This is a genomic window from Arthrobacter pascens, assembly GCF_017052465.1.
GTDB lineage: Bacteria > Actinomycetota > Actinomycetes > Actinomycetales > Micrococcaceae > Arthrobacter > Arthrobacter pascens.
This window is the reverse complement of the sequence record NZ_JAFHKT010000128.1, coordinates 1-57,671: the sequence shown is the minus strand read 5'-3', so window position 1 is coordinate 57,671 and position 57,671 is coordinate 1. Positions and strand designations below refer to the sequence as shown.

Below are 57,671 nucleotides of genomic sequence, written 5' to 3'. Positions count from 1 at the left end.
AACAAGGAAAAGGACACTGTGTCTGCAGATCAGAAGGCGCCTGAAGCCGTAGCTGCTGAGGCCACTGAGACCACTGCCCCCGCAGCTGCCGACGACCGCCGTGGTGGCGCCCGTCGCGGCGAGCGTGGCGACCGTGGCCAGGGCCGCGGCGACCGTGGTGGCCGTGGCGGCCGCGACGGCGGCCGTGAAGCCGAGAAGAGCCAGTTCGTAGAGCGCGTTGTTACCATCAACCGCGTTTCCAAGGTCGTCAAGGGTGGTCGTCGCTTCAGCTTCACCGCACTCGTCGTCGTTGGTGACGGTAACGGCATGGTCGGCGTCGGCTACGGCAAGGCCAAGGAAGTTCCCGCTGCAATCGCGAAGGGCGTTGAAGAGGCCAAGAAGTCCTTCTTCCGCGTTCCCCGCGTTGGCAGCACCATCCCTCACCGCGTCCAGGGCGAAGCTGCCGCAGGCGTTGTAATGCTGCGTCCGGCTTCCGCCGGTACCGGTGTTATCGCCGGTGGCCCGGTCCGTGCAGTACTGGAGTGCGTGGGTATCCACGACATCCTCTCCAAGTCGCTCGGTTCCTCGAACGCCATCAACATCGTTCACGCGACTGTTGACGCCCTGAAGCGCCTCGAAGAGCCGGCAGCCGTGGCAGCACGCCGTGGCCTGCCGCTGGACGAGATCGCTCCGCCGGCACTGGTGCGCGCTCTGCTGAACCAGAAGGCGGGTGTCTAGCAATGGCTAAGAACCTGATTCCCTCCGACACCCAGTTGGAGATCACTCAGATCAAGTCCGCCATTGGCGGCAAGCAGAACCAGCGCGACACCCTGCGGTCCCTCGGCCTGAAGCGGATCGGACACACCGTTGTCCGCACCGCCGACGCCGTGACCGTTGGAATGCTCAACACGGTTCCGCACCTGGTAAAGGTAGAGGAGGCGAAGTAAATGGCAGAGAAGAACACTGCTGAGAAGGCACAGAGCGGCGCTGCTGAGAAGCAGAACGCGCTGAAGGTTCACCACCTGCGTCCCGCCCCGGGTGCCAAGACCGCCAAGACCCGCGTTGGTCGTGGTGAAGGTTCCAAGGGTAAGACCGCCGGTCGCGGTACCAAGGGTACGAAGGCCCGCTACCAGATCAAGGCTGGCTTTGCCGGCGGCCAGCTGCCGCTGCACATGCGCCTGCCGAAGCTGCGCGGCTTCAAGAACCCGTTCCGGGTTGAGTTCCAGGTTGTAAACCTGGACCGTCTCAACGAGCTCTTCCCGGAAGGTGGCACTGTCACCGTGGAGGACCTGGTTGCAAAGGGTGCCGTTCGCAAGAACCAGCCCGTGAAGGTGCTTGGCACCGGCGACATCACCGTCAAGGTTGACGTCACGGCCCACGCATTCTCGGCCAGCGCCACTGAAAAGATCGCTGCAGCAGGCGGAAGCACCACCGCTCTCTAGGAGATTCCTCCAGGGAACGGTGGGCTGATGCCCGTCGTTGAAACTCCCGGTACGCGGGGCCGAGGCCCCCGTGCCGGGAGTTTTTCGTAATCGCCGGCCCTTTCGGATTGTTCGCATCACGCAATCAACCGTTAGACTCGGTTGTTGGGTTTATTGACCCGCATCACAAGACTTAATAATTTCTGAGGAGGACGCTTGCTTAGCGCATTCGGCCGGGCTTTTCGAACGCCTGATCTGCGACGCAAGTTGTTGTTCACGCTGGGAATCATCACAATCTTCCGCTTGGGAGCCTTCATCCCCTCGCCTGGTGTGAACTACCAGAATGTCCAGCAATGCTTGTCGACCGGGCAGACCCAGGGCGGGATCTACCAGCTCGTCAATCTTTTCAGCGGCGGTGCATTGCTGCAGGTCTCCATCTTTGCTTTGGGAATCATGCCGTACATCACGGCAAGCATCATCGTGCAACTGCTCCGGGTGGTCATACCCCGGTTCCAGCAGCTGCACGAAGAAGGCGCCTCGGGGCAGTCGAAGCTGACGCAGTACACGCGTTACCTCACCATTGCCCTCGGCCTGCTGAACGCCACCACGCTGGTGTCCCTCGCGCGCTCCGGGCAGCTGCTGCCCGGCTGCAACCTGCCGATCATCCCGGACAACAGCGTCATCACCACGATCCTGATCATCATCACGCTGACGGCCGGCACAGGCCTCATCATGTGGATGGGCGAGCTCGTGACTGAAAAGGGCGTGGGCAACGGCATGTCGCTGCTGATCTTCACCGCCATCGCTGCAGGCTTCCCCACCTCCCTGGGCGCCATCTGGACGTCGCAGGGTCCGGGCACGTTCTTCCTCGTTCTCGCCATCGGCCTGCTGACGGTCGCCTTGGTGGTCTTCGTGGAGCAGTCACAGCGCCGCATCCCGGTGCAGTACGCCAAGCGGATGATCGGACGGCGGACGGTGGGCGGCACCAGCACCTACATCCCCATCAAGGTGAACATGGCCGGAGTCATCCCGGTCATCTTCGCGTCCTCCATGCTCTACCTGCCGGCGTTGATCTCGCAGTTCAACCAGCCGCAGCCGGGGCAGCCGGTCCAGCCGTGGGTTGAGTGGATCAACAACAACCTGACCCGCGGGGACCACCCCATCTACATGGCGCTTTACTTCGCCATGATCGTTTTCTTTACATACTTCTACGTCGCGATCACCTTCAACCCTGAAGAGGTCTCGGACAACATGAAGAAATACGGCGGCTTCATTCCGGGTATCCGTGCCGGCAAGCCGACCGCGGATTACCTGCAGTACGTCCTGTCGCGGATCACGCTTCCCGGGGCCATCTACCTTGGCTTCGTGGCGCTGATCCCGCTGGTGGCGCTCGTGCTGATCAACGCAAACCAGAACTTCCCGTTCGGTGGCACCTCGATCCTGATCATGGTGGGCGTTGGCCTGGAAACCGTCAAGCAAATTGACGCGCAGCTACAGCAGCGTCACTACGAAGGGCTATTGCGATGACCAGAATGTTGATTATCGGACCTCCGGGTTCCGGCAAGGGTACGCAGGCGGAACGCATCTCGGAGCGCCTCGGCGTCGTTGCGATCTCCACCGGCGACATCTTCCGGGCCAACGTCAGGGGCGAGACCCCGCTGGGCGTCGAGGCCAAGAAGTACATGGACGCCGGGGACTTTGTGCCGGACAGCGTGACCAACAAAATGGTCCGCGACCGCCTCAGCGAATCCGACGTCGAGGACGGGTTCCTGCTGGACGGCTACCCGCGCACCACGGCGCAGGTTGACTACCTCGACGAGATCCTGGCCAATGGTGACCAGAAGCTCGACGTCGTCCTCCAGCTGACCGCGGACGACGAGGAACTGGTCGCCCGGCTCCTGGGCCGTGCGAAGGAAACCGGACGCAGCGACGACAACGAGGCCGTCATCCGCCACCGGCTGGACCTGTACCACGAGCAGACCGAGGCCGTTGTGGCCAAGTATGCCGAGCGCGGCATCCTGACCCAGGTGGACGGCATCGGCGCCATCGACGAAGTCACTGACCGCGTCATGCAGGCCATCAAAGAGGCTCAGGCAGCCTGATTCAGTAACCACGCTACGAGGCTCCTCCCGGTTCATTGGGAGGGGCCTCCGGCTTTTAGCCACCACGGCACACCCCGCCGGCAGCTCCGCCGGCGGGGGCACCACCGAGAGGAAAACCGCAGATGGCATTCGGCCAGCCACGGATTGAGTACAAGACCAACGCCCAGATGCGCACCATGCACGAGGCGGGGGTGGTCCTGAGCCGCGCCCTGGACGCCGCGGTGGCCGCGGCGGCGCCCGGCGTCACCACGAAGCAGCTCGACGACGTGTTCGCCGGCGTGCTTCTGGAGGCAGGGGCAAAGTCGAACTTCCTGGGCTACCACGGGTTCCCCGCCAGCATCTGCACGTCCGTGAACGAGGAAGTGGTCCACGGGATCCCCGGACCCAGAGTGTTGCAGGACGGCGACATCATCTCGATCGACGGCGGCGCGATCGTGGACGGCTGGCACTCGGATTCCGCGCGAACGGTCATCGTGGGGACGGCCGACCCCGAGGACCAGCGCCTCTCGGACGTCACGCAGGCTGCCATGTGGCGGGGCATCGCCGCGCTGGCCACCGGCAAATTCGTGGGCGACATCGGCTGCGCCGTGGACGACTACGTCTCCGCCGTGCCGGGCAAGCCACTGGGAATCCTCGAGGACTACGTCGGCCACGGCATCGGCTCCGAGATGCACATGGCGCCGGACGTGCTGAACTACCGCACCAGCCACCGCGGTCCGAAGATCCGCCCGGGCCTGTGCCTCGCGATCGAGCCGATGCTGGTGCGCGGCAGCATCGAAACCGCTGTCCTGGACGATGACTGGACAGTGGTCACCACCGACGGCAAGCGGTCCTGCCAGTGGGAGCACTCCGTCGCCGTCCATGAGCAGGGCATCTGGGTGCTGTCAGCGCCCGACGGCGGTGCCGCCCAGCTTGCGCCGCTCGGCGTGGTTCCGGTTCCGATTCCCTGACGACGCACCTTTAGTCTGGGGACACGCAAAATCCCTGGCGACACCGGAATTCCGGTGTCGCCAGGGATTTTGCGCGTCACGGGGAATTATCTGCGTCAGCACGCCAGGTCCGGGGACTCGCCACGGTGCAGAATGGGAGCCATGGAAGCCACTGGGACAGGGCAAGCGACGGGATCCATTACTGATGTGCCGGGCCTGCGGGTCGGGCACCGGCAAAAGTCCGACGGCGGCTGGCTGAGCGGCGTGACGGTGGTCCTGCCGCCGCCGGGAACCGTGGGCTCGGTGGATGTCCGCGGGGGAGGCCCCGGCACGCACGAGACCGATGCGCTCGACCCCACGACGCTGGTCCCGACGGTGGACGCCGTGGTGCTCACCGGGGGAAGCGCCTACGGGCTTGCCACCGCGCACGGCGCCCAGCGCTGGTGCGAGGAGCAGGGACGGGGCTTCGAGGTCACCGGAGGGGTGGTCCCGATCGTCCCGGCCGCGGCCATCTTCGACCTCGGCCGCGGCGGCGACTTCTCCGCCCGCCCCGACGCCGCGATGGGCTACGCGGCGGCTGCTGCCGCGGGGGCCCAGAACGACGGGCACGACGTCGAACGCGGCAATGTGGGAGCCGGCACCGGAGCGGTCCTGGGACGGGGCCAGTTCAAAGGGGGAGTAGGTACCGCCTCCGTCACTCTGGACAACGGGGTGGTTGTTGGGGCCCTGGCAGTAGTGAACGCGCTGGGCCTGCCGTGGGGGCCGCTGGCTGAGCCTGCCGAAACTTCGGCCGCTGGGACGGAAGCCGGACCGCAGCTCAACACCACCCTGGTCGTTGTCGCCACCAATGCCGTCCTTGACTCGGCCGAGTGCAAGCGGACCGCATCGGCTGCGCACGCGGGACTCGCCAGGGCGCTGAACCCGAGCCACACGCTGGCCGACGGGGACACGGTCTTCTGCCTGGCGACGGGCGCCGTGAAGCTGGACCGGACCACGGAGACTGCCCGGCAGGTGAGTCTCATCACCCTGCAGAGTGCGGCAGCCGACGTCGTACGCTTGGCAATCCTGGACGGGATCCGCAGCGCGGAGGCCGTGACAACTGCGGCGGGCACCTTCGCGGCGTACAGATTTTGATGCGCGCGGCGGCATTGTGCGCTACCATGGCTGGATTTAACATTCCGGACCAAATGCCGTAGTGTTGCTTGTTGGTTGTCTGCCCTGCCACGCCCATTTGCGGCCGGCTGGCGACGATCAATCAAATCAAAAAAACGTCCGCAGTCATGCCCGGTGCAATCCGGTGGGCTGAGGCAAACAACAGTTAGCGGAGGATATGGCCAAGAAGGACGGGGTCATAGAGATCGAGGGCGTAGTGACTGAGGCGCTGCCCAACGCGATGTTTCGTGTTGAGCTCACCAACAAGCACGTCGTTCTGGCACACATCTCTGGAAAAATGCGTCAGCACTACATCAGGATTCTCCCTGAGGACCGGGTAGTGGTGGAGCTGAGCCCTTACGACCTGACACGTGGTCGTATCGTCTACCGCTACAAGTAAACGTTGGGCGGCCAGAGCAACTGCCGAAGGCCGGTCCATCGGACCAACTGCTATCACGCAAAGGAACGCCATGAAGGTCAAGCCGAGCGTCAAGCAGATCTGCGAAAAGTGCAAAGTGATCCGCCGTAATGGCCGGGTCATGGTGATCTGCGAGAACCCGCGCCACAAGCAGCGCCAGGGCTAATTCCCTTCCGGGAATCCCTGGGTTGCTAACCCACGCAAGTAAATAAAAGGCAGCACAAGCTGAACTGGAACATTGAGCTCTAAAGAGTCCGGACAGCTAACCCCCGGTCGGAGGCTGGGGCCGCACTGATCGTGCGGGTGTACTGCCTACGACCTCCGGTTTATTCAAGGAGTACTGCCACTATGGCTCGTCTCGCTGGCGTAGACATTCCCCGCGAAAAGCGGCTGGAAATTGCGCTTACTTACATCTACGGCGTGGGCAAGACCCGTGCACACGAAACCCTGGCTGCCACCGGCATCAGCGCTGACGTCCGCGTAAAGGACCTCAGCGACGCCGAACTGGTCCAGCTGCGTGACTACATTGAAGGCAACTACAAGGTTGAGGGTGACCTTCGCCGCGAAGTGGCCGCAGATATCCGCCGCAAGGTCGAAATCGGCAGCTACGAAGGCCTGCGTCACCGCAAGGGCCTGCCCGTACGCGGACAGCGTACGAAGACCAACGCCCGTACCCGCAAGGGCCCGAAGCGTACCGTCGCCGGCAAGAAGAAGGCCCGTTAATCCCTGAGGGATTAACTCGGTTTTCCCCCGATAACTTTCTGTAGGAGAAATAATGCCCCCGAAGACTCGTGGCGCGGTTCGCAAGCCGCGTAAGAAGGACAAGAAGAATATCGCGCTTGGCCAGGCGCACATCAAGAGCACCTTTAACAACACCATCGTGTCCATCACGGACCCGTCCGGTGCTGTCATCTCCTGGGCTTCCGCCGGTGAGGTTGGATTCAAGGGCTCACGCAAGTCCACCCCGTTCGCTGCACAGATGGCTGCCGAAGCTGCTGCCAAGCGTGCACAGGAGCACGGCCTGAAGAAGGTTGACGTGTTCGTCAAGGGACCGGGATCCGGACGCGAGACCGCCATCCGTTCGCTGCAGGCCGCTGGCCTCGAGGTCGGCTCCATCCAGGACGTCACCCCCGCCGCGCACAACGGCTGCCGTCCCCCGAAGCGCCGCCGCGTCTAAGCTTTTCCGCTGACCGGAGCTTGCCCGGACCCTTACCGGGTCCGGGCAAGCCCAGCGCGTTAAGACTTCAGACCGATTTTCCACCACCTGTGTTGCGTCATATAGCGGATGCTCGCCGAAAGGAAACCTAAGTGCTCATTGCACAGCGCCCCACCCTCTCCGAAGAGGTCGTCTCCGATAACCGCTCCCGTTTCATCATTGAACCGCTGGAGCCGGGCTTCGGATACACCCTCGGAAACTCCCTCCGCCGTACCCTGCTCTCCTCCATCCCCGGTGCCGCTGTAACCAGCATCCGGATCGATGGCGTGCTGCACGAGTTCACCACGGTTCCGGGTGTCAAGGAAGATGTCACCGAGATCATCCTCAACATCAAGAACCTGTCCGTGTCCTCCGAGCACGACGAGCCGGTTGTTGCTTACCTGCGCAAGCAGGGACCCGGAGTCGTCACCGCCGCGGACATCGCTCCGCCGGCCGGCGTCGAATTCCACAACCCGGATCTGCACATTGCCACGCTGAACTCGAAGGGCAAGTTCGAACTCGAACTGACCATCGAGCGCGGCCGCGGCTACGTTTCGGCAGCTCAGAACAAGTCCGGCGACGCAGAGATCGGCCGCATCCCGGTCGACTCCATCTACTCGCCGGTGCTGAAGGTTACTTTCCGCGTGGAAGCCACCCGTGTTGAGCAGCGCACCGACTTCGACAAGCTCATTGTTGACGTCGAGACCAAGCAGGCCATCGCCCCGCGCGATGCCGTTGCTTCCGCAGGTACCACCCTGGTGGAACTCTTCGGTCTGGCCCGCGAGCTGAACACCGCAGCTGAAGGTATCGAGATTGGCCCGTCGCCGACGGATGCTGCCTTGGCAGCAGACATGGCTCTGCCGATCGAGGATCTGGACCTCACCGTCCGTTCCTACAACTGCCTCAAGCGTGAGGGCATCCACACCGTGGGTGAACTCGTTGCCCGCTCCGAGGCTGACCTGATGGACATCCGTAACTTCGGTGCGAAGTCCATCGACGAGGTCAAGGCAAAGCTGGTTGAACTGGGACTGTCCCTCAAGGACTCGCCTCCCGGCTTCGACCTCGCCGCGCGCGCCGCAGCCATCGAAGAGGACGACGCCGCGTTCAGCGACGACGAGCTCTAACAAGCAGATCTTGGCTGGCGGGCTGGATGCACCATGTTGTGCGCAGCCCACCGGCTTCCATATGAGGAGAAACAATTATGCCTACCCCCACTAAGGGTCCGCGCCTCGGAGGCGGCCCGGCTCACGAGCGTCTTATGCTCGCGAACCTGGCAGCAGCACTGTTCGAGCACAAGCGGATCACCACCACGGTCACCAAAGCCAAGCGCCTGAAGCCGTACGCAGAGCGCCTGGTCACCTTCGCCAAGCGCGGCGACCTCGCTTCCCGCCGCCGCGTGCTCGGCCTGATCAGCAACAAGGGCATCGTCCACGAGCTGTTCACCGACATTGCACAGGCAGTGGAGAACCGCGACGGCGGCTACACCCGCATCACCAAGATCGGCAACCGCAAGGGCGACAACGCTCCCATGGCTGTCATCGAGCTGGTTCTCGAGCCGGTTTCCGCCAAGCAGGCTGTTGTAGCCGAGGCTACTGCTGCTGCCAAGCGCGATGCAGACAAGGCTGCTCCGGCTGCCGAGGAAGCTGAGGTCGCCGAGACCGAAGCCGCTCCGGAAGCTGAGGCTGAAGCTGCCGAGACCGAAGCTGCAACCGAAGAGGCTCCGGCCGCTGAGGAAGCTGCTGACGAGAAGGCTGCTGCTGACGAGAAGGACGCGAAGTAATTCGCTGATTTCTTCGCATAGACTTAAGTCTATGAACGACCAAAAACCCGCGGCCCCCGTAGTGGGGGGCGGCGGGTTTTTGCGTATCCGACTTGATTTGGCGTACGACGGCGGCCCCTTCAGCGGGTGGGCAGTGCAGCCCGGGCTGCGCACCGTCCAGGGAACCCTGGAGGAGGCGCTGGAGCTGCTGATCCGCCGGCCGGTCCGGGTGACCGTCGCGGGGCGGACAGACGCCGGCGTGCATGCCCGCGGCCAGGTGGTCCACCTCGACCTGACGGAAGCCGAGTGGCTGGGACTGAACCGCGGCGCGGAACTCGATCCCGCCGTCGCGCTTTTACGCCGGCTGAGGGGCGCACTGAGCCGGGGGCTCGGGGACCTGACCGGCGCCATTGTGGTGCACCAGGTGTCCATTGCGCCGGAGGGGTTCGACGCGCGTTTTTCCGCGTTGTGGCGCCGCTACAGCTACCGCATTGCGGACGGGCCGGCGCTCTGGGATCCGCTGGGCCGGTACGACACTCTCTGGCACAAGTCTCCGCTGGTTGTGGACCTCCTGAACGAAGGGGCGTCGAAGCTGCTGGGGCTGCAGAACTTCCTCTCCTACTGCAAGCCGCGGGAGGGCTCCACCACCATCCGCGAACTGCAGCGCTTCGAATTCACGCGCGGCGTGGACGGCGTTATCGTTGCCACCGTCCAGGCCGATGCGTTCTGCCACAATATGGTGCGTGCGCTGGTGGGCTCGGCGCTGTACGTGGGGGAGGGGCTCGAGCCGCCGGGATGGCTGCACGAACGCCTGCTGGCCAGGAAGCGGGATGCCCGCTCCGTGCTGGCGGCGCCCCATCCGCTGGTGCTGGAGGAAGTGGCCTACCCGTCGGACGACGAGTTGCTGGCACGCGCCGAACTGACGCGCGCCCTGCGGGAGTAAGTCCTTACATTAATCCCCGTTCTGAGGGCCCTGCCTCAGTTCCCGGCCGGATGCCAGTAGGCTGGGAGGCAGTGTTGAGACATGTAGTCCTTACAGGGGGTAAGGGATGAATGACCGCCGCGTTGTTGTGGTTATCGAGCAGGATCAGGAAGTCTGCGCCTTGCTGTGCGCGACTCTTGGTGAGGCCGGGTTCGAGGTGCATTGCTCCGACAACGGCGAGGCCGGGCTGGCGCTGGTCCGCGCCAAGCAGCCGGATACCGTCACGCTGAATGCCGTGCTGCCGGATGCGGACGGCCTTGAGGTGGCGCGGCGCATCCGCGAGTTCAGCCATGCGTACCTGCTGGTAGTCAGTGCCAGCAGTGATCTTGCGGCGACGGTGCAGGCCTTTGACGCCGGGGCGGACGACTATCTGGTCACGCCTCTCCGGCCCCGGGAACTCCGGGTGCGCGTTGACGGGATGCTGCGCCGGCCGCGGCAACTGCGGCCGGAACATCGTGAACTTTCTGAAACCGTTGCGGAAGCAGTGACACGGTGCCTGGAGCACAACGGCCTGGAGGTCGACGCCGTCGCCCGTTCTGTGCGACTGGCGGGCCGGACGCTGGAGCTTACCAAGACAGAGTTCGACCTGCTCCTGATTATTCTGGAGCAGGGGAAGCGCGTGGTGACGAAGGCAGAACTGGCCCGCCACCTGCAGCTTGAGGACCTGGGACCGGGACGCCCCCGGAAAGTCGACACGGACCGCGTCATAGAGGTCCATATCGGCAACCTGCGCCGAAAACTCGGGGACGACGCGCGGTCGCCGAAGTGGCTCAAGACGGTCCGCGGCCTGGGATACACCCTCACCTAGGGCGGGGGTGGATCGTCCCCCCTGCAAACGGGGGAGTGGCTGGGAAAACCCTAAGAAAATGCCAAGGGTGCAGGCGCACCGTTGAATCATGAAATCAGTATCAAGCGACGAGGTTGTTGCAGTCCGTGGCGTTCTTACCGATACGCATCCGGTCGATTTCTATGCGCTTGGCGTCGCGGGGGCGATTGACCGCTTGACCCTTCCGCTGCGCGAGCGCGGGACCGTGGTTCACCTGGAGGCTCCGCACCACGGGATGGAGGTGGACCGGAAGTGTGCCACCCTCCTGTACCGGGCGGCCCAGGAGCTCCTCAGCAACGTGTACAAATTCGCCAATGCCTCGGCGGTGACGATTCGGTTGGGCTGCCTCAGCCACCCCGCCCTCTGCCATGAGGTGCAGCTCAAAGTGACCGACGACGGCGCAGGGTTCGATGCCGAGGCAGCAACCCAGGGCAGGCATTCCGGGATGGGGCTGCGGCTCATGCGGCTCGCCGTGGAAACAGCCGGCGGCCACATGACGGTCGACTCGTCCGCGGCAGGAACGTGCGTGAACGTCACACTGCCGCTGGATTAGGTGCGCCTGGATTAGGTGCCCGGCCCACAGGTTCGGCCCAGTCTCCCTAGGAATGTTCCCGGGGCAGGGTCATGGTGAACGTGGTCCCCGCCCCGGGCTTGCTCACGCATGTGATGGCGCCGCCGTGCCGTTCCACAATGGTCTTCGTGATCGAGAGGCCCAAACCCACCCCGGGGATTGCCGCCTGCCGCGCAGCCTGGGTGCGGAAGAACCGAGTGAAGATCCGGGAGGTTTCCTCTTCGCTGATGCCCATTCCGGTGTCCTGGACCTGCAGCTGCACCCAGTCCTCACTGGTGCGGGCGCGGACCGTCACGGCACCGCCGTCTGGAGAGTATTTGATGGCATTGGATACCAGGTTGTCGAGGGCTTGGGAGATGCGGAGCGGATCGGCATGGGCCCAGAGGGGTGCGGGGGTGTCGATGCTGAGGGAGACATTGGATGCGTCGGCCTGTGCCTGCGCGGATCCGATGGTCGTGTCGATGAGGCTGGCCAGGTCTGTCCTCCGCGCGTGGACCGCCAGCACCGTGGAGGCTGAGACGAGCAGATCCGAGACCAGCGAAAGGAGCCGTTCGGCATTGCGCTGCACCACTTCCAGCCTTTGCACTGCCGCCGATGAGAGGGCTTCAGCCTCGTCCAGCACCAAGTCAACGTTGCCCAGCACGGACATGAGGGGGCTGCGGAATTCGTGCGAGACGTTGGAGATCAGTTCTTCCTTGGCGGAGAGCGCCTCCACGAGCCCGGTCACATCGCTGTAGACGACGACGGCGCCGCTGAACCCGCCGTCGTCGTTCCTTATGATCCGGGCCGCCGTGGAAACGGCGCGCCGGGCGCTGCCCTGGCCGAGCCACACCAGATAGTTCGCAAAGGTTTCGCCCGCAACGGCCCGGCGGATCGGTCGCTTATCCTCGGGCAGCGGCGTGACCTTGTCCTGGCCGAACATGAGTTGCCCGGATTCCTGCATTTCCGCGGCCGCGCCTGCGGGAGAAGCGGCCTGCAGGAACGCCTTTTGCTGATCGTTGACGAGCACTTTATGGCCGTTGGCGTCGACGGCGACGATGCCGACGTCGATGGCGTCCAAGATGGTTTTGAAAAGCCTTTCACGCGTCCTGCTTTGAATGAGCAGTTCCCGGAGTTCGGCATCCTTTCTTTCGAGCCGTCGTCGCTGTACACGGATATTGGCGCTCGCGAACCGGATTGCCAGCGAGACGGCCAGCATCATGAGGGGCAAGAGGATTGCAGTGGCAATGTCCGAAGGTGAAATTCTGGGAAACTTTTGCACCAGTGAAGGCAGCCCGATGAGCAGGGGCCCAATGAAACTGAGCACAATGCTGGTCTTCACGAAGGAGCCTGATGCCGACAGCCAAATCACCGGGAATATGGCCAGCACTCCGAGGCCGGCCACGGCCGGAACGGCGCCGTTGCGTGCGAGACCGATTACCAGGAGGTCAAGAATCGGGATTACCAAGTAGGCGTTGACGGGAAGGCGCTCCCAGGGAACCAGGAAGCACGCCAGGAACAAGGCGCCCATCAGGACTATGGATGCAATAAAGACGGGATTCTCGATCAGCGTGGGCCATACCGCAGGCGCCGCAATGGCCATGGCAGCAAGAATGAGCGTTACCGGCAGCTGGCAAAGCGCCACCTGGACTCTCGGCTTAAGCCGTCTGAAAAAGCGGTCAGTGTCACGGACCAGCACGTGTTCACCCATGGGCGCAGCCCCCGCCCTTAGGGTCGATTATCGAAACGTGAGACCGTATTATTTTGTCCCCACCCATGGTGCCATTATGCACGCCAATTCTTCTGCGTCGGCAGTCCCAACTGGTTGCTGAGTGTTGCTTGCAAAACATATGCACAATTTAGGTTGTCTGGTCCCGTAGACGTTGTAGCCTATGTAATCAGGTAGTACTTTCCGCATTGCGCTGGGCGGTGCGGTGGTTTTGCCTGATATGGGGTAGTCGTGGGCGAACTTGGCGTGGCCGTGGTGATTGAGGATGACGACGACGTCCGCAATCTGCTTGACGCGGTCCTTCAGCAGGCTGGCTTCGAGGTGCACTCAGCAGCCACGGGACGTGATGGTGTTGACGTAGCCCGTCAACAGCGGGTCAATGTGATCACGCTTGACGTGGGACTTCCGGATATAGACGGTTTTGAGGTCCTACGAAGAATCCGACAGTTCAGTGACGCCTACGTCGTCATGCTCACGGGCAGGGACGAGGAACTGGACACGATCACGGCGCTTCAGGGCGGCGCGGACGACTACATTACCAAGCCGTTCAGGCCCCGTGAGCTGCGTGCCCGCATCACCGCGATGATGCGCCGGCCCCGGCAGGGCGCGGCTGGTGACGCTGATGTGCCGGTGCTGTCGTCCGGTGTCGGTGGCGCGGGTGGCGCTACCACCGTGCGCCGCGGCAAGGTGCTCCAGCACAATGGCCTGGCGCTGGACATGGAAACCCGGACTGTCGCCCTTCGCGGCACTCCGCTGGGATTGACCCGCAGCGAGTTTGATCTGCTGCAGGAACTGTTGAGGGGAACCGGGGCCGTGCGCACACGGGCTGATCTGGTCCGTGTGGTCCGCGGGGAATACTACGGCGAGGACACGTACATCAGCGAGGCTGACGAGCGGGCCGTCGAGGTCCACATCGGAAACCTGCGGCGGAAGCTCCATGAGGATCCGGCGGACCCGCGCTGGCTCGTCACAGTCCGCGGTGTGGGGTACCGGCTGGCGCCGAAGCGGGCGGAGTAGGACTGCGCATGAATTCCGTACGTACGAGACGCCCATCAAGCATCCCTGACCACCACTCAAGGATTTAGGAGACACGCTCCAGCCGCCTTGGCACAGCTTTCTTAGGTCGTCAGGTCCACTTGAACAGGAGGGCTTTGTTAGCTTCCATTAGGGCGTGAAAACCCACTGCGGGAAAATGCTTAGTCGATGTCCACCAGTCATCGGGGTTCGGCGCGGTGAACATCCGTCGTCCTGAGTTGAATGGTGTGACCTGCCAGAAGCCCTCAGGCCGCAGGTCGGCATGTCCCGTGCCGAGGACCTGGACGGCGAAGATGCCCGGCACTGAACTCCTCATCGCCGCGTGGTTTGCGGTCAGCTCGGGATCGTCGGGCGAATGGAGCCCCCACTGGCTCATCACGCTCCCCGGGGTGACGAGCCCGAAATGTACCCTGGCGACGGCCGCATAGTCGTAAAGCGGTGCCATGTCTTTGAGCAGCCGCGCCAGCGGCTCCAGGGCGTCGGCCCTTCCAGCTTTGATTTCGGTGCCAGGCAGGATCCACCCCTCACCCGAGAACAGGACGTACCAGTCACCGTTGGCTGTGGGGAAGAGAAGTTCCGCCCACCCGATGTCTTCACAGCAGCGCGAGATGACCTCCGCTACCTGGTGCGGTTCGCATCGGGACATCGTGAAGTGGAGCCCTGCGAGGATGGCTCCACTGGTATGGGTCTTGGCCCAGCCGGCGAGCAGATCCACGATGTCCTTGAACGCGGCGCTTTCGACCGCCCAGCTGTCCCAATTGTTCTTGACTGATCGAAAGTGGAGCGGGGTCATGCTGTTGTCTACGGCAGCGTCAACGGCACAGATGGCCGCGCTGTAGGCGTAGCGCCCCGTCCGCGGCCTGGGCCCGAGTTTGTCCGAGCAGGCCGTGATGGTTCCCGTGAAGCCCAACGCAGCAACTGCTTCGGCAATCATCCCCGCAACCTCGACAGCATGGTTGGGGGAGCTCACGGGAAAGATGTAAATTGCCGTTCCCTGGCTCACTTCAACTGCGTGGAACCTCTGGTCGGAGTAGTCAGGCATCCTGATCTCAGCGATCGCGGCGTCGATGTCAGGAGTTGACGGCTGGTGACTTGCGGGTGAGGGCGCGCACAAGAAACCCTGAGTGAATGTCGCGTCGGCGTTCACTTGTCGGATTTTTACCGAGTCAATAGTGATGCCAGAGCGTTCATCCATTTAGTGCCCCTTTGAAGCTGTAGGTGCCCCATGATTTGCGGGTGATGTCAGTAGTCATTTCCAGCCGGAATTCCCCGGCGGGCAGCGCTCGCTACGACATACTCGCTCTCGCCTACCATGGTGGAGCCGTCCTCCGGGCACTCATCATCTCGCTGGCCGCTTAGGAGACACGCCCTAGTGTCCCCGCAGGTAGCTTCGCTTCAGCGCGGCGACGGTCTGCGCGCCCGTCTCAGCAATGACGGGCAACAGCCTCCGTACTGCGGGGAGGTCAGCGGCCCTGATGAGGCGCTCCGATTCCACAGCCAGACTGGCGAGACGCGACCCGCCCACCATGAACGCGGAGTTCTTCAGGCTCAGGACCGCATCCATCGCGAGTTCCGGATCGTTCTCTGCGATTGAGTGCTGCAGGTACGCCAGCCGCTTCTCCCAGATGCCGATGTAGTCCTTGGCGAACGCGCGGGCCACGCCGCTGCCGCCCATGTCCTCCTCCAGTTCGCGAAGGACCGTGAGATCGAGGATGGGGAGCCCGTCCGCCTGTTCCGGTTCGTCCTGTGCGGCAGCCCCGGGACCAGGCAGGCAGACGCCGTTGGCGCCGCCGTCGCTTGTGCTGGACCCTGAACTAGACATGTGTTAAGGCTACTTTCTGACCTTGGGAAAAGCCTGATCCAACTTGGATCCTGTGCAAACCCTGCGCGTTCCTTGTGGTGCGCGGAAAACCTGCGGCATTCCGACCCTACTGGCCGCTGAAGGTTTCGATGGTGTTAATGACGGCGGGTCCCAGGATGGCGATGAACAGGACCGGGAAGATAAAGAACAGCAGCGGAAAGAGGATCATAACGGGCAGTTTCATGGCCTTCTCTTCGGCCCGCTGGCGCCGCTTCACCCGCATCACCTTGGCTTGCACACGGAGGACACGGCTGATGGCGATGCCATAGGTGTCGGCCTGGACTACTGCTTGGACGAAGCTCCGCAGTTCGGGGATGTTAGTACGCTCGGCCAGCGCGAGATACGACTCGCGGCGGCTGCGGCCCACCTGCATGTCCTGCAGCGTCCGGACCAGTTCCTCTGCCAGCGGGCCTTTGCCGTTCTCGCCTGCCCGGGCCATTGCTCCCTCGAAGCCAAGGCCCGCCTCTACGGAAATGAGCATCTGGTCCAGGGTGTTGGCTAGCTCCAGCTGCATGGCCTTCTGCCGCTCTTGGCCCTTGCTGTAGAGCAGCAGATCGGGAATGAAATAGCCAAGAAACAGGACGAAGATGCCGACGAGTTTCATGATGGGCGTCGTTCCGACTGAACTCAGCCATAGCCCCACCAGTCCACCCACCAGGCCCAGGGCGGGTTTAGCGGCCAGCACGCGGCCCAGCGGAAGGTTTGCCGGCCGGCCGGCGAGCGACAGGAGGCGATCAATTTTCTGCACATAGCCAGCGGGGGTGAGGCGGTGACCGATCTTGTCCAGCAGACCTCTGCTGACTTTCTTCTCCACTTCGGCCCGGTGGGTCCCCCTGGACAGGATGTCGCGGGCAATCGCCTGGCCCTTCTTGTCGGTGGAGAGCAGGGTCCACGCAAGGTAGCCGAGCGGCAGGCAGACCAGGAGAAGGGAAAGGAGAATCAAGGGATCCATGGCCGCCTCAGAACTTCAGGTCGATGATTTTGCGCATCCAGAGACCACCGATGGTCATCAGGATGACCGAGGCAACGATCATGATCCAGCCCAGGACTGTGGAAACCATCTTGTCCATGTAACCCGGGCTGACCACCATGAGCATGGCCACGATTCCAATGGGAAGGGCCATGAGGATGTAGGCGGAGAATTTCCCTTCGGCGGCGAGGGACTTTATATGGCCCTTGATCTCGTTGCGCTCGCGGATGGTTTCGTTGACCTGGTCGAGGACCTCAGCCAGGTTGCCGCCCACTTCGCGGTTGATCTGGATGGCCTGGGAAATCCAAACGAAGTCCTCATTCTGCATGCGTTCAGCGGTATCGTTCAGCGAAACCAGCAGGTCCCGGCCGAGGCTCGTCTCCGAAACCACCCGGCGCATTTCCTCGGAAGTCGGAGCTTGCGATTCGTTGGCGGCGGCATCGATGGCCCGCAGGATACTGTGGCCGGCGCGGAGGCTGCCGGAGAGCAATTGCAGCGTATCGCCCAGCTGGTCACCAAACTTGGTCCGCCTTTTGCCCGTGAGGACCCTTAGCACAAGGTTGCCCACAAACGGTGCCGCGATCATCAGGAGAATGGCCAGCAAGGGTCCGGCAACCACCAGACCCACCAGGCCGCCCACAAAGGCGCCGATAATCACCAGGAGCAGAAAATCTGCCTGGCTCACGCGTAGCCCCGCGTTTTCGAGAGTTTCCCGGTTGAAGAAGCGGAAATTCCGCTTGGCAAGGAAACGCTCGATGCCCTGGACGGCTGATCCGGCAAAGCGCGTCAGCTGCGAGTCTGGCTCTGTGCGGAACGGCCGACGGCGGTCCAGCGGCACAGTGGGGGTGCGGGGGATCACCACTGCCACGCCTGCAACGGCGATGGCGGCTATCAGGAGGATGATTCCTAGAGTCAGGACCATTGGCGTCAGAGCTTTCCGCTGGAGGCCACGGGGGCGCCGAAGACACCCGCCGAAACGTGGATGCCCATGTCTTCGAAGCGGTCGATGAACCGCGGCCGGATGCCGGTGGGGATAGGGGAACCGAGGAAGCGTCCGTGCTGGTCGACACCTGCCGAGTAATCGAACACGAAGGCATCTTGGAGGGTCACGATGTCGCCCTCCATACCCTGGACCTCGGTGACGTGCGTGATGCGGCGGGTGCCGTCACGGAGCCGGGAGATCTGGATGATCAGGTTGACGGCGGATGCGATCTGCTCGCGGATGGCTCGCAGGGGCAGATCCATCCCGGCCATCAGGACCAGGGTCTCCAGACGGGCGACGGCGTCGCGGGGCGAGTTGGAGTGGACGGTGGACAGCGAGCCGTCGTGGCCGGTGTTCATGGCCTGCAGCATGTCAAGGGATTCCCCGCCACGGACTTCACCAACCACGATGCGGTCGGGGCGCATACGCAGTGAGTTCCGGAGCAGTTCGCGGATGGTCACCTCGCCCTTGCCCTCGGTGTTCGGCGGCCGGCTTTCCAGCCGCACCACGTGTTCCTGCTGGATCTGGAGCTCCACGGCGTCCTCGATGGTCACGATGCGCTCGTTGGCAGGAAGGAACGAGGACAAGACATTCAGCAGCGTGGTCTTGCCCGTGCCGGTGCCGCCGGAGACGATGATGTTCAGCTTCGCCTTGACGCAGGCGTTGAGCAGTTCGGCCATTTCCGGGGTGAGCGTTCCGAAGTCGATGAGGTTCTGGACTGTTAGGGGCACCTTGCTGAACTTACGGATGGTCAGCGAGGAACCGCCTACGGCAAGCGGAGGAATCACGGCGTTCACGCGGGAACCGTCTTCCAGGCGCGCGTCAACCAGGGGAGACGATTCGTCGATGCGCCGTCCCACCTTGGAGACGATGCGCTCAATGACCTTGCGCAGGTGCTGCTCCGAGCTGAACCGGGAATCTGTCAGCGTCAGCTGGCCCTTGCGCTCCACGTAGATCTGGTCCATCCGGTTCACCATGATTTCGGTGACGGCCGGATCGTCCAGCAGCCGCTGCAGCGGACCGTAGCCGAGCACGTCATCGGCCACGTCGCGCACCAGACGGGAGCGTTCGTCCACGGTCAGCGGAACCTGTTCCGCGTCGATGATGCGGATGAGCTCTTCCCTGGCAGTGCTGCGCAGTTCGTTCTCCGTGATGGTGGAGTCGTTGAACCTCGCTCCCATCCGTTCGAAGAGGGCGGTTGCCGCACGCTGCTTGAGGGCTGCAAAGGCGTCCACCGGCTGCTGGGCCTTGGGCTTGAGGACTTCGTGCTGTGCCGCAGGAGGCTGTGAAGGCTTGGCCGCGGTCTCCTGCTGCGTAGATTTTGGACGTGCGGGATCGCGGCGAGCCGACAGCGCAGCCGTTGGAACTTGCGCGTGCGTCGCTTCCGCTGCGCTCCTTGGTGTCCTCGGCCGGAGCGCCGGGGCGGCGGCTACGGGGGAAGGGGCGGCAGAAGCAACGGCCGTCGCCATTGCCTTGGCCGGGGCAGCCGCAGTCTGGGACTTCGCCTGAGCTATCTGGATCCGTTCGGACAGCTTCATCTAGACCACCACCCGTCGGTGGCTTCGCCGCTGGCCCTTTGCCTGCCCATTGGGGCTGAACCGCTCGACCAGCTGATTGAGTCCTTTGACTGCTGGATCCTTCTTGGCTTCCTGCAGTACCGGAATGCCGCGGTTGGTAGAGAATGCCACGGCGCGGGAACGCGGAACACTGACATCGACGGGTGCGCCGATGGTGGATTCGACGTCCTGGACTGAGAGCCCGCATTTGGCGTCAGCCATGTTCAGGACCACGTGCCTTCCCTCGGGCAGAATGTCGAGTTGGCGGAGGACGTCCAGCCCGGAGCGGAGACCGCGGACGCTGGGAATGTCCATGGCGCTGACCCAGACCACGTCAGTGCAGGCCTCCATGGCGGCAAGTCCTATCTCCGGCAAGCCGGGGGCAGTGTCTACAACGACGTATTGGAATTCTTCCGCCAGCTGTTCCAGCAGCCGGGTGACCTGTTCAGGTGCGATGTGGTCGGCATCGACCGGGTTGTCGGGCGCGCACACGGCGTAGATGCTGGAGGGGTGAACCGTGAGGAACGCCTTGAGCACCAGGGTGTCCTCGCTGGCAGCGGGGGAGACCGCATCCGTAACCGTGTGCTCCGGGTTGAGGTAGAGGCCGGACGCGACGTCGCCGAACTGCAGGTCAAGGTCAACCACCACGACGCTCATGGGCGCCGCCTTGCCGAGCCCTACTGCGAGGTTGGTGGCGATGGTGGTCTTGCCCACTCCACCCTTGGGCGAGAAGACGCCGATCACTCTTCCCTTGCTGTCAGCCTGCTTGGGCTGTTCCGGCCGGTGGCGGGTGGCGAAGGACTGGCAGGCGCGCTCCAGCAGGACCCGCATGTGCGAGGGGTCGGCGGACGGGCTGAGGATATCCCGGATGCCGGCGCGCATGGCCTGCAAGAGGAGCTCCGGATCAGGTTCGCTCACCAGGAGTACCGTAAGGTCCGGCACCTGCACGTCCAGCACCGTGGCCAGGCGCAGCGCATCGTCTACAGGCACATCCGGTCCGAGGATGAGGACTTCTGGCCGCTCCTGGTTGAGCTGGGCGAACAGGTCGTAGGGGCCGGCCGGCAGGACATTGGTGAAGAACGTCTGCACGCCGCCCTGGAGCCCGCCCTCAACGGCCTGCCGCAAGCGGCTGTCGAAGTCCGCGCTCGGCGTGATCAGGACGAAGCGGCTCACTTGTAGACCTCGCTCCGCTGAATGATCCGGGGGCCGCTGTCCTTGGCGTTCGCGGGCTCCTTGCTGAGCCAGATATCTGCGTACTCCGCGGCAAAAACGATCTTTGCAGCGTCGGCGTCGCTGACGGCGACGGTGAGCATGAGGGAACCCGTCGGAAGAGTGGTGTCCTGCGGGTTGCCGGCGTTCGGATCGGCGCTCGCGGTGGGCGCCGGCGCGGCTGTCGGGGCAGGCTCCGGGGCGCGCTGAACGGCTGTGACGAGGGCCTTGCGGACGGTCAGTTTGGTGGTTTCGACGTCGAGCTTGTCTTCAAGTGCCCCCTTTTCAAGGTTGACGAAGACGCCCACACGGTCGCCGGGAGCCAGCCTGCCGCCAACGACGCGGACCGGCTCGAGCTGGAAGGAGACTTCCTGCAGGCCTGCGGGGACTTCTACCGATCCCTGCGTCTTCAGTTCTTCGGGCTCGACCAGGCGTTCGGTCACGAGCTGTTCGCCGGGAACCAGGTCGACGGCTGCCACCTTGCCCTTGGATCCGTCAAAGGACTTGAGGGAAGAGCCGGTCACGGCCGCGGCAGGAAGCTGTTCGGTGGTCACAGAGGCAGTCATGGATTCCACCGGAGTGCCGGCAGGAATCGCCGTCTTGACGACCAGGACCGCCACTGGCTCGAGGTTCTTGACGGCCCGCTGGTCCGCCCCCTGGGCATAGGAAATCACCAACATCGCGCCGACGATGGCGAGGACTACCGCTGCCGCTCCTGCCAACAACCGAGACTTCACGATCTGCTCCTGAGGAATTTTGATTCACTGAACTGCATAGGTCTAGCTGGTGAGTTCGACGACCGTGGCGCCGTACGGGCTGACGGGTCCCAGCTTGTAGCCGTCAGCGAGGGAGACGTACTTGACGAACTTTCCGATGATGCCGCGGCAGCTGCCTTTGCACTGCAGGTCCTTATCGGAAGATGAGGCGTTGTTGTAGACCATCGGGAGCTTGTCGGCACCGCTGAATGCCCATCCCTGCACACTAAATGAGGCGAAGGCCAGCAAGTCGTACGAGGCCCCGGAGCCGGTTCCGGTGACGTCCTCGTACACCGGCAGCAAGACGGTAACTGGTCTGCCGGCACCAAGTTCCGCGGCCCACTTATTGAGGACCGCATCACAGTTCGAGGGGCCGTCGTTGCCGGTGTCGCTGCCACTCTGATTGATGGCCAAGTTAACAAGGCCGCCGCACTGACCGGTGCTCTGAACGATCCAGGCAAAGCCGCCGGGGACAGTCTTTCCGGCAGGGCCGAGGCCGCAATCCGCGTTGGCATTGGAAGTATGGTTCTGCAGAAGCTGGGTTGCACCGTCGACCATGCCCGAAACCTGGCACACCGAAAATGCCAGCGGGAAGGGCGTGGTGCCTTCTACGGGGCTTCCCCAGCGCACGCTCGAACCGGCCGAAACCTCGGCACTGGACATTCCGAGGACCCTGGCGAAGAAGAGGGAGACACTGTTCGTGGCGCTGCCGGTTTCTTTTGCCCCTGCTGTCACCTGGACCGTGCGGTTAGGTTTATCGAGGGAGATGGATTTCACGTTGCTGAGGCCATCCAGCGCATTCTTATTTGCGAGGTCAGCTGCCATTTGAGCTGTTGCGGAGCAGTTTGTATCCGCCTCGTTCTTGGCACATTTGTGCGCCACCATCAAGGCAGCCGAATCCGATCCGTTCTGCAGTTGGGCACGTTCGGCGTAGAGCTTCGCAACGTCAATAGAGATGGCTGCGAAGCCGAGCATTACCACCATCGCAAGTGCGACAATAACGGCGATCCCGCCGCGCTCGTTGTCAGCAGACACTGCTAGCCGCCGCACAGCATTGTTCCTTTTCCCGTCATGCCAAATGGACCGGCAATGCCGGTCATCGTGCTGAGCGAGTAAGTGATTGTCACGGTCATCTGGGCTCCGACCGCGCAGTTAGCGGCGCTGAACGCGATGTTGCCATCTGTCAGAGCCGGGCTTAATTGCGTTGCGGCATTCTTAGCCGCCGTCAGGGCAGAAGTTTGGCTGTTGTTGATCGCCATGCTGCGGACACCCTCGCGGGCAGCATTGGTTAGTAATACTTGAACGTTGTAGGCCCGGCCGAATTCCATGATGCCGAGAAGGATCATTATCAGGACTGGGGCCAGTAATACGAACTCAACCGCGACCGCTCCACGTTCGGATGCCCTCGACATGGTGGCCTCTCATCGAAACTGAACAGTCAGTTTCGGCGGCGGTTTCGCAACCGCCGCCGAACTGACAATCTGGGCTGGTACTTACGCCGCGCACGTCTCAGTCGCTGCAACCCAGTTCGGCGTTGCCGGGGTCGTGATGGAGCACTTTATGTCTCCAAACGCGTCGCCCAGCGAGCCGCCGAGGAGCGTGACGGCGGCAATGATCACAACGGCGATGAGGGCGACCATGATGCCGTATTCAACAGCGGTTGCACCTTTCTCATCGCGGTGGAGGCGGGAGGAGAGGTTGATGTACAGAGAAAGCATTTTGAACTCCTGAGCGAGTGAAGGGAAGCTGGTCCGTCACCAGCTCTGTAAATAGGATGCAGCGTGATTTCCGCCAGGGATAGGCACCTTGGAGCATCCTGTGCCAAGCCTTCCCAAGCTGCGCATATCCTGCGTTATCCCTGCGCTTACCCTGTCCTTCCGCCCTCGTCAGCGCCCGGGGGGCACGCAAAAAGGACCCCCTCGGTGCTGGGATCCGAGGGGGTCCGGTCTCTGCAGCGCCATATGGCGCTGTGTCGTGCTGTTCGGGGCTGTGGAATTGTGGTCCGCCTAGGAGAATACGGCCATGATTTTGAGCACGGCCGGCCCCAGCAACACGATGAATAGGGTTGGCAGGATGAAGAAGATCAATGGGAAAAGCATCTTGACGGGCATCTTCATGGCATGCTCTTCCGCTCGCTGCCGCCGTTTGATCCTCATATCCTTGGCTTGTAACTTGAGCACGCCCACGATGGCAATGCCATAGGTGTCTGCTTGGATTACGGCCCGAATGAAGCTGCGTACGTCAGGAACATCGACCCGGTCGGAGAGCGACAGATAGGCTTCCTTGCGGGACCGACCCACCTGGATGTCCTGCAATGTCCTGATCAGCTCATCGGCCAGCGGTCCGCTGCCGTTTTCACCGGCTCGGCCCATGGCGGTCTCGAAGCCGAGGCCGGCCTGAACCGATATCAGCATTTGGTCAATGGCATTGGGAAGCTCCAGCCGGATCGCCTCACGTCGCTTCTGGGCCTTGGTGCGAAGGAGGATGTCCGGGACGAAGTAGCAGAACGCCACTATTCCTACCCCGAGGATGAGCCGCCCGGCAGAGGGCGCTCCCAGGTACACGATAAGCCCAACGATCGCTCCGCCGAAGGCGAGCAGGGGCTTGACCATAATGATCCTGGCCAGCGGCCACTCCTTGGGCCGCCCGACTCCCGCCAACTGCTTGTCCAGCCACGCTTCATAGCTGTGAGGGGTCAGCCGACGGGACAGTTTTGCGAGCTGCTCATTGACGTTCAGTGACTGGGCGGCCTGGCTTGGCCGCCCGCCCAAGTTGGCTTGAATGTTGCGGAGTCCAGCCCGGTCTCCCGTGAACGTCAGCCAGATCATGCCGGAAATTGGAAGGACAATCGCCAAGATGGCTGCGAGTGCTATGGGTTGCATTTCTTCTACCCCCTAGTATTTCGGCTTGATGATTCGGCTGAGCCAGAACCCACCGGCGCACAGAAGGCCAATGGCTGCACCCACCATGACGAATCCGACGACGGTGGTGGTGAAAACCTGCATGTACGTCGGATTGAAGAGCCCCAGACCGACAAACATCAGGATCGGCAGTGCCATCAGGACGATGGCCGAAACCCGACCTTCCGCACTCAACGCCCGTACCTGGCCTCTAACCTGATTCCGGTCCCGGATCGTTTCGCCCACGTGATCCAGGACTTCAGCCAGGTCGCCACCTACTTCGCGATGGATCTCGATGGCCTGGGCAATCCCGTGAAAGTCCTCGCTGGCCGTTCTGTGCGCCACGTCCGCCAAGGATTCACCCAGGTCGCGGCCGATTCTCGTTTCGTTGACGATGCGGCTCAGCTCCTCAGCCATCGGTGCATCGTTCTCTTGCGCGGCAGCATCGATGGCCCTTAGGAGGCTGTGGCCGGCCCGGAGCCCGCCGGAAAACATCTGCACAGTGTCCGGTACCTGGCTGTCGAACTTCCGGCGACGCCGTGCGACGAGCATGTTCAAGAGAACGTAGAGCAGGAACGGGGCCAGCAGCAATGCCAAGACGCCGATTCCCAGGCCACCGAGGAAGTATCCCAGAACGGCCGCCATCAGAGTCACCGCTCCGGCCATCAGCAGGTAGTCGCCCGGCTCCTTGTTGAGGCCTGCCTGTTCCAGCTTTTCGCGGCTCAGGATTCCGGTAGGCCTTTTTTTGAGGCCGCGGTTGAGTGCCCCCACAGCCTGGCTGGTAAGGCGAGTCAGACTGGAGGAGGAGGAGGAGGAGGAAGAAACGGCGTCAGGGCGTCTTCTCGAGAGGGGTACACCCGCTCGGCCCTTCAGAACTACTCCGAACACCAGGCCGAGTGCGAGGTAGACCAGGAACAGCCCGCCCACGAACAGTGCGACCGGCACGTCGGTGGCCATGACTACCGGCCCCTGACTGGCTGGGCCCCGAAGACGTGGGGTGAGACGTGGATGCCGAGTTCCACGAACCTGTCAGTGAACCGCGGCCTAACCCCGGTCGGGACCGGCTTGCCCAGGAAGCGGCCGTTGGCATCTACGCCAGCTGAATAGTCGAATACAAAAGCATCCTGAAGAGTGACGATGTCGCCTTCCATTCCCTGGACTTCGGTGATGTGTGTAACCCGGCGGGTTCCGTCCCGGAGCCTCGAAATCTGAACGATGACGTTCACCGCCGAGGCCACCTGTTCCCGCACAGCCCGCAGCGGGAGGTCCATGCCGGCCATCAGCACAAGAGTCTCCAAGCGGGCGATGGCGTCCCGGGGGGAGTTTGCGTGAACAGTGGAGAGTGATCCGTCGTGGCCGGTGTTCATGGCCTGCAGCATGTCCAGACATTCTCCTCCGCGCACTTCGCCGACGACGATGCGGTCAGGACGCATGCGAAGGGAGTTCCGGACGAGGTCACGTATTGCAACTTCACCCTTGCCTTCAATATTGGGCGGCCTGCTCTCCAGCCTGACCACGTGGCTCTGCTGTAGTTGGAGTTCAACGGCATCCTCAATTGTCACAATGCGGTCTGAAGCCGGAATGAAGGATGAGAGCACGTTGAGGAGTGTGGTCTTGCCCGTGCCGGTACCTCCCGAGACGATGATGTTCATCCGGGCGAGGACACACGCCTGCAGCAGTTCAGCCATCTCCGGGGACAGACTGCCAAAGGCGATGAGGTTCTGGACCGTCAACGCTTCGTGGCCGAACTTGCGGATTGTAAGTGCAGGTCCGTTCACTGCCAACGGGGGGATGATGGCGTTGACGCGGGAACCATCCGCGAGGCGGGCGTCCACCAGAGGTGATGATTCATCAATCCGTCGGCCAACCTTTGACACGATCCGTTCGATGACCCGCCGCAGGGCATCGTCCGAAGCAAACTTAGTGTCCGTCAAGGTGAGTTTGCCGCCGCGCTCCACGTACACCTGGTCATAGCGATTGACCATAACTTCGGTAATTGACGGGTCGTCGAGGAACCGCTGGATAGGGCCGTGGCCCAACACGTCGTCAATGATCTCCCGAATCAGTCTCTGACGCTCGGACATGGTCAGCGGAACCTGTTCCTCATCGACGACGATCTTCAGCTCGTCCTTGACGTACTGGTGGAGTTCGGCCTCCTCAAGTGAAGAGTCGGTGATGCGGGCACCCAGACGTTCGTAGAGTGCCTGGCTGGCCCGCTCCTTGAGGGCGCCGAGCGCGCCACTGGCAACTGCCCCCGTCTGCGTCAGTTCCACCACGTCCGCGGCGCTGGCGGTCTCGGCCGTCTTGGCGTCGTGAATGCGGCCAAGCGTCACCGGCTCATTCGATCCGTCCGGAGCCGTGAACGGGTTTGGCGAGACTTCCTCAACGGTGGTTGAGGGCGACCCGTTGCCGCGCACTTTCTCGAGTCTGCGTGTGAGGTTCACTGGACTACCGCCCTTCGATGCAACTTCTTATGGGGTCTGGCTTCCCAATTGGGTTTGAAACGGTCTACGAGCTGCTGCAGGCCCTTTGCTGCGGGGTCACGGCCGCCGTCCTGAAGAACCGGCACACCCTTGTTGGTGGAAAAGGGAAGGGTGCGTGACCGTGGCAGCACCACGTCCACCGGCGCGCCGATAGTCGCTTCCACGTCGTGCAAGGTCAGGCCAGTGCGGCGATCGGCCATATTGAGCACAACGTGCCGGCGTTCTGGCAGGAGATTCAGTTCGGCCAGGATCTGGCTTCCAGTGCGCAGGCCCCTGATGCTCGGAACATCCATGCCACAGATCCACACCGCATCCGAGGCCAGGTCCAAGGTTGCGAGAACGTGCTCGCCCAGTCCAGGTGCCGTGTCAATGACCACGTATTGAAATTCCTGCCGCAACTGGTTGAGGAGCTGAGTGACGTGCTCACCAGTGATGCGGTCCATTTCCACTGGATTCTTCGGCGCGCACAGGGCGTATAGTCCCGCCGGATGCACGCTCAGGTACGTCTTGAGCACCATCGAATCCTGGCTGGCGGCGCCCACCACAGCATCAGTGATGGTGTGCGCGGGCTCCAGCATGAGACCGCTGGCCACGTCGCCGAACTGGAGGTCAAGGTCCACGATCACCACACCCATGGGTGCGATTTTGGCGAGGCCAACGGCGAGGTTGGTCGCAACGGTGGTCTTGCCCACACCTCCCTTGGGGGAGAGGACGGCTATGATGCGTCCGCCTTCAGCGTGTTCGCGGTGTTCGGAGCTGCTGGGTGCGAGACCCCGACGTCGGCCGGCTGCTGCGAGGCTTGCCCGCTCCACGATGATGCGGATGTGATCGGCTTCGGCTGAAGGGTCAAGAAGGTCACGTACACCGGCCCGCATTGCCTGGATGGCGATGTCGGACGACTCCCCGGCGACCAGAATCATGCTGATCTCGGGGTACTGCAGATCCATGACCGACGCAAACTTCAGCGAGTCATCCTCCGGCAAACCGGGACCGAGGATGAAGACTTCCGGTGGCTCGCCGAGGAGCTGCTTGAGCACTTCCTCGGGACCTTGGGGAAGGTAGTCGGCCGCGAAGTACTGCAGGGAGCCTGGCATGCCGGCAGTGGCCATCCGGACGCGGCGTTCGAAATCGGAGTTCGGCGTGATGAGAACAAAGCGGCTCATCGGAATACCCTCGTCTTGTCGACTACGACGGTGTTGCCCTCGGTTGCTTCAGCCGGTTCCTTGGACAGGTAGATTTTGCCGAATTCGACGGCGTACACCAGCCGCGTGGCGTCGACTGAGTTGCGGGCCACGGTGATGAGATAAGTGCCATCGCTTTGGTTGCTGTTAGTGGAACCCATCGCACCCTCTGCCTTGTCACCCTGGGCGGTGTCCGGCTGCGCGGCGCTGCCGTTGCTGAACTGGGCCGCCGTGACCAGTACTTTGTGGAAGGTGAGTTGGGTGCCTGCCGACTGAGTTGCGCTGGAACCCTCCGGGAGCGAAATGAAGATGCCGACGGTGTCGCCGGCGGTGATCTTTCCGCCAACCACCCGGTCTATGGGCAGTTTGATCGAAATCTCCTGCATTCCATCCGGCACAGCAACCCTTGAAGGCCCGAGGAACGCATCGGCGTCGACCATACGGCTGGACAGGAGCTGTTCGCCCGGTACGAGCGAAACGGCGGTTACTTTGGTGCCTAGGGCGGCCAGGTCGGTGACGGTCCCCTCGGTTAACGTGGACTTCGGGAGCGGCTTCATGGCCACGGAGCCGCCAAGTTCGCTGGCGGGTGTGCCGGCGGGAATGGCTTTCTGAACTACGAGGACCTCCGAGGTCTCCGTACCTGCCATTGCCCGTTGATCTGCGCTTTGAACATATGTGATGAGAAGGACCGTGCCGATGATTGCAACGACTAGCGCGGCGATGCCTCCCAGTAGGCGTGTTTTCAATTTCTCCCCTTAGATAATTGCTTACTTGATCAGCCCGATGACAATGACATTGCCGTTGGGTGTGGTTGAGCCTCCGCTGAAGAGGTTCGGATCTGCGGAATACCCCACAAAGGTTCCGTAAAGGCCTTTTTGACTCCCGCTGAAGACGTTGGTCGGGTCGTACTTGGCCTGACCGGTGAAATTCCACGCCTGGAGCTTGAACCCAGCCCACTTCTCGATGTAGTACTTGACGCTGTTGCCGCTGCAGCTGCCGAACTGTGCGGCTGGCATTCCGTCGCACGTGTACTTGTAAACGGGCAGTGCAACGGTAGAGCCGGCCAGCGACGGGTTTATCGACGGATTGAAAAGGTCGATGCACCCGTTGGGAACGGCCGCGCCGGGGCTAGTCTGGCTCCATTGGCCGACTTCGGCTGTGACCTTGCATCCGGTGTTGCCGTCAGGGGCAAGCCAGGCAAATCCGCCGGGAATGATCTGGTTCGATGGATTGAGCCCGTTGCAGTCCTGGGCGCCACTGCCACCACCTTGAGTGAGGATTTTGTGGGGCATTCCGTCGTCCTCGAATTCGCATGTAGCAAAGGCCAGGGGGAGGACGGAGACGCCCTTGGTGGGGTAGAACCACTTGGCTGTTGCGGTGGCACCTACTGTTGCCGCCGGAGCGTTCAGGACACTCGCGAACATCTTGCTCAGGAACCCGGCGTTTGTGGTGCCGTCCTTAGTGGACGTAGTGACCGAAACCTGGCCCGCTACCGAGAGGTTTACCGACTGCACCGTCGATTTCGTGTCCTTGGCGTTGCTGTTTGCCAAGGCAGCTGCCAAGGCGTCTGCATTAGCCTGCGTGCAGCCCGACTCCGCGCAGAGATCTACTGCTGCCAGGGCGCCGGCGTCGGCGCCGTTCTGGAGTTCGGCACGCTCCGCGTAGATCTGCCCGGTATCTACCGCCAGGGCGCCGGCTCCGATCATCACCAGCATCATGATCGCCACCAGGACGCCGGTAGCTCCACGTTCCCGCGATTCTGTGTGGGCCACTAGCCGTTGCATCGCATTGCTCCTACTCCCGTGAGGGTCACTGAACTGCCAAACAGCCCGGTCATTGTTGCCGAGTTGTAGGAGATGGTTACTTTCATGGTGGTGTCCGGGGCGCAGGCGGCGGGCGCGAATGTATACCCGAGCGAACCAGGTGCCAGTCCCGGTGACCCGGCGACTGCCGCAGCTTTAGCGTCCGTTTGGCTGTTCTTGACGGCCATCGTCCGGGCTGCTTCGCGGGCCGCCTGCGTCACAGAGATCTGGGCGTTATAGGCATGTGCAAACTCGACGATTCCCGTGACAAGAGCCAGCAGCAGCGGAGCAACCAAGGCGAACTCCACGGCCACGGCGCCACGGCTCTTGCCGTCCGTGCTTTCCTTGCAGGTCTTCTTCAACGGATCCCCCGAGGATGGTTGGAAGTTTCGAAGTGTGCGGAAGGTTCGGCTACCAGGTGCCCACTCTGGTTTCAAAGGAGGAGAACCAGGTGTTGAGCGCGGTACCGAAGGCGGTGATGCCAACGATGATGATCAAGGCGATGAATGCTACGAGGAGTCCGTACTCCGTGGCGGTTGCGCCTTTTTCCGATGCGAGACGGTCCTTGATGCCGGCAATGAAGGCAAGAACGGAGACCATTCGTGAAGTCATTTGAGTTCCCCTTCCGGTAAGGGCGGTGCCGACGCGTAGCGCTGGCCAAACGCCCACTCGAGGTGTGCCGCGCCGGCCTTAGTGACCGGACGCGGCACCCGTCGATGCGAGTTGGGCTTACCAGGTGCCCACGGTGGTGCCGAGGGAGGAGAACCACGTGTTGAGCGCGTTACCGAACGCAGTCACGCCCACGATGATGAGGAAGGCGATAAACGCGACGAGGAGCGAATACTCAGTCGCAGTTGCGCCCTTTTCCGATGACAACCGGTCCTTTACTCCCGAAACGAAAGCGAGAACCGAGACCATGAGAGCAGTCATTGTATTTTCCTTAAATTCGATGGAATATTTTCTTCGAATTCCGGCGCCCCCCAAATCCGAAAGGTCCGGTGCTTCGATAGCAAAAGAATTACATCGAGAAGGAAAAGCAACAATGCGTAGCCATACCCGACTTTGTCAGGGGACCCACAAGTAATCCCCCCAAGAAAGTACTCAGTCGGAAAACCCCAAGGTGCGAAACTACTTGGATTGATAAGCCTGGCTGGGCTTTATTCCTGGAAGACTAGGCGGCAGGAGGGCCTGCGCAGTTCGTCAGGGCGTGAGCAGGACCGCCCCAAGTGTGGCCGCCAGCATGGCAGGGCCGTAGGCAACTTCTGCCGGCTTTTCGGCACGCCTAAAGGAAATCAAAACGACGGAGAAAATGCCGCCGAAGACAAAGCCCGCCGCGCCGCCGTAGAACAGCTGACCCCAGCCTAAGTAGCCCAAGTACAGGCCCACAGGCGCGGCCAGCTTGACGTCTCCCATTCCGATGCCGCGGGGCGAAATAATGGCCAAAATCAGGTAGGCGACGAACAGGATGACAGCACTGGCGGCCGCGCGGAGCAGGTCGGACCAGCCCGCGGAAGCCGAGCTGCCAGCCGCGAACAGCACCAGGCCGCCAATGAAGAGCGTCAGCACGAGCGGATTGGGCAGCAAGTGGTGGGCGAGGTCTATCCGCGCCAGTTGCACGCCGAGCACCGCAAGAACCAGGAAAGCCGGCAGTGACCAGTCCATACCCAGCCGCAGGGCCAAGGCGGCGCAGAGGACGCCGGTGACGGCCGCCGTCGTCATTCTTGACCTGAGAGAAGGCAGTCCGCCAAGGCGGGGGAGTGTGCGGGCGATGAGCCGTTCAGCCAGTACGCCGAGGGTAGTGCCGAGCAGGCCGATGGCGACGACGAATAGGAACCCGCCGCTGGCGGCGATACCTACAATGGACACGAAGACTCCCTGGTTGGATCGGCCGGCGCCGGCGCGGGCGTCCCAGCCCCCGCCACCGGATACCCCATTTTGACCCTGACGCCCGCTTCACGCTATTCTTGGTAGTCGTTGTGCGTGTCCTTTCTCGATGATGCGTGCCCGCTGAGAATCCGGTTGCAGGATAACTACTCCTCGGGCACATTCGAGACTCCAGGACCACTGGATTCATAGAGCCCTCACCTCTGTTCCGGTAACGCATAGATAGTAGGTGCACACCCTTACGTGACACCTAAACAAGAACGCCAGAACAAGAACGAGGCAAACACCGTGCGTACGTACACCCCGAAGCCCGGCGATATCAACCGCCAGTGGCACGTCATTGACGCCACAGACGTTGTCCTTGGTCGTCTTGCCAGCCAGACCGCAATCCTGCTGCGCGGCAAGCACAAGGCCACTTTTGCGCCCCACATGGACATGGGCGACTTCGTCATCATCATCAACGCTGAGAAGGTTGCCCTCACCGGCGCCAAGCTCGAGCAGAAGCGCGCTTACCGCCACTCCGGCTACCCGGGCGGCCTGACCTCCGTCAACTACGCGGAGCTGCTGGAATCCAACCCGGTCCGCGCCGTGGAGAAGGCCATCAAGGGCATGCTCCCCAAGAACTCCCTCGCTGCACAGCAGCTGGGCAAGCTGAAGGTCTACCGCGGTGCAGAGCACCCGCACGCCGCCCAGCAGCCCAAGACTTTCGAAATTTCCCAGGTCGCCCAGTAGTCCTGGCCACCAAACAACTTATCTATACAAGGAGAACCGTGGCTCAGAACGAAGAGACCACCGAAGCCGTTGAGGCCGAGGAAACCCTGACCAGCTACACCTCGGAAAGCGGCGCCGCTGAGGCTGCCGCCCCGAAGAAGGAGCGCCCGGCACTGACCGTTGCCGGCGCAGCTGTTGGCCGCCGCAAGGAAGCCGTTGCACGCGTTCGCGTTGTGCCGGGCTCCGGCAAGTGGACCATCAACGGCCGCGAGCTGGCGAACTACTTCCCGAACAAGCTGCACCAGCAGGACGTCAACGAGCCCTTCAAGATCCTCGATCTTGACGGCGCCTACGACGTCATTGCCCGCATCCACGGCGGTGGCCCGTCCGGCCAGGCCGGTGCACTGCGCCTCGGGATCGCCCGTTCACTGAATGAGATCGACGTCGAGAACAACCGCGCCACCCTGAAGAAGGCCGGCTACCTCACCCGTGACGCCCGCGTCATCGAGCGTAAGAAGGCCGGTCTCAAGAAGGCCCGCAAGGCTCAGCAGTACTCCAAGCGCTAATCCCGCTTACGAAGCGCTGCCGCTTCACAGAAGCCCGTCCCGCCATTGGTGGGGCGGGCTTCTGCGTTTGTACGTTCACTCCAGCGGACGGGTGAGATCGAACAGGCGAACGCCGTCGACTTCTTCAGAAGCGAAGGTGGCCTCGATCCAGGACACGACTGCCCGCGTATTTGGACTAGCCGCTGCCCACTCGAGGATCCCCGGTTGATGGATGTAATATCCGATCTCCTTATTTGCTACATACAATTTAAAATCGTTCAGGTTGGGATAAACATCTCCCGTGGAAAAACCGCCTATCGACATTACCGCCCGCCCCGTCGCCAATTGATATAGCGCTGCATTTTGGCTGCCGGTTGTCACCGCGGCCCACGTTGCGTCAGGAGGGACTCCTTCAATCTGGGACGCAATTTGTGGTATGACTGGCTCTCCCCGGGCCTCCGAGTATTTGCTTTTTTCATTTAGGCGCAATTGTTCGGCATCCCGCCGGTGCCAGCTTTCAATTGAGGGCACCGGCCCTGAAATCGGAAACGATCCTTGCTGGGGGGTTGTCACAGACTCAACCACAAACAAGAACGGAACCAGCAGGATCGACGCCACTGCCAAGACGTGAGCCAGGGCGGTGGTCCGCGGTCGGTAACCGCCCAGCGATAGCCCCAGGATCGCTGCGGCGGCTAACGCCATTGACTTGGTGGTGAACCCTGCCCACGGTTGCCATTCCTGGAACCACGTCAATATCCCGGACGTCACGAGGAGGCAAAGCAGAGTTAGCAGGGCTGCGCCCCGGCGAAACGACGTCCGGGTTCGACTGACCCAGAAAGTCTCGATCGCGTGTGCGGAGAGACAGGACATGGGAATGGCTAGCATGCATGTGTAGTAAGGATGGATGTCTCCTGTCATGAAGCTGAGCACTGCGAAGGTGGTCGCGAACCACACCAGCAAGAGTAGGGATATAAGTGATTGGAGGCGGCTGAGTTTGCTGCGGAACAGTCCTGCAACCACAATGACGGCGCCGACGAACGCAACGGGAAGAAACCAGGCGACTTCTGGTGCGTAGTTGATAGTCAGGAGTCTGAGGAAGCTGGCGTCATAGCCGACAACCCCCTCGAAGTCCTTTGGGTTTGTAGCTCCCAGCCCCGCCTGGCCCGTGAGCCTCCCGAAGCCGTTGTAGCCGAATGTCAGTTCCAAAAAGCTGTTGCTAACCGAGCCGCCGATCCAAGGCCTCGCAGAGGCGGGAGTAAGTTCAACAACAGTGATCCAGGCGGCCGGCGGCAGGATCATCACCACTGCGGCGACCATTAGCCTCTGCAGCCTGGACGCCAGGTTGCCGAAACCGAACGCCAGAAACGCAGCGGCGACGGCCGGCACCAGAATCCAACTTTGAAATTGCTTGCAGAGGAAGGCCAACCCCAGAACGAAAGCCGCTAAGTACAGGTGGCGCGCACTACTCCGCTCTGCCGACTTGATGAGCAGGAAAGCTGCCAGAGCCCAGAGCAGGAGCAACAGGGCGTCCGGATTGTTGAAACGGAACATCATCGAGGTGACCGGCGTAAAAACAACCAACACACCGGCAACAAAGGCTTGCCGAGTGCTGCCCCAGAAAAGGGCCGATCTGTAAACCAGAAAGACTGTCGCCATGCCCATGAGGGCCTGTGGAGCTAATACGCTCCAGGAACTCAGGCCGAAAACCTTAACCGAGAGCGCCAGCACCCATAGGTGCAGCGGCGGCTTGTCGACGGTTAGGCCGTTGCCTGCGTCGGCAGAACCGATAAGAAGAGCAGCCCAGTCCATGGACCCCGCCTGGGCGGCCGCAGCGTAGTAGGGGTTACCCCACCCGTTTACGGTGATGTTCCAGAAATAGACCGACCCTGAGATGGCCATCAGGAGCAATTCCGGCCACCGCCGTACCCAGATCCTTTGGACTGAATCAGTGTCACCGCCGGTGGAAGGGTTAACGGGTGAGGTTGTAGACAGTGACGCCATCTATTTTCTCCGCTCTGAACGTTTCAGCGACCCATTCGTGAATTGCACGTAGCTCGGCGCTGTTGCCTGGAACCTTGAGTTGTTCTGGTTGTTCCACCAAGTGGCAGAGCCGTCCTGCCTGCACCCATTCTTTGAACTGGGCCAGGGTTGGGCTGGGGTCGGTGGCAGCGAACCCTCCAAGGGGCATCACTGGCCGGCCGATCTCCAGTTGGAAGCGAGCCGCGGTCTGCCCGGGGTAGGTCGCGGCAGCCCACGTGCACTGTCCGGAAGCGTTTCTCAGATACGACGCGAGGACCGGACTGGGCGTCACGCCGATAGCCAGCCCAGAAGCCCATGCCGGGTCCCCATTCTTTACTCCGGACAGGAAGCGGCTGAGCGTATTCGGGTTCCGGGAGAGACCGCCCGACAGCGGATTTGAACCTTCCTGCGGGGTGGCCAGGGCTATGGTTGAGCAAAACGCAGGTCCCACCATCAGGGTGCCGATGGCCAGCCAGGCGGCCGCTCGGTGCACCCATTTCCCCGGTGCTGGCACGGACAGCAATGCGCCAGCGAGCAGACCCAGGAGGAGCACTCCAGTACCCAGCACTTGCGGGTATGCGGCGCTTAGTCGCCACATCGCTTGCGCAAAAATGCAGCTCGAAACCACGGACGCGGCGATGGCGATTCGGCTCAGGCGTGACTGCCGGGGCGACGTGAGCAGTTCAGCACCCAAGCCAAGACAGAGCGCCAAGGGTGCCGCGAGAGATGCGGTGTAATAGGAATGGAAGCTGTTCCCCATGAAACTGAGCATGAGATATGTGGTGATCATCCACGTCACTGCAGCTACTGCAAAAATCGACTTGTTCCGGCTGTACCGGCCCCTCAGGACTTTCACCATTATGGCGACGCAAGCCAATAATGCTGGAAGTAAGAGCCAGCCAATCTCCTGGCCGTAGTTCGAATTAAACAGGCGGAACAGTCCGGCGTCCGTCTCGACGCTCCGCAATTCTTGAGGAATGAGTGCCACGGAGGGATCATCCTCGTGCTGCAGGACGCGATTGATCCCGTTGTAGCCAACAGTTAGCTCGAGCATGCTGTTGGATGCAGAGCCGCCTACATAGGGGCGGGAGCCAGGGGGAGTGAGATCGACGGCCAGCGGCCATGCCAAGGATCCCACCGCCAAAACCATCCCGGCCAGAAACAGTGAGACAACCCTTGCCCGCCACGCTTTCTGCGCATAGAAGCAGAACGCCAGCGCTATGGCCGGCAGTACGAGGAATGCTTGAAGCTGTTTGGCAAGAAACCCCAAGGCCAGAATGCAGGCTGCCAAGTACAGGAACCTTGTCCGGCCGGACTCCGTGGCCCGAATCCCGGCATAGAGGGCCGCAACCATCAGCAGCACCATGAGGGGATCGGGGTTGTTATAGCGGGCCAACAGCACGGTGATGGGAGTGCACGCGAAAACAGCGGCGGAAAGCAGAGCGGCCGACGGGGGCAGATGCCTCCGCGCCAGGCGATGGATCAACAGGATGCTCGCCACTGTCATCGCGGCCTGGGGAAGCAAAAGAGCCCATGTGTTCAAGCCAAAGAGCCGGACCGACAAACCCATGATCCACAAGCTCAACGGTGGCTTGTCCACGGTTATGGAGTTGCCCCAATCCGAGGACCCAAAGAAGAATGCGGCCGGGTCATTCTGACCAGCCTGTACTGCCGCCGAGTAGTAAGCATTTGCCCAGCCGTTATCTGCTATTCCCCAGACGTACAGGAAGGCTGCCAAAACCAGGATGCCGGCAAGGCCCCATGGCTCCCATCCCGGCCTGCGAGGGGCACCATCCTTCGGCCTCGTGGTGCGGTCAGTGCCTAAGGTCGTAGATTCTGACGCCGTCAACGTTTTCCCCCTTGAAACTGGACTGAACCCAATCCGTGATGGCAGCAGCGTCCTTTCCCAAAGGGATTTCGTCCACTATCGGCTGTTGCCAAATGAAATATGCGATCCTGCCGTCCGCCACAAGTGACTTGAACCGGTCGAAGGTGGGTGCAGGGTCGTTTCCGAGCCACCCGCCGAGGGCTATGACCGGACGCTGCGCTGCGAGCTGATACTGGGCGGCGTTTTGGGCCGTGTACGTGGCCGCCGCCCATTCAGCCCCGTCGGATTCCCTGAGCAGGGTGGTCACCTCTGCGGATGGTTCGACGCCGAAGCCAAGGTGGCGGTCCAGCGGCGGGTCACCGCCTCTGGCAGCATCAAGATGGGCGGACAGGGCACGGGGATTGTTGGCCACAGGGCCGGAGAGCGGATTCGTGCCCTCCTGCGATCGGGTCAAGGTGATCAGGTCTGTGGCTACGGGTGCCAGCACAAGCGACACCGTGACGAGAGCGAGGGCAGCAAAACGCTGGGTGGAATTCCTGGCCCACAACCACCCCACGGTCGCAAGGATCGTCGCGAAGGCCAGAGCGATCGGCCAGAGCCCCCAACCGTCGCTGTACTGAAAAACCCGAAATCCGACGTAGCCGGTCCCCACCAGCAAGACCGCACCAATCAACCGGGCAACCGTCCGCTGCCTCTGATTCCACAGCAGGTGGAGCCCGATTGGCACGACTATTGCCATCGGGGCGGCCATCGAGAAGACATAGTAGGTGTGCGTCATGGTGCCCAAGAAGCTCAACAGGGTGTAGGAAGACACCAGCCCCACGACGCCCACCGCCATGAGGCCTGAAGCGGCCCTGCTGCGGACCGACTGCCGCCACAGCAGGACCAACGCGAGGGCACAGGCCAGGGCGGTAAAGAGAAGCCAACCGCCTTCCGGTGCAAAGTTTGCGTTGAACAGCCGGGACAGGCCGCCGTCGTACTCCACGTCGGATGGTGCGGGAGAGCTTGGGATCCCGGCCTGGCGGTCAGTGCTGAAGCGGAGGAACCGCGCCAAGCCGTTGTAGTCCAGTGTCAGTTCGCGCATGCTGTTTGAGGCGGATCCGCCGACGTAGGGCCTGTTCTCCGCCGGTGTCAGGTCCACTACCGCCATCCACCAGCCGCCGCTGACGATCAGCGCGGCGAGGGCGCCCAGCAGCCTTACCATGCGTGATGCCAAGGTGCCGGCGCCGAACAGGAGCACCGCCAGTACCAGGGCCGGGATGGGGAGGAAGGCCTGGATCTGTTTCGCCATGAATGCGAGGCCGAGAGCCGTGCCTGCCAGCAGGTACCAGGACCACGCGTTGTTTTCCAGCGCCCGGATAACGAAGTAGACGGCGGCCACGGTGAGGAGTCCCATGAGTGGCTCGGGGTTGTTGAACCGCGACATGAGCACCACAACGGGCGTCGTTGCGTAGATCAGGCCACCCAGCAATGCCGGGGCAGCCGGGTGGCTGCGGCGGATGATCTTGTAGATGAGCCAGGTCGTCGCTATTCCCATGAGGGCCTGGGGCACCAGAATCGCCCAGGAGTTTAGCCCGAAGAGCCGGACCGAGAGTGACATGATCCAAACGCTCAGCGGAGGTTTGTCGATGGTGATCAGGTTGCCCGCGTCGAGGGAACCGAAAAAGAACGCCTTCCAGTCCTGGGACCCGGCCTGGGCCGCTGCCGAGTAGTAGGGATTCGCCCACCCGTTACGGTCAAGGCCCCAAAGGAACGACGCAGCAGTAGCTGCGAGGAGAACAACCAGTCCAATCTTTTCCCAAGGCAGCGTCCTGGGGGCGGCGCCGCCGACTCGGTGAGCGGCAGTCCTCCGCGCCTCGGTGACGCTCAACGGACCGACTGTCCGGCTGGCCGCAGCGCAAGGACCACGGACTGTTCATCCCTTCGGCGGACCCGGAAGACCCAGATCCGGAGCAGCACGAACCGCATGAGGGTCGCGAGGACGTTCGCTGCCGTCAGCGTGAGCAACTCTGTGTTCGCCGTGGCGTCCAGGTTCACGGAGTGCAGCATCCACAGCGACGAAGAAGTGATGCCCCAGGCGAGCAGGAAAACGATCAGGCCTTGGACCTGCTGGGTAAACAGTCTGTCCGGCCCGCTGATGCCAAAGGTGAAGCGGCGGTTGGCTGCGGTGTTGCCTACGGCGGTCAGGAGCAGGGACAGGAAATTGGCCTGCTGTGCCCCGAAGGGACCCTGGAGAACCATGTAGAGCAGCGCAAAGGCCAGCGTTGAAACAGCGCCGACCAGGCCAAAGCGGACCACCTGGCCGAAAAAGCTGGGCCGGCCCGGTGGTACGATCGGGCGCCGGCCCAACTCCGCGTAAATGGCCTGCACCGGAATCGATCCCTTTATAAGGGATCCGGCCACACGGACCATGCCCCGAATGTCGTCGAGGGCGGTCTGCCTGATATCGACGCGGCTGTCCGGGTCATCCACCCAGTCAACAGGTATTTCGTGGATGCGCAGGCCGGAACGTTCGGCAATGATCAGCAGCTCGGTGTCAAAGAACCAGCCATTGTCTTCCACATGCGGAAGCAACCGCCGGGCAACATCATTGCGAATTGCTTTGAATCCGCATTGGGCATCGGAAAAACCCACCTGCATTGTCCGGCGAAGCAGGAGATTGTAGGACCTGGAGATGAATTCGCGCTTCGGCCCGCGGCTCACGCGTGAACTTTGTCCAAGCCTCGTTCCGATGGAAATATCCGAGTGCCCTGAAAGGAGCGGCGCCACCAGCGGGGGTAGCGCGGCGAGGTCGGTGGAAAGATCGACGTCCAGGTACGCCAGGACTTTGGCCTCTGACGCACCCCAGGCGTCACGGAGAGCGTATCCCCGTCCCTTGGCTTCGAGACGGCGATAGTCCACATGAGGCAACTGCTCGCTGAGACGAGCTGCAATCACCGGAGTCCGGTCAGTGCTTGCATTGTCGGCAATGGTTATCTTCCACGTCGAAGGCATTTCATTGGTCAAATATTCGGAGAGCCTTTTGATGCTGCTTTCGAGCACCGCTTCTTCATTGAAAACCGGTACCACAATTTCGAGCGCCAAGCCCCAGCTGCTAGGTGTCATGCATGGAATGGTAGGGGCGGGTCAAAACCGATAGCGAGGCCTTTACCCAAAGAGGGGTACCTCCAGGGGAAAGAGAGGTATTGCCGAGAAAAAGAGACGTACTTTCCAAAAAAACCCAAGTAGTCCGCGTGGTTGCCATGGCTCTGCGGCAGGTAGTCGGGCAGGTAGCCGGGCCGTACTAAACGGGTACGCAGGTCTCGAAGGACACCGCTTCGGCAGCCGCCTACCCCATCCTCTACACTTGACCCGATGTCTACATTATTTGGAACAGACGGTGTCCGGGGCCTGGCGAACGGCCTGCTGACCGCCGAGCTTGCAATGCAGCTGGCCCAGGCCGCCGCCGTCGTGCTCGGCCATGAACGCACCACCGAAGGTGCGCGGCCGCGCGCGGTGGTCGCGAGGGACCCCCGCGCGAGCGGCGAGTTCATCGCCGCCGCCGTGGAGGCCGGGCTGTCCAGCTCCGGCATCGACGTCTACGACGCCGGTGTCCTCCCCACCCCTGCGGCGGCCTACCTCGTGGCCGACCTGAAAGCGGACTTTGGCGTGATGATCTCCGCCTCCCACAACCCAGCTCCGGACAACGGCATCAAGTTCTTCGCCCGCGGCGGCCAGAAACTCCCCGACGAGGTGGAGAACGCCATCGAGGAGCAGATGGGCAAGGAGCCGTTCCGGCCCGTCGGAGGCGAAGTGGGCCGCATCCAGCGCTTCTCCGACGCCGAGGACCGCTACATCGTCCACCTCCTGGGAACCCTTCCGCACAACCTGCACGGCCTTAAAGTTGTCCTGGACTGCGCCCACGGTGCCGCCAGCGGCTGCTCGCCGCAGGTCTTCAAGGACGCCGGCGCCGACGTCGTGGTCATCGGAGCCGAGCCTGACGGACTGAACATCAACGAAGGTGTTGGTTCCACCCACCTGGGCCCGCTCAAGGCCGCTGTCGTGGCGCACGGCGCGGACCTCGGTATCGCCCACGACGGCGACGCCGACCGTTGCCTCGCCGTGGACCACGAAGGCAACGAAGTGGACGGCGACCAGATCATGGCCATCCTGGCGATTGCGCTCAAGAACGCAGGCAAGCTCACGGACAACGTCTTGGTTGCCACCGTCATGAGCAACCTCGGCCTGAAGATCGCCCTGCGCAACGCCGGCATCGAAATCCGCGAGACGGGCGTAGGGGACCGGTACGTCCTCGAAGAGATGCGCGACGGCGGCTTCAACCTAGGCGGCGAACAGTCCGGCCACGTGATCCTCGCCGACCACGCCACCACCGGAGACGGTGTCCTGACCGGCCTGCAGCTGGCGGCCCAGGTGGCGCTCACCGGCAAACCGCTGAAGGAACTGGCCACGGTGATGACCAAGCTCCCTCAGGTCCTCATCAACGTGAAGGACGTGGACCGCACCCGCGTCAAGGGCGACCAGGCCCTCGCCGCAGCCGTGCGTGTTGCCGAAGCGGAACTCGGTGACACCGGGCGCGTGCTCCTCCGCCCCTCCGGCACCGAACCTGTTGTGCGCGTCATGGTGGAGGCCGGAAGCCAGGAGACCGCACAGGTCATCGCCGAGCGCCTCGCGCAGGTGGTCAAAAACGAGCTGGCCCTGGGCCGGGTCCCAAGCGAGATGGTCCCCTAGCCAGGGTCCCGCCCCGAGCGGCAAACAATCACAAAGCGGTCCGCCTCCCCTTTGGGAGGCGGACCGGCCGGCGTCGAAGGCGCCAACTGGCTCACAATGAAGCGTGTGTATACTCGCCCTATTCATCGGGCGCGGGGGCGGGAATACATGGACGTAAGGCCGGGCGGCCCGACACATTTGCGGAGCCTTACGGGCCTGCGTTTTTTCGCTGCAATGGGCGTTGTGCTTTATCATCTTTCACTCTATTTCACGCCGCTCGACCATTCCCTTGATGCCTTCGGTTATGGCTTCACGGGGGTCAGTTTCTTCTTCGTACTTTCCGGGTTTGTTCTGACGTGGTCTCACCGAGAGGGTGAAAGCACGAGGAAGTTTTACCGGAACCGGTTCGCGAGGGTTTGGCCCCTCCACGCGGTGACAACGTTTCTGTCAACACTTGTCCCGACACTGGCTGCCAGTGCGTCGGTCTGGCCCGCACTGCCGTTCGTCCTGACGCTCACGCAAGCCTGGGTTCCTGCAGGCGGCTATGTGGTTGCCTTCAACGGTGTTTCTTGGTCATTGTCCTGCGAGGCATTTTTCTATTTTTCGTTCCCGTTCCTGATCCGCATGCTCGGCAAGGAACAGAAAACCGTCCTGCTGGCCGGATTCATATACGGCGGCATAGTGGCACTGGGCATCTACATTTCCGTGAGCTTTTCTGGCGCTGCTGCAAATTACCTATTGGGTACAATGCCCCTTTATCGCCTTGGGGAATTCGTGTTGGGCATGAGTCTGGCACTGATGATAAGGCGTGGATGGCGCCCCCGGCTCAGGCTCGGCCACGCTGTCGCCATAACCTTGGGGCTCTACGTCTCCTTGATGGTGGCGTCCGCTGTCGCCTCGGGCGGTGCCATTCCGGTGCCTGCAACGTACGCCAACCTCGTGATGCTTCCTGGGTTCATTGCGGTCATTGCGGCAGCAGCCACGAACGATCTCCGTGGTCCAGGCAAGGGCCCGGCGTCCAACACCATGGTCACACTAGGACGGTGGTCGTTTGCGCTGTATCTGGTTCACGAGCTTGTAATCCGGCTCGCGACGCCACTCGTTGATGGACTCGACGCTGCGGGTGCTTTGGCGGTTTCGGCCTTGGTGGTGGTTGCTTCCTTAGCCATATCCGGCCTGCTCCACGAACTTGTGGAGTCCCCGGCTGAGAAGTGGCTTCGGTCAGCTGGAAAGCAAAAGACTTTGCCATCCGAAAAACCGACTGCACCACAGGGAGTAGGCTCTTCGCCCTAGCGTCCCGCCTAGTAGCTCACCTGGTGGACTCGCTGCGAAGCGCATCCCGGATTTCGGTGAGCAGCGCGATCTGCGGGTCTTCGGCGGCTTCCTCCTTGACGTCCTGGTTGATGCCCAACTTGCGGTTGCGGCGTTCGATCATGTGGTTCATCGGAACGACGATGACGAAGTAGATCGCGGCCGCCACCAGCAGGAAGTTGACCACCGCGGTGAGGAGCACGCCGAACCGCACGTCGCCGAAGGCCAGGAAATCGTCGAAGTTGGGCTCTCCCACCAGCAGGGAAATGAGCGGCATCATGACGCTTTTGACCAGTGCGTCCACGACTGAACTGAAGGCGGCGCCGATGATGACGGCCACGGCAAGGTCAATGACATTGCCCTTGAGAATGAATTTCTTGAATCCGGTAAGCATGGGAACCAAACTATCGCACGGGCCCCGGCCGGCGTGTCACGGCTAAGGGTATCCCGGCGCCGCTTCCAGCCCGAAGTACTCCTCGAGTGTGGCGATCCCGCGCTTCCGCATGTCTGCGGCCGCCTCCACCCCGATGTACCGCAGGTGCCAGGACTCGTAGTAGTAACCCGTAATGGGGTGCAGCATCCACGGGTAACGCACCACGAAGCCGAACCGGTACGCGTTCGCCTTGGCCCACACTGCGGCGGGCTGCCCGGCAAAGCACGGCTGGAAACTGCAGGCCCCGCCGCCGTCGCCGATGTCGAACGCCCAGCCGGTCTGGTGCTCGGAATGGCCCGGCCGGGCTGACGCGGTATCGGCGGCCGCCTGTCCGCGCGCACTGACATGGCCGTTGTACGTCGCCACCTGCGTGGCGTAGGAACGGTAGCCGCTGGCCAGCATCATCATGACGCCGTCCGCCGCTGCTGCGGCGAACATCCGTTCCGCGGCAGCCGCCGTCGTGCGGTTCAGCAGCGCCGCCTCGCCGGATACGGCGAGGGCAACTTTCGGCTGCACAAGGTCGCGCGGGACGTAGTTGGCAGGCTTCAGTGGGCGCCGCTTGTTGACCACCAGCCAGGGGCTGGCCGGGTCGGTCAGCGAGTACTGCCGGGGGAGGCGGGCAGCAGCCGACGGCGCTGCGGGCGCTCCGGTCGGGGTGGTGGCAGCCGACGGCGGTGCTGTCGCGGAGCCGGTGGCAGGGGTCGACGGCGGTGCGGACGCGGTTGCGGTCGGTGCCGCGGGGGTGGACCCGGTCGGTGACACCGTGCCGGACGAAGCGCCCGGCGACCCGGACGCCGTCGGCAGTGCCGGCGTCGTACCCGTCGTGGTGGCGGGCGAAGGCTGGGGACCTGCCGGAGTGCAGGCGGCCAGCGCCGACAGCCCCGCACCGGCGAAAAGCAGCCGTGCAATGACGCGCCGGCTGGGTGCGGAAACGAGGTTATCTGCCGGACGCTCCGGCCCGGGGGAGCAGTCGTAGCACACCTGTGCTAGACCTTCCTCAGCAGCATCCGGCGGACGGAATGGTCCGCTTCCTTGGTGAGAACAAGCTGCGCCCGGCCCCTCGTGGGCAGCACATTCTCCTCCAGGTTCGGTTCGTTAATGCGCTTCCAGATATCCCGCGCTGTGCTTTCCGCTTCGTCGTCCGAGAGTGTCGCATAGCGGTGGAAGTACGACTCGGGCTGCGCGAACGCCGTGGAGCGGAGCTTGCGGAACCGGTCCACGTACCACTCCTCGATGTAGGAGGTCTTGGCGTCCACATAGATGGAGAAGTCGAAGAAGTCGCTCAGCGCCAACCCCTGGCGGCCGTCATGCCGCGGCCTCGCCGGCGCCAGGACGTTCAGCCCCTCAACAATGAGGACATCCGGGCGGCGGACCACCACTTCCTTGCCGGGAACAATGTCATAGGTGACATGCGAATACCACGGCGCCCGGACTTCCTCCGCCCCGCCCTTGATCTCGCTGACGAACCGCAGCAGCGCCCGGCGGTCATAGGATTCCGGGAAGCCCTTGCGTTCGAGCAGCTGCCGGCGCTTGAGCTCGGCGAGCGGGTACAGGAACCCATCCGTGGTGATCAGCTCAACGTTGGGCGTCCCGGGCCAGCGCCGGAGCATCTCGCGCAGCACGCGGGCGATGGTGGACTTGCCCACGGCCACCGATCCCGCGACGCCGATGACGAAAGGCGTCCGCTGGGTCTGTTCGCCCAGGAACGTGGTGGTGGCTGCATGCAGCTGGCCGGCAGCTTCGACGTATAGGTGCAGCAGGCGTGACAGCGGCAGGTAAACCTCCCGGACCTCATCGATGTCCAGGGGATCGCCGAGCCCACGGAGGCGCAGCACATCCTCTTCATTAAGGGGCTGTTCCATCTGGGCTGCGAGCCGGGACCAGGTCTGCCGGTCCAGCTCCACGAACGGCGAGACACCTTCCCCGTTCGCTTCATTGCGTTGCGAAGTCACCCTAGAGATTCTGCCCCTCGCAACGCCGAGAGCGAAATGCGGGGCGCCGTAAAGCCCCTGATGACGGGCCCCTTCGTGCCCTTGCAGGCGTTCCATCGACCGCTTTTGCGGCCACCGCCGCACGCCCTGCCGGAGGTCATCCGACGTCGGTTCTCTTCGAAGCCGGTTAGGCTATACCCATGTGTGGAATCGTGGGTTATGTAGGGCGTACGTCTGGCCGGGCTGATGCCGGGCATGGTGCGCTGGATGTTGTTCTTGAGGGTCTGCGCCGTCTGGAGTATCGGGGGTATGACTCCGCCGGTGTGGCCGTGGTGGCCGACGGGGAGATTTTCTCGCGGAAGAAGTCCGGGAAGCTGAGCAATCTGCTCGCTGAGCTGGAGGCGCGTCCGCTGCCGGCGTCGCTGACCGGTATCGGACACACCCGCTGGGCCACTCATGGCGGCCCGACGGACCAGAACGCGCACCCGCACCTGTCCGATGGCGGGAAGCTGGCCGTGATCCACAACGGCATCATCGAAAACTTTGCCGAGCTGAAGCAGGAACTGCTGGCCAAGGGTGTGGTCTTCGAGTCGGAGACCGATACTGAGGTGGCGGCTGCGCTGCTGGGGGACATCTTCCGGAACAAGCTTAATGGTGACGTGTCCGACGGCGGCCTGACCACCGCGATGCAGCTGGCCTGCCAGCGCCTGGAGGGCGCGTTCACGCTGCTGGCCGTGCACGCGGACCAGCCGGACGTCGTGGTGGCCGCACGCCGGAACTCGCCGCTCGTGGTGGGTCTGGGCGAGGGGGAGAATTTCCTGGGCTCGGATGTCTCCGGGTTCATTGATTACACCCGCCGTGCGGTGGAGCTGGGCCAGGACCAGATCGTGACGATCACCGCTGACACTGTGGAGATCACGGACTTCTACGGTGCCCCGGCCGAGGGCAAGGAATACCACGTTGACTGGGACCCGGCCTCTGCCGAGAAGGGCGGCTTCGCCTCCTTCATGGAGAAGGAAATCCATGACCAGCCCGATGCCGTGGCGCAGACGCTGCTGGGCCGTTCGGACCTGAACGGCAAGCTGACCCTGGATGAGCTGCGCATCGATCCGGCGCTGCTGAAGAAGGTCGACAAGATCATCGTGCTGGCCTGCGGCACCGCCGCGTACGCCGGCATGGTTGCCAAGTACGCCATCGAGAACTGGTGCCGGATCCCCACCGAGGTGGAGCTCGCCCACGAGTTCCGCTACCGCGACCCGATCGTTGGCCCGAACACCCTGGTGGTCTCCATCAGCCAGTCGGGCGAAACGATGGACACGCTCATGGCCGTGCGGTACGCCCGGGAGCAGGGCGCCATCACGGTGTCGATCTGCAACACCAACGGGTCCACCATTCCGCGTGAATCCGACGCCGTGCTGTACACACACGCCGGTCCGGAGATCGCGGTGGCGTCCACGAAGGCGTTCCTGGCCCAGATCACGGCCGCGTACCTGCTGGGCCTGTACCTGGCGCAGCTGCGCGGGAACATCTTCTCCGGCCAGATCAAGGACGTGTTGGCTGACCTGGGCAAGATCCCGGCGAAGATCCAGAAGATCCTCGACAATGCCGGTGAACTGCGCGACCTCGCCCGCAGCATGAAGGACGAGAAGTCCGTGCTGTTCCTGGGCCGCCACGTGGGCTACCCCGTGGCCCTCGAGGGTGCGCTGAAGCTGAAGGAAATTGCCTACCTCCACGCCGAGGGCTTCGCGGCCGGTGAGCTGAAGCACGGCCCCATCGCGCTGATCGAGGAAGGCCAGCCGGTCTTCGTGGTGGTGCCCTCGCCGCGTGGCCGGGACTCGCTGCACTCCAAGGTGGTGTCCAACATCCAGGAGATCCGCGCCCGCGGTGCCCGCACGCTGGTGATCGCCGAGGAAGGCGACGAGGCGGTCCGGGACTACGCCGAGCACGTCTTCTACGTGCCGGAGACTCCCGTCCTGCTGATGCCGCTGCTGACCACGGTGCCGCTGCAGATCTTCGCGTGTGAACTTGCCGCCGCCAAGGGATTCGACGTGGACCAGCCACGCAACCTGGCCAAGAGCGTCACCGTAGAGTAAGCCCATGATTGTTGGCATCGGCGTAGACGTCGTGGACATTGAACGGTTCGGCCGCCAGCTGGAGCGCACCCCGGGACTGCGCGACCGGCTGTTCGTTCCGGCCGAACGGGAACTGAACACCCGCTCCCTTGCGGCGCGCTTTGCCGCCAAGGAGGCTGTGGCCAAGGTCCTCGGGGCGCCGGCGGGCATGAACTGGCAGGACTGCTGGATCGGACTGGACCAGAACGGCCCCACGATCCAGGTCAAGGGGACGGTGCTGGCCGTGGCCGAGGCCAAGGGCGTCAAACGCTGGCATCTGTCCATGAGCCACGACGGCGGCATCGCCACCGCAACCGTCCTGGCCGAGGGCTGACCCTGGCCGCCCGACGGAACAGCACCGCGAACGGACTGGACTGATGATCAGCGCCTATACCGGAACCCAGATACGGGAGGCTGAAAAGCCCCTGCTGGATTCAGGTATGGGCGCTGTTCTCATGCAGCGGGCAGCCCACGGCCTTGCCCACGCGGTGGTCTCGGAGCTGCGGACCCGGGGCTCCCGGCTCTACGGCTGCAGCGTCGTCGTGCTGACCGGCAAGGGCAACAACGGCGGGGACGGCCTCTTCGCGGCCGCGCACCTCGCGGGACGGGGAATGCGGACGACGGCGGTCCTCGCCGCGGACAGCGCCCACCCCGACGCCCTCGCAGCCTTCGAACGGGCCGGCGGCCGGGTGGTCCACCTGACCGAAGCCAACGCCCCTGACCTGGCAGCGCTGGCCGGCCGGGCCGACGTCGTCATTGATGCCCTGCTGGGCACCGGCGCCCAGGGCGGGCTGCGCGGCAGCGCCGCCGCCCTCGTGTCCTTGCTTGCTCAACGGCCGCCCCGCCTGGCCGTGGCCTGCGATGTCCCCAGCGGGCTGAACTCCGACACCGGTGAAACGGCGGGCCCCGTGCTGTTCGCCGATCTCACCGTCACCTTCGGCGGCGCCAAGGCCGGCCTGCTGGCCGACCCGGGCGCCGACTACGCCGGCACGGTCCACGTGGTTCCAATCGGGATCGAGGACGGGCTGCCCTGGCCTGCGCTGCGGCGGCTCGAAGCCTCCGACCTCGCCACGCTGCTCCCCAGCCCCTCACGCCGCTCCCACAAGTACTCCCGGGGCGTCCTCGGAGTGGTGGCAGGGTCCGCAGCGTACCCGGGAGCCGCGGTGCTCGCCTGCCGCGGGGCACTCGCCGCCGGTGTCGGCATGGTGCGCTACCTCGGTCCGCCGGACGTCGCCGACCTCATCAGGCAAAGCTGCCCGGAGGTGGTGTGCAGCACCGGAACAGTCGCCGACACTCACGTCCAGGCGTGGCTCGTGGGATCCGGCATGGACGGCGCCGATGACGAACAGATGCAGCACGTCCGCGACGCCGCCGACTCCGGGCTGCCCACCGTGGCCGACGCCGGCGCGCTGCCGGCCCTGCCGGACGTCCTGGCCCCGCAGGTGGTCCTGACCCCGCACGCCGGCGAACTGGCCACCCTGCTGCAGCGCCTCGGCGCCGGCATGGACCGCGAGGCCGTGGAAGCCGCAACCCTCGCCGCGGCCCGCCAGGCCGCAGGCCTGACGGAGGCCACCGTGCTGCTGAAGGGGGCCACCACCCTGGTGGCCTCGCCGTACCAGGACTTCTACAGCCAGTCCGACGGCACACCCTGGCTGGCCACCGCCGGCAGCGGTGATGTGCTGGCCGGCGTGATCGGTGCGCTGCTCGCCCAGGTGGGGTCCGACGTCGGGCGCTTCCGGGCGGCGGGCATCGATCCGGACGAGCGCTGGGCGGCCATTGCCGCCATGGCGGCGAGCCTTCATGCGCGGGCCGGGGCAGCCGCCTCGAACGGCGCGCCGCTGACCGCGGGCCGCGTCGCGGAGGCCATCCCCGGAATCTGGGATAAAGTAAGTGCGCTTAGCAATCAGCGGCCGTGGGAGCGTAATAGTCGCTCCCACCGGCTACGGTAAAACCAAGTTCCTCGCGAGTGGTGCAGCACACACTCGCCGGAGGCAATGTTGGACAACGTAATAGGAGCACGAATGGAAATCTGGCCCGGATCGGCGTACCCCCTTGGCGCCACCTTCGACGGAACCGGAACCAACTTCGCATTGTTCAGCGAAAGGGCAGACAAGGTCGAACTGTGCCTCTTCGACGAAGACGGAAAGGAGACCAGGGTCGACGTCGCGGAAGTGGACGGGTATGTGTGGCACTGTTACCTGCCGCACGTGCAGCCCGGACAGAAGTACGGCTACCGCGTCCACGGCCCGTACGACCCCTCCTCCGGAAACCGCTTCAACCCGAACAAGCTCCTCCTGGACCCGTACGCCAAGGCAGTGCACGGCCAGATCGACTGGGACCCCGCCCTCTTCTCCTACAACATGGGCGACCCCACTTCCCGGAATGACCAGGACTCCGCGCCGCACATGACGATGGGCGTGGTCATCAATCCGTTCTTCGACTGGGACGGCGACCACCTCCCGCGCATTCCGTACCACCAGTCCGTCATCTATGAAGCCCACGTCAAGGGCCTCACACAGCTCCATCCCGAGATCCCGGAGGAGCAGCGCGGCACCTACGCCGGCGTGGCACACCCCTCCGTCATCTCGCACCTGCAGAAACTGGGCATCACGGCGATCGAACTCATGCCGGTGCACCAGTTCGTCAACGACGGCATCCTGGAGGACAAGGGGCTCAGCAACTACTGGGGCTACAACACCATCGGGTTCTTCGCCCCGCACAACAGCTACAGCTCCACCGGCGACACCGGCCAGCAGGTCCAGGACTTCAAGGCCATGGTCCGGTCGCTGCACCGCGCAGGCATCGAGGTCATCCTTGACGTGGTGTACAACCACACAGCAGAGGGCAACCACCTCGGCCCCACCCTCTCCTTCAAGGGCATCGACAACCAGGCCTACTACCGGCTGATGGAGGGGGATCTCCAGCACTATATGGACTACACCGGCACCGGCAACTCGCTGAACGTCCGCCAGCCGCACTCCCTGCAGCTGCTCATGGACTCCCTGCGCTACTGGGTGACCGAAATGCACGTGGACGGCTTCCGCTTCGACCTCGCCTCCACCCTGGCCCGCGAGTTCTACGACGTCGACAAGCTCTCCACCTTCTTCGAACTCATCCAGCAGGACCCGGTGGTCTCCCAGGTCAAGCTGATCGCGGAGCCGTGGGACGTTGGACCCGGCGGCTACCAGGTGGGCAACTTCCCGCCGCAGTGGACGGAATGGAACGGGAAGTACCGCGACACCGTCCGTGACTTCTGGCGCGGCGAGCCGGCAACGCTGGGCGAGTTCGCCTCGCGCATCACGGGCTCGGCGGACCTCTACGAGCACTCCGGCCGCCGCCCCGTGGCCTCCATCAACTTCGTCACGGCCCACGATGGCTTCACGCTGGCTGACCTGGTGTCCTACAACGAGAAGCACAACGAGGCCAACGGCGAAGGCAACAACGACGGCGAGTCCCACAACCGCTCCTGGAACTGCGGCGCGGAGGGACCCACGGACGACGCCAAGGTCCTGGGGCTGAGGGCGCGCCAGCAGCGCAACTTCATCGCTTCGCTGTTGCTTTCCCAAGGCGTGCCCATGCTGCTCCACGGAGACGAACTGGGCCGCACCCAGAAGGGCAACAACAACGGCTACTGCCAGGATTCGGAACTGACGTGGATCAACTGGGACAACGTTGACCAGCCGCTGATTGAGTTCACAGCGGCCGTCAACTCGCTGCGGGCCAAGCACCCCACGTTCAGGCGCAGCCGCTTCTTCGACGGCAGGCCTGTCCACCGGGGCGAAGGCGAACGGCTGCCGGACATCGTATGGCTGGACCCGGACGGCAGCACCATGCAGCCGGAGGACTGGGACAGCGGCTTCGGCAGGTCCGTGGGCGTCTTCCTCAATGGTGACGGCATCCAGGGGAAGGACAGCCGCGGGCGACGCATTCAGGACGTCAACTTCGTGCTCTACTTCAACGCCCACGATGGCGACGTCGAATTCAAGCTGCCTTCGGACGAATACGCTCCGGCTTGGGACACGATCATCGACACCGCCGGTGCGGGTGCCGATTCCGAGCCCGTGGTGGCCGGCGGCAGGCTGTCCGTCGCGGCGAAATCACTCGTGGTGCTGCGCGCCCACAGTGCCCCGGAGGAGGAGCCCGACCACTCCGTTGCGGCCTCCCTGGCGGCCCTGACGCAGACGGCAACCACCGAGACGGCGGCCCTTACGGCCCCGGCCGTACCGGAGCCGAGCAAGACCAAGAAGGCCGCACCGGAGCCCGACCCGGAGGAAGCCGCCGACGACAAGCCAGCGGACAAGCCAGCGGACAAGCCTGCGGACGCGCCGGCCGAAAAGGCGGCGGAAGCGCCGGCTGAAAAGCCTGCGGAAAAGCCCGCGGGGAAGCATCCCGGGAAGCCCGCAGGAGGGCATGCCGGGAAGCGGTCCGGGAAGCCGAAGGCAGGCAAGCCGGCAGGGGAGGGCGCATGAGGACGCCCGTCTCCACCTACCGGCTGCAGATCAGGCAAGGGTTCACCCTGTTTGATGCGGCCGAAACCGTGCCGTATCTGCACTCCCTGGGCGTCGACTGGATCTACCTCTCGCCGGTGCTCAAGGCCGAGAGCGGTTCCGACCACGGCTATGACGTCACGGATCCGTCCGTGGTGGACCCGGAGCGCGGCGGCCCCGAGGGCCTGGCCGCCGTTTCCAAGGCGGCCCGTGCTGCCGGCATGGGTGTCCTGATCGACATCGTGCCCAACCATGTGGGCGTGGCCACGCCGGCGCAGAACCCGTGGTGGTGGTCGCTGCTCAAGGAGGGCCGCGGGTCCCCCTACGCGGAGGCCTTCGACGTCGACTGGGACCTCGCCGGCGGCCGCATCCGGATTCCGGTCCTGGGCAGCGACGACGACCTCGACCAGCTCGAGGTTAAGGACGGTGAACTGCGCTACTACGATCACCGCTTTCCGCTGGCCGAGGGCAGCTACACCGAGGGTGATTCGCCCCGGGATGTGCACGCCAGGCAGCATTACGAACTCATGGGCTGGCGGCGTGCCGACAACGAGCTGAACTACCGCCGCTTCTTCGCAGTGAACACGCTGGCCGGTGTCCGCGTGGAACGGCCGTCCGTCTTCGACAAGGCCCATGAGGAAGTGGTGCGCTGGTTCCGTGAGGGACTTGCGGACGGACTGCGGATCGACCACCCGGACGGCCTCGCCGACCCGGAGGGCTACCTGAAGCGCCTCCGGGAGGTGACCGGCGGGGCATACCTGCTGGTCGAAAAAATCCTCGAACCGGGGGAGCAGCTGCCGGCCAGCTTCGAATGCGAAGGGACCACCGGCTACGACGCCCTCGCCGACGTCGACCGCATCTTCGTCGATCCGCAGGGTCGCGACGTGCTCGACCGGGTCGACGCCCGGCTGCGCGGCGGCGAACCTGCCGACTACCAGCAGATGATCCGCGGAACGAAGCGCCGGATCACCGACGGCATCCTTCACTCCGAGGTCCTGCGGCTCGCCCGGCTGGTGCCGGACGGTTCAGGCATCTCCCCCGAAGCGGCGGCCGATGCGATTGCGGAAATCATCGCGGCGTTCCCGGTCTACCGCACCTACCTGCCCACGGGCGGGGAAGTCCTGAAGGAAGCCTGCGAGCTCGCCGCGCGCTGGCGTCCGGAACTGGACGAGGCCATCCGAGTCCTGCACCCGCTGCTGCAGGACACGGACCTTGAGCTCGCCCGGAGGTTCCAGCAGACCTCGGGAATGGTCATGGCCAAGGGCGTGGAGGACACCGCGTTCTTCCGTTACAACAGGCTCGGCACGCTCACGGAAGTCGGCGCGGACCCCACGGAGTTCTCGCTCGACCCGGAGGAATTCCACCGCCGGATGTCCCGCCGCCAGGCGGAGCTGCCGCTCTCCATGACCACGCTCAGCACGCACGACACGAAACGGAGCGAGGATACCCGGGCGCGGATCTCGGTCATCTCCGAAGCAGCGTCCGAATGGGAGAAGGCTCTTGACCGGCTGAATGCCTTGGCGCCGCTGCCTGACGGGCCGCTGTCGGTCCTGCTGTGGCAGGCCATTGCCGGCGCGTGGCCGGCGGAGCGGGAGCGCCTCCAGTCCTACGCGCTCAAGGCCGCCCGCGAGGCCAGCAGCTCCACCACCTGGACCGACCCCGACCCCGCGTTCGAAGAGAAGCTGGCCGCCGCCGTCGACTCCGCATTCGACAATCCCGAGGTCCGTGCCGAACTGGAAGCCCTCGTGGACCTCCTGGCACCCTATGGCGCGTCGAACTCGCTCTCGGCAAAGCTGGTGCAGCTGACCATGCCGGGCGTGCCCGACGTGTATCAGGGCACCGAGTTCTGGGACCGGTCGCTGACCGACCCGGACAACCGCCGCCCGTTCAGCTTCCCGGACCGGAAGCGGGCCCTGGAACAGCTGGACGCCGGCGAACGGCCAGCGTCATTCACCGACGAGCGGGTCAAGCTGCTGGTGACCTCCCGTGCCCTGCGGCTGCGGCGCAACCGGCAGGAGCTGTTCGCCGGATACCGTCCCGTGCAGGCGACCGGCCCCGCCGCCGCACACCTGCTGGGCTTCGACCGCGGAGCCGGGGGAGCGCCCGGCGCGGTGACCCTGGCCACCCGGCTGCCGTTCGGACTGGAACAGTCGGGCGGCTGGCGGGACACCGCCGTCGAGCTTGAGACCGCCATGAAGGATGAACTGACCGGTGCCGGCTTCGGCCCCGGGCCCGCGGCGCTTGCGGATATTTTCCGTGCCTACCCGGTGGCGCTGCTGGTGCCTGAGACAGGAGGAAAGTCATGACGCAACAGAATTACGCGGCCAAACCCGTGCAAGGACCGCAGCGGTTCGACATCTGGGCACCCGAGGCAGGGTCCGTGACGCTGCTGGCCGGCGGGGAGCGCTACCCGATGGTCCGGCGGCCCGGCACCGGGCCCGAGGATGACGGCTGGTGGACCGCCACGGAGGCTCCCGCTGCCGGCGAGGTCGACTACGGATACCTGCTCGACGGCGACGAAACGCCGCTGCCTGATCCGCGGACCCGCCGCCAGCCGGAAGGCGTCCACGCCCTGTCCCGCACGTTCGATCCCGGCACCTACCAGTGGCAGGACACCGGGTGGCAGGGCAGGGCGCTCCAGCGCGCCGTGATCTACGAGCTCCACCTTGGAACCTTTACGCCGGAAGGGACGCTCGACGCCGCCGCCGCAAAGCTGGACTATCTGGCCGGGCTGGGAATCGACTACGTGGAACTGCTGCCCGTGAACGCCTTCAACGGCACGCACAACTGGGGCTACGACGGCGTGCAGTGGTTCGCCGTCCACGAGGGCTACGGCGGGCCGGCCGCGTACCAGCGGTTCGTGGACGCCGCCCACGCCGCGGGGATCGGCGTCATCCAGGACGTGGTCTACAACCACCTCGGGCCGAGCGGAAACTACCTGCCCCGGTTCGGGCCGTACCTCAAGCACGGCGAGGGCAACACCTGGGGCGACTCCGTCAACCTGGACGGGCCGGGCTCGGACCACGTCCGCCGGTACATCCTCGACAACGTCGCCATGTGGCTGCGCGACTACCGGGTGGACGGACTCCGCCTGGACGCCGTGCACGCACTGAAGGACGAACGGGCCGTGCACATCCTGGAAGAGTTCGGTGCGCTGGCAGACGACATCTCTGCCGAGGTCGGCCGTCCGCTGACCCTGATCGCAGAGTCGGACCTTAACAACCCGCGGCTGCTGTACCCCCGGAATGTCAACGGCTACGGCCTTGCCGGCCAGTGGAGCGATGACTTCCACCATGCCGTGCACGTCAGCGTCAGCGGGGAAACCACCGGGTACTACAGTGACTTCGACTCGCTGGGTGCCCTCGCCAAGGTGCTGCGGGACGGGTTCTTCCACGACGGCAGCTACTCCAGCTTCCGCGGACGACGCCACGGCCGACCGATAGACGCCGGCGCCGTCCACCCGGCGGCACTGGTGGTCTGCTCGCAGAACCATGACCAGATCGGCAACCGGGCCACCGGTGACCGGCTGTCGCAGTCACTGCCGTACGGCAGCCTGGCGCTCGCGGCCGTGCTGACCCTGACCGGTCCGTTCACGCCCATGCTGTTCATGGGGGAGGAATACGGCGCCTCCACGCCCTGGCAGTTCTTCACCTCGCATCCGGAGCCCGAGCTTGGCAAGGCCACCGCGGAAGGCCGGATCAGGGAGTTCGAACGCATGGGGTGGGACCCCGCCGTCGTGCCCGATCCCCAGGATCCGGCAACGTTCACGCGCTCCAAGCTGGACTGGGCGGAAGCCTCCGAGGGCGACCACGCCCGGTTGCTGGAACTGTACCGGGCGCTCATCCTCCTGCGGCGTTCCACGCCGGACCTCACCGCCCTGGGCTTCGAGGATACGGAAGCGGAGTTCGACGACGACGCCCGCTGGCTGCGCTTCCGGCGCGGCGGCGTGCAGGTCCTGCTGAACTTCGCCGAGCAGGCGGTCACCCTGGACCGCGCCGGCGCCGAGCTGCTCCTGGCCACCGATGATGCCGTCCGCATTGAGGGCGGCAAGGTGGAACTGCCGGGGCTGAGCGCAGCCGTTCTCGGGGACTGATGGGCTGCCGGGGCCGGTGTCCGTCATCCTGACCGGATGGTGGACACCGGCCCCGGCGCACCCCGCTGGCTGGCAGGATGGTACGTATGACTTATTTGGCTGCAGACAACCGCTATGAAACCATGCCATACCGCCGTGTCGGACGCAGCGGCCTCAAGCTACCGGCCATCTCGCTCGGCCTCTGGCACAACTTCGGCGACGACAAGCGCTTTGACGAACAGCGCGCCATCCTGCGTCGTGCCTTCGACCTTGGCGTGAACCACTTCGACCTCGCCAACAACTACGGCCCTCCGGACGGATCGGCGGAGGCCAACTTCGGCCGGCACCTGCGCGAGGACTTCAGGCCCTACCGCGATGAGCTGGTCATCGCCACCAAGGCCGGCTACTACATGTGGCCCGGCCCGTACGGTGAGTGGGGCTCCCGCAAGTACCTGCTGTCCAGCTTGGACCAGTCCCTGCAGCGCATGGGACTGGACTACGTGGACATCTTCTACAGCCACCGCCCCGACCCCGAAACTCCGCTGGAGGAAACGATGGGCGCGCTGGACCACGCCGTACGCTCCGGCAAGGCCCTCTACGCCGGCATCTCCTCCTACACCCCCGAGCAGACGCTGGAGGCAGCCCGGATCCTCAAGGACCTCGGGACGCCGCTGCTCATTCACCAGCCCAGCTACTCCATGCTGAACCGCTGGACCGAGGACGGCAGCCCCAACCTGTACGAGGCACTCGACCAGGTGGGCGCCGGCTCCATTGCCTTCTCCCCGCTGGCCCAGGGCATGCTGACAGACCGCTACCTGCACGGCATCCCGTCCGATTCCCGTGCGGCCAAGGACCGGTTCCTCTCCGAATCGGCCATCACACAGGACAAGCTGGAGCGCATCCGCGGGCTCAACGGAATCGCTGCAGACCGAGGCCAGTCCTTGGCGCAGATGGCCATCGCGTGGATCCTGCGCGACCAGCCCAAGGGCTCCCCGGTGACCTCAGCCCTCGTCGGCGCGTCCAGCGTGGCCCAGCTCGAAAACACCCTCGCGGCCATTAACAACCTCGAGTTCAGCGCCGGGGAGCTGACCGCCATCGATGAGTTCGCCGTCGAATCGGACATCAACCTCTGGGCACAGAGGGTCTGAGCCACTACTTCACTGCCGGGCCCTCGGGCCCGGCAGTGCCGCCGGCCCGGCAGTGCCGTGGCCCCCAAGTCCCGCTGTGCCCCGAAGTAACGAACGGGCTGGAGCCGGCGGGAATAGCAGCGGCTCCGGCGTGGTTTAGTTAGACTGATAAGCGCGCCGCGTGGCGCCGTGTCCGTCAGACGCCGTCGTACAGCAGGGTACAGACGCGCAGGGCACCTGAAGTTTGTTCCCTAAGGAGTTCCGTGTCTTCCAATCCGATTCGTGTCGCTATCGTCGGTGTGGGCAACTGCGCCGCATCGCTGGTCCAGGGTGTCCACTATTACCGGGATGCCGACCCCCAGGCCACGATCCCGGGTCTGATGCACGTGGAGTTCGGCAAGTACCACGTCAACGACGTGAAGTTCGTCGCCGCCTTCGATGTGGACGGCAAGAAGGTCGGCGTGGACCTGGCCGACGCCATCCTGGCCAGCGAGAACAACACCATCAAGATCGCCGACGTGCCGCCGACCGGAGTGACGGTGCAGCGCGGGCACACCCTGGACGGGTTGGGCCGGTATTACCTGGAGACCATCGAGCAGTCCACCAAGGAGCCGGTCGACGTCGTCCAGGCCCTGAAGGACGCCGAGGTTGACGTGATGGTCTGCTACCTGCCGGTCGGCTCGCAGGAAGCGGCGGAGTTCTACGCCCAGTGCGCGATCGATGCCGGGG

Annotated in this window: 57 protein-coding genes (1 of these 57 running past the window's edge); 29 read left to right on the top strand and 28 right to left on the bottom strand. The window is 63.7% G+C overall.

The genetic code is table 11. The annotated features are described in order from the left end of the window. From rpsE to JYA52_RS08560, 16 genes are all read left to right on the top strand, one after another. Nucleotides 1-717: the 3' portion of a 30S ribosomal protein S5 gene (rpsE, locus tag JYA52_RS08635; RefSeq protein WP_205652787.1), read on the top strand. 12 nt of this gene lie to the left of the window's left edge; only the last 717 of its 729 coding nucleotides appear in the window; its start codon lies beyond the left edge, outside the window; it ends in the stop codon at nt 715-717. Between the two features lie 2 nt (nt 718-719). Next, nucleotides 720-926: a 50S ribosomal protein L30 gene (gene rpmD / locus JYA52_RS08630; protein ID WP_028269574.1), complete on the top strand. Its 207-nt coding sequence runs from the start codon at nt 720-722 to the stop codon at nt 924-926. Next, complete coding sequence (gene rplO / locus JYA52_RS08625; RefSeq protein WP_205652786.1) at nt 927-1,421, top strand: 50S ribosomal protein L15; 495 nt, start codon at nt 927-929, stop codon at nt 1,419-1,421. A gap of 195 nt (nt 1,422-1,616) precedes the next feature. Next, entirely contained in the window at nt 1,617-2,927 is a 1,311-nt protein-coding gene (gene secY / locus JYA52_RS08620) for a preprotein translocase subunit SecY (RefSeq protein ID WP_205652785.1), read from the top strand. Nucleotides 2,928-2,932: 5 nt separating this feature from the next. Further along, nucleotides 2,933-3,502, top strand: a complete 570-nt coding sequence (locus JYA52_RS08615; RefSeq protein WP_205652833.1) for an adenylate kinase — start codon at nt 2,933-2,935, stop codon at nt 3,500-3,502. Nucleotides 3,503-3,624: 122 nt separating this feature from the next. Further along, nucleotides 3,625-4,452 carry a type I methionyl aminopeptidase gene (map, locus tag JYA52_RS08610; RefSeq protein ID WP_205652784.1) on the top strand — a complete coding sequence of 276 codons (828 nt, stop codon included), beginning with the start codon at nt 3,625-3,627 and terminating at the stop codon, nt 4,450-4,452. A gap of 132 nt (nt 4,453-4,584) precedes the next feature. After that, a complete protein-coding gene (locus JYA52_RS08605) occupies nt 4,585-5,565 on the top strand; it encodes a P1 family peptidase (RefSeq protein ID WP_372433771.1) in 981 nt (326 codons plus the stop codon). A gap of 196 nt (nt 5,566-5,761) precedes the next feature. Continuing rightward, a complete protein-coding gene (gene infA / locus JYA52_RS08600; protein WP_011775571.1) occupies nt 5,762-5,983 on the top strand; it encodes a translation initiation factor IF-1 in 222 nt (73 codons plus the stop codon). 70 nt (nt 5,984-6,053) lie between these two features. Further along, nucleotides 6,054-6,167, top strand: coding sequence for a 50S ribosomal protein L36 (rpmJ, locus tag JYA52_RS08595; RefSeq protein ID WP_009358722.1), 114 nt, complete (start codon nt 6,054-6,056; stop codon nt 6,165-6,167). 182 nt (nt 6,168-6,349) lie between these two features. Then, nucleotides 6,350-6,724 (top strand): 30S ribosomal protein S13, encoded by a 375-nt coding sequence (gene rpsM, locus JYA52_RS08590; RefSeq protein WP_090950898.1) that lies wholly within the window; start codon nt 6,350-6,352, stop codon nt 6,722-6,724. A gap of 52 nt (nt 6,725-6,776) precedes the next feature. Beyond that, nucleotides 6,777-7,178, top strand: coding sequence for a 30S ribosomal protein S11 (rpsK, locus tag JYA52_RS08585; RefSeq protein ID WP_102973678.1), 402 nt, complete (start codon nt 6,777-6,779; stop codon nt 7,176-7,178). Between the two features lie 131 nt (nt 7,179-7,309). Further along, complete coding sequence (locus JYA52_RS08580) at nt 7,310-8,320, top strand: DNA-directed RNA polymerase subunit alpha (RefSeq protein ID WP_056626606.1); 1,011 nt, start codon at nt 7,310-7,312, stop codon at nt 8,318-8,320. Nucleotides 8,321-8,397: 77 nt separating this feature from the next. After that, nucleotides 8,398-8,976, top strand: coding sequence for a 50S ribosomal protein L17 (rplQ, locus tag JYA52_RS08575; protein WP_205652782.1), 579 nt, complete (start codon nt 8,398-8,400; stop codon nt 8,974-8,976). Between the two features lie 31 nt (nt 8,977-9,007). Then, entirely contained in the window at nt 9,008-9,898 is an 891-nt protein-coding gene (gene truA / locus JYA52_RS08570) for a tRNA pseudouridine(38-40) synthase TruA (RefSeq protein ID WP_205652781.1), read from the top strand. 106 nt (nt 9,899-10,004) lie between these two features. After that, a complete protein-coding gene (locus JYA52_RS08565; RefSeq protein WP_205652780.1) occupies nt 10,005-10,745 on the top strand; it encodes a response regulator transcription factor in 741 nt (246 codons plus the stop codon). Between the two features lie 88 nt (nt 10,746-10,833). Further along, nucleotides 10,834-11,316, top strand: coding sequence for a sensor histidine kinase (locus tag JYA52_RS08560; RefSeq protein WP_205652779.1), 483 nt, complete (start codon nt 10,834-10,836; stop codon nt 11,314-11,316). Between the two features lie 46 nt (nt 11,317-11,362). Here the strand turns inward: JYA52_RS08560 and JYA52_RS08555 are convergent, their stop codons facing one another. Next, a complete protein-coding gene (locus tag JYA52_RS08555; RefSeq protein WP_205652778.1) occupies nt 11,363-13,024 on the bottom strand; it encodes a sensor histidine kinase in 1,662 nt (553 codons plus the stop codon). A 249-nt stretch (nt 13,025-13,273) separates the two neighbouring features. Between JYA52_RS08555 and JYA52_RS08550 the strand changes: the two genes are divergently transcribed. After that, nucleotides 13,274-14,059 (top strand): response regulator transcription factor, encoded by a 786-nt coding sequence (locus JYA52_RS08550; protein WP_205652777.1) that lies wholly within the window; start codon nt 13,274-13,276, stop codon nt 14,057-14,059. A 109-nt stretch (nt 14,060-14,168) separates the two neighbouring features. Here JYA52_RS08550 and JYA52_RS08545 read toward each other — a convergent pair whose 3' ends face one another. The 20 genes from JYA52_RS08545 to JYA52_RS08450 form a co-directional block, all read right to left on the bottom strand. Further along, on the bottom strand, nt 14,169-15,272 hold the full coding sequence (locus JYA52_RS08545; protein WP_205652776.1) for a hypothetical protein: 1,104 nt from the start codon (nt 15,270-15,272) through the stop codon (nt 14,169-14,171). Nucleotides 15,273-15,446: 174 nt separating this feature from the next. After that, nucleotides 15,447-15,899, bottom strand: a complete 453-nt coding sequence (locus JYA52_RS08540; RefSeq protein WP_205652775.1) for an Hpt domain-containing protein — start codon at nt 15,897-15,899, stop codon at nt 15,447-15,449. Between the two features lie 106 nt (nt 15,900-16,005). After that, a complete protein-coding gene (locus JYA52_RS08535; protein ID WP_205652774.1) occupies nt 16,006-16,890 on the bottom strand; it encodes a type II secretion system F family protein in 885 nt (294 codons plus the stop codon). Between the two features lie 7 nt (nt 16,891-16,897). Next, nucleotides 16,898-17,830 (bottom strand): type II secretion system F family protein, encoded by a 933-nt coding sequence (locus tag JYA52_RS08530; RefSeq protein ID WP_205652773.1) that lies wholly within the window; start codon nt 17,828-17,830, stop codon nt 16,898-16,900. A 5-nt stretch (nt 17,831-17,835) separates the two neighbouring features. Beyond that, nucleotides 17,836-19,428 (bottom strand): TadA family conjugal transfer-associated ATPase, encoded by a 1,593-nt coding sequence (locus tag JYA52_RS08525; protein ID WP_205652772.1) that lies wholly within the window; start codon nt 19,426-19,428, stop codon nt 17,836-17,838. Further along, nucleotides 19,429-20,619 (bottom strand): CpaE/TadZ family protein, encoded by a 1,191-nt coding sequence (locus tag JYA52_RS08520; RefSeq protein WP_205652771.1) that lies wholly within the window; start codon nt 20,617-20,619, stop codon nt 19,429-19,431. Beyond that, on the bottom strand, nt 20,616-21,392 hold the full coding sequence (gene cpaB / locus JYA52_RS08515; RefSeq protein WP_205652770.1) for a Flp pilus assembly protein CpaB: 777 nt from the start codon (nt 21,390-21,392) through the stop codon (nt 20,616-20,618). Before cpaB (JYA52_RS08515) ends, JYA52_RS08520 begins: the two co-directional genes overlap by 4 nt. Nucleotides 21,393-21,434: 42 nt before the next feature. Then, nucleotides 21,435-22,445 (bottom strand): pilus assembly protein TadG-related protein, encoded by a 1,011-nt coding sequence (locus tag JYA52_RS08510; protein ID WP_307869340.1) that lies wholly within the window; start codon nt 22,443-22,445, stop codon nt 21,435-21,437. 2 nt (nt 22,446-22,447) lie between these two features. Then, a complete protein-coding gene (locus JYA52_RS08505) occupies nt 22,448-22,822 on the bottom strand; it encodes a TadE/TadG family type IV pilus assembly protein (RefSeq protein ID WP_205652768.1) in 375 nt (124 codons plus the stop codon). 81 nt (nt 22,823-22,903) lie between these two features. Beyond that, nucleotides 22,904-23,128 carry a Flp family type IVb pilin gene (locus tag JYA52_RS08500; protein ID WP_205652767.1) on the bottom strand — a complete coding sequence of 75 codons (225 nt, stop codon included), beginning with the start codon at nt 23,126-23,128 and terminating at the stop codon, nt 22,904-22,906. 288 nt (nt 23,129-23,416) lie between these two features. Then, nucleotides 23,417-24,292, bottom strand: coding sequence for a type II secretion system F family protein (locus JYA52_RS08495; RefSeq protein WP_205652766.1), 876 nt, complete (start codon nt 24,290-24,292; stop codon nt 23,417-23,419). A gap of 12 nt (nt 24,293-24,304) precedes the next feature. Beyond that, on the bottom strand, nt 24,305-25,267 hold the full coding sequence (locus JYA52_RS08490; RefSeq protein ID WP_205652765.1) for a type II secretion system F family protein: 963 nt from the start codon (nt 25,265-25,267) through the stop codon (nt 24,305-24,307). A gap of 2 nt (nt 25,268-25,269) precedes the next feature. Further along, nucleotides 25,270-26,754 carry a TadA family conjugal transfer-associated ATPase gene (locus JYA52_RS08485; protein WP_205652764.1) on the bottom strand — a complete coding sequence of 495 codons (1,485 nt, stop codon included), beginning with the start codon at nt 26,752-26,754 and terminating at the stop codon, nt 25,270-25,272. Beyond that, nucleotides 26,751-27,956, bottom strand: a complete 1,206-nt coding sequence (locus tag JYA52_RS08480) for an AAA family ATPase (protein WP_205652763.1) — start codon at nt 27,954-27,956, stop codon at nt 26,751-26,753. The genes JYA52_RS08485 and JYA52_RS08480 overlap by 4 nt, the downstream gene beginning before the upstream one ends. Further along, nucleotides 27,953-28,621, bottom strand: coding sequence for a Flp pilus assembly protein CpaB (cpaB, locus tag JYA52_RS08475; protein ID WP_205652762.1), 669 nt, complete (start codon nt 28,619-28,621; stop codon nt 27,953-27,955). Before cpaB (JYA52_RS08475) ends, JYA52_RS08480 begins: the two co-directional genes overlap by 4 nt. A 120-nt stretch (nt 28,622-28,741) precedes the next feature. Further along, entirely contained in the window at nt 28,742-29,758 is a 1,017-nt protein-coding gene (locus tag JYA52_RS08470) for a TadE/TadG family type IV pilus assembly protein (RefSeq protein WP_205652761.1), read from the bottom strand. Continuing rightward, on the bottom strand, nt 29,746-30,138 hold the full coding sequence (locus tag JYA52_RS08465; RefSeq protein ID WP_205652760.1) for a TadE/TadG family type IV pilus assembly protein: 393 nt from the start codon (nt 30,136-30,138) through the stop codon (nt 29,746-29,748). Before JYA52_RS08465 ends, JYA52_RS08470 begins: the two co-directional genes overlap by 13 nt. 49 nt (nt 30,139-30,187) lie before the next feature. Further along, nucleotides 30,188-30,388 carry a Flp family type IVb pilin gene (locus JYA52_RS08460; protein ID WP_205652759.1) on the bottom strand — a complete coding sequence of 67 codons (201 nt, stop codon included), beginning with the start codon at nt 30,386-30,388 and terminating at the stop codon, nt 30,188-30,190. Nucleotides 30,389-30,505: 117 nt separating this feature from the next. Next, nucleotides 30,506-30,706, bottom strand: coding sequence for a Flp family type IVb pilin (locus tag JYA52_RS08455; protein ID WP_205652758.1), 201 nt, complete (start codon nt 30,704-30,706; stop codon nt 30,506-30,508). 270 nt (nt 30,707-30,976) lie between these two features. Next, nucleotides 30,977-31,642 (bottom strand): prepilin peptidase, encoded by a 666-nt coding sequence (locus JYA52_RS08450; RefSeq protein WP_205652757.1) that lies wholly within the window; start codon nt 31,640-31,642, stop codon nt 30,977-30,979. A 306-nt stretch (nt 31,643-31,948) separates the two neighbouring features. Here JYA52_RS08450 and rplM point away from each other — a divergent pair, with 306 nt between their 5' ends. After that, entirely contained in the window at nt 31,949-32,392 is a 444-nt protein-coding gene (gene rplM / locus JYA52_RS08445) for a 50S ribosomal protein L13 (protein WP_011692756.1), read from the top strand. A gap of 38 nt (nt 32,393-32,430) precedes the next feature. Beyond that, complete coding sequence (rpsI, locus tag JYA52_RS08440) at nt 32,431-32,937, top strand: 30S ribosomal protein S9 (RefSeq protein ID WP_205652756.1); 507 nt, start codon at nt 32,431-32,433, stop codon at nt 32,935-32,937. Between the two features lie 75 nt (nt 32,938-33,012). Here rpsI and JYA52_RS08435 read toward each other — a convergent pair whose 3' ends face one another. The 4 genes from JYA52_RS08435 to JYA52_RS08420 form a co-directional block, all read right to left on the bottom strand. Next, on the bottom strand, nt 33,013-34,725 hold the full coding sequence (locus JYA52_RS08435) for a glycosyltransferase family 39 protein (RefSeq protein ID WP_205652755.1): 1,713 nt from the start codon (nt 34,723-34,725) through the stop codon (nt 33,013-33,015). A 160-nt stretch (nt 34,726-34,885) separates the two neighbouring features. Continuing rightward, nucleotides 34,886-36,673, bottom strand: coding sequence for an ArnT family glycosyltransferase (locus JYA52_RS08430; protein WP_205652754.1), 1,788 nt, complete (start codon nt 36,671-36,673; stop codon nt 34,886-34,888). Nucleotides 36,674-36,749: 76 nt separating this feature from the next. Continuing rightward, a complete protein-coding gene (locus JYA52_RS08425; protein ID WP_205652753.1) occupies nt 36,750-38,633 on the bottom strand; it encodes an ArnT family glycosyltransferase in 1,884 nt (627 codons plus the stop codon). Next, nucleotides 38,630-39,868, bottom strand: coding sequence for a bifunctional glycosyltransferase family 2/GtrA family protein (locus JYA52_RS08420; RefSeq protein WP_205652752.1), 1,239 nt, complete (start codon nt 39,866-39,868; stop codon nt 38,630-38,632). The genes JYA52_RS08425 and JYA52_RS08420 overlap by 4 nt, the downstream gene beginning before the upstream one ends. 249 nt (nt 39,869-40,117) lie before the next feature. Between JYA52_RS08420 and glmM the strand changes: the two genes are divergently transcribed. Continuing rightward, entirely contained in the window at nt 40,118-41,491 is a 1,374-nt protein-coding gene (glmM, locus tag JYA52_RS08415; protein ID WP_205652751.1) for a phosphoglucosamine mutase, read from the top strand. Nucleotides 41,492-41,638: 147 nt separating this feature from the next. Continuing rightward, nucleotides 41,639-42,763 carry an acyltransferase family protein gene (locus JYA52_RS08410; RefSeq protein WP_205652750.1) on the top strand — a complete coding sequence of 375 codons (1,125 nt, stop codon included), beginning with the start codon at nt 41,639-41,641 and terminating at the stop codon, nt 42,761-42,763. 16 nt (nt 42,764-42,779) lie between these two features. Here JYA52_RS08410 and mscL read toward each other — a convergent pair whose 3' ends face one another. Genes mscL through coaA form a run of 3 tightly spaced genes read right to left on the bottom strand, consistent with a single transcriptional unit; the run spans nt 42,780 to nt 45,166 of the window. Further along, complete coding sequence (gene mscL / locus JYA52_RS08405; RefSeq protein WP_205652749.1) at nt 42,780-43,175, bottom strand: large conductance mechanosensitive channel protein MscL; 396 nt, start codon at nt 43,173-43,175, stop codon at nt 42,780-42,782. Between the two features lie 42 nt (nt 43,176-43,217). Continuing rightward, a complete protein-coding gene (locus JYA52_RS08400) occupies nt 43,218-44,195 on the bottom strand; it encodes a M15 family metallopeptidase (protein ID WP_205652748.1) in 978 nt (325 codons plus the stop codon). A 5-nt stretch (nt 44,196-44,200) separates the two neighbouring features. After that, nucleotides 44,201-45,166, bottom strand: coding sequence for a type I pantothenate kinase (gene coaA / locus JYA52_RS08395; protein WP_205652747.1), 966 nt, complete (start codon nt 45,164-45,166; stop codon nt 44,201-44,203). Between the two features lie 179 nt (nt 45,167-45,345). On the opposite strand from coaA, the gene glmS reads away from it, so the two are divergent. The 8 genes from glmS to JYA52_RS08355 form a co-directional block, all read left to right on the top strand. Then, complete coding sequence (gene glmS, locus JYA52_RS08390; protein ID WP_205652746.1) at nt 45,346-47,238, top strand: glutamine--fructose-6-phosphate transaminase (isomerizing); 1,893 nt, start codon at nt 45,346-45,348, stop codon at nt 47,236-47,238. Nucleotides 47,239-47,242: 4 nt separating this feature from the next. Beyond that, nucleotides 47,243-47,590 (top strand): holo-ACP synthase, encoded by a 348-nt coding sequence (locus JYA52_RS08385; protein ID WP_018776647.1) that lies wholly within the window; start codon nt 47,243-47,245, stop codon nt 47,588-47,590. 43 nt (nt 47,591-47,633) lie between these two features. Next, nucleotides 47,634-49,205 (top strand): NAD(P)H-hydrate epimerase, encoded by a 1,572-nt coding sequence (locus JYA52_RS08380; protein ID WP_205652745.1) that lies wholly within the window; start codon nt 47,634-47,636, stop codon nt 49,203-49,205. 72 nt (nt 49,206-49,277) lie between these two features. Then, complete coding sequence (gene glgX / locus JYA52_RS08375; RefSeq protein ID WP_240460112.1) at nt 49,278-51,725, top strand: glycogen debranching protein GlgX; 2,448 nt, start codon at nt 49,278-49,280, stop codon at nt 51,723-51,725. Next, nucleotides 51,722-54,049: a malto-oligosyltrehalose synthase gene (gene treY, locus JYA52_RS08370; RefSeq protein ID WP_205652744.1), complete on the top strand. Its 2,328-nt coding sequence runs from the start codon at nt 51,722-51,724 to the stop codon at nt 54,047-54,049. The genes glgX and treY overlap by 4 nt, the downstream gene beginning before the upstream one ends. Next, nucleotides 54,046-55,836 carry a malto-oligosyltrehalose trehalohydrolase gene (treZ, locus tag JYA52_RS08365; protein ID WP_205652743.1) on the top strand — a complete coding sequence of 597 codons (1,791 nt, stop codon included), beginning with the start codon at nt 54,046-54,048 and terminating at the stop codon, nt 55,834-55,836. Before treY ends, treZ begins: the two co-directional genes overlap by 4 nt. Nucleotides 55,837-55,922: 86 nt before the next feature. Further along, the gene (mgrA, locus tag JYA52_RS08360; RefSeq protein WP_205652742.1) at nt 55,923-56,963 is read left to right on the top strand and encodes an L-glyceraldehyde 3-phosphate reductase; all 1,041 of its coding nucleotides are present in this window, start codon (nt 55,923-55,925) and stop codon (nt 56,961-56,963) included. A gap of 242 nt (nt 56,964-57,205) precedes the next feature. Further along, on the top strand, nt 57,206-57,671 hold a 466-nt coding region (locus JYA52_RS08355), incomplete at its 3' end, for an inositol-3-phosphate synthase (protein ID WP_504739509.1).

Coding starts and splice junctions, on each gene's coding strand:
- mscL (WP_205652749.1), bottom strand. CDS start 43,175: ATGCTTACCGGATTCAAGAAATTCATTCTCAAGGGCAATGTCATTGAC.
- JYA52_RS08385 (WP_018776647.1), top strand. CDS start 47,243: ATGATTGTTGGCATCGGCGTAGACGTCGTGGACATTGAACGGTTCGGC.
- rpmD (WP_028269574.1), top strand. CDS start 720: ATGGCTAAGAACCTGATTCCCTCCGACACCCAGTTGGAGATCACTCAG.
- JYA52_RS08540 (WP_205652775.1), bottom strand. CDS start 15,899: ATGTCTAGTTCAGGGTCCAGCACAAGCGACGGCGGCGCCAACGGCGTC.
- rpmJ (WP_009358722.1), top strand. CDS start 6,054: ATGAAGGTCAAGCCGAGCGTCAAGCAGATCTGCGAAAAGTGCAAAGTG.
- JYA52_RS08565 (WP_205652780.1), top strand. CDS start 10,005: ATGAATGACCGCCGCGTTGTTGTGGTTATCGAGCAGGATCAGGAAGTC.
- mgrA (WP_205652742.1), top strand. CDS start 55,923: ATGACTTATTTGGCTGCAGACAACCGCTATGAAACCATGCCATACCGC.
- JYA52_RS08525 (WP_205652772.1), bottom strand. CDS start 19,428: ATGAAGCTGTCCGAACGGATCCAGATAGCTCAGGCGAAGTCCCAGACT.
- map (WP_205652784.1), top strand. CDS start 3,625: ATGGCATTCGGCCAGCCACGGATTGAGTACAAGACCAACGCCCAGATG.
- JYA52_RS08495 (WP_205652766.1), bottom strand. CDS start 24,292: ATGCAACCCATAGCACTCGCAGCCATCTTGGCGATTGTCCTTCCAATT.
- rplQ (WP_205652782.1), top strand. CDS start 8,398: ATGCCTACCCCCACTAAGGGTCCGCGCCTCGGAGGCGGCCCGGCTCAC.
- truA (WP_205652781.1), top strand. CDS start 9,008: ATGAACGACCAAAAACCCGCGGCCCCCGTAGTGGGGGGCGGCGGGTTT.
- JYA52_RS08460 (WP_205652759.1), bottom strand. CDS start 30,388: ATGACTTCACGAATGGTCTCCGTTCTTGCCTTCATTGCCGGCATCAAG.
- rpsM (WP_090950898.1), top strand. CDS start 6,350: ATGGCTCGTCTCGCTGGCGTAGACATTCCCCGCGAAAAGCGGCTGGAA.
- JYA52_RS08615 (WP_205652833.1), top strand. CDS start 2,933: ATGTTGATTATCGGACCTCCGGGTTCCGGCAAGGGTACGCAGGCGGAA.
- JYA52_RS08545 (WP_205652776.1), bottom strand. CDS start 15,272: ATGGATGAACGCTCTGGCATCACTATTGACTCGGTAAAAATCCGACAA.
- JYA52_RS08535 (WP_205652774.1), bottom strand. CDS start 16,890: ATGGATCCCTTGATTCTCCTTTCCCTTCTCCTGGTCTGCCTGCCGCTC.
- JYA52_RS08505 (WP_205652768.1), bottom strand. CDS start 22,822: ATGTCGAGGGCATCCGAACGTGGAGCGGTCGCGGTTGAGTTCGTATTA.
- JYA52_RS08455 (WP_205652758.1), bottom strand. CDS start 30,706: ATGACTGCTCTCATGGTCTCGGTTCTCGCTTTCGTTTCGGGAGTAAAG.
- treZ (WP_205652743.1), top strand. CDS start 54,046: ATGACGCAACAGAATTACGCGGCCAAACCCGTGCAAGGACCGCAGCGG.
- JYA52_RS08420 (WP_205652752.1), bottom strand. CDS start 39,868: ATGACACCTAGCAGCTGGGGCTTGGCGCTCGAAATTGTGGTACCGGTT.
- JYA52_RS08530 (WP_205652773.1), bottom strand. CDS start 17,830: ATGGTCCTGACTCTAGGAATCATCCTCCTGATAGCCGCCATCGCCGTT.
- JYA52_RS08560 (WP_205652779.1), top strand. CDS start 10,834: ATGAAATCAGTATCAAGCGACGAGGTTGTTGCAGTCCGTGGCGTTCTT.
- cpaB (WP_205652762.1), bottom strand. CDS start 28,621: ATGGCAGGTACGGAGACCTCGGAGGTCCTCGTAGTTCAGAAAGCCATT.
- JYA52_RS08555 (WP_205652778.1), bottom strand. CDS start 13,024: ATGGGTGAACACGTGCTGGTCCGTGACACTGACCGCTTTTTCAGACGG.
- JYA52_RS08470 (WP_205652761.1), bottom strand. CDS start 29,758: ATGCAACGGCTAGTGGCCCACACAGAATCGCGGGAACGTGGAGCTACC.
- JYA52_RS08435 (WP_205652755.1), bottom strand. CDS start 34,725: ATGGACTGGGCTGCTCTTCTTATCGGTTCTGCCGACGCAGGCAACGGC.
- treY (WP_205652744.1), top strand. CDS start 51,722: ATGAGGACGCCCGTCTCCACCTACCGGCTGCAGATCAGGCAAGGGTTC.
- glmM (WP_205652751.1), top strand. CDS start 40,118: ATGTCTACATTATTTGGAACAGACGGTGTCCGGGGCCTGGCGAACGGC.
- JYA52_RS08605 (WP_372433771.1), top strand. CDS start 4,585: ATGGGAGCCATGGAAGCCACTGGGACAGGGCAAGCGACGGGATCCATT.
- JYA52_RS08500 (WP_205652767.1), bottom strand. CDS start 23,128: ATGCTTTCTCTGTACATCAACCTCTCCTCCCGCCTCCACCGCGATGAG.
- JYA52_RS08380 (WP_205652745.1), top strand. CDS start 47,634: ATGATCAGCGCCTATACCGGAACCCAGATACGGGAGGCTGAAAAGCCC.
- rplO (WP_205652786.1), top strand. CDS start 927: ATGGCAGAGAAGAACACTGCTGAGAAGGCACAGAGCGGCGCTGCTGAG.
- JYA52_RS08490 (WP_205652765.1), bottom strand. CDS start 25,267: ATGGCCACCGACGTGCCGGTCGCACTGTTCGTGGGCGGGCTGTTCCTG.
- infA (WP_011775571.1), top strand. CDS start 5,762: ATGGCCAAGAAGGACGGGGTCATAGAGATCGAGGGCGTAGTGACTGAG.
- JYA52_RS08480 (WP_205652763.1), bottom strand. CDS start 27,956: ATGAGCCGCTTTGTTCTCATCACGCCGAACTCCGATTTCGAACGCCGC.
- glgX (WP_240460112.1), top strand. CDS start 49,278: ATGGAAATCTGGCCCGGATCGGCGTACCCCCTTGGCGCCACCTTCGAC.
- JYA52_RS08410 (WP_205652750.1), top strand. CDS start 41,639: ATGGACGTAAGGCCGGGCGGCCCGACACATTTGCGGAGCCTTACGGGC.
- glmS (WP_205652746.1), top strand. CDS start 45,346: ATGTGTGGAATCGTGGGTTATGTAGGGCGTACGTCTGGCCGGGCTGAT.
- rpsK (WP_102973678.1), top strand. CDS start 6,777: ATGCCCCCGAAGACTCGTGGCGCGGTTCGCAAGCCGCGTAAGAAGGAC.